This window comes from bacterium, from assembly GCA_035295165.1.
Taxonomy (GTDB): domain Bacteria; phylum Sysuimicrobiota; class Sysuimicrobiia; order Sysuimicrobiales; family Segetimicrobiaceae; genus JAJPIA01.
On sequence record DATGJN010000044.1, the window covers coordinates 1 to 42666 of the forward strand.

Below are 42666 nucleotides of genomic sequence, written 5' to 3' on the forward strand. Positions count from 1 at the left end.
GCTGTCCTCGAGGGTCACGTCCGTCTCCCTCCTTCCGAAACCCGCCAGGTCTCGGTTGGAGTATTCGGAGGCTGGACTGTGACCCTCTTGCTGTCACGGGAGGTAGCCCTCCAAGTGTTAACACTACGTCCAAACAGTACATTCTAGGGCGACGGTGACGAACGCCGGGACGTGCGGCGACAAGCACTCTGCAGGACGTGTGGTTGGATTGGCTCCTCGACCAACTTTCACTCGCGGCTCCTTACGAAACGGCGATACGAGCTCGGTGGAGATCGCGAGTCAGTTCGCTGATGAGATGCTTCGCTCCCTATGCTTGGTTTGTTCTGCGGGTAACACTCGTACTTATGCTTGCGACCCGGTGCAACCTGGTCAAATGGTTACCGACGAATCTGCTGGATGTCCAATACCTCTACTGCCTTCCCTTTTGCATGGTGTTTTCTTCAGATGACCTTTTGCATCAGACCCTCGCACCGCTGCTTCCGGTATCAGGAATGCGGCATTCATGGGCTCACGGACCGCAGCCGGCGTCCGTATCGCTACGCCAACCAACTGCCCTTTCAAGTCGAGAACTACATTCTCAATGTGAAGCGCGAGCACGCCAGCTGGGGGGCGCGGAAAATTCGCGAGCGCTTGACGCGCCGGTTCTCAGGGATTCCCCTCCCCGCGAAGAGCACGATCCATGCGGTGCTGGATCGCCACGGCCTGGTGGCGCGTCGCGGTCGGAGGCGTCGTCAGGCTCAGGGCACCCCCTTGTCGCTCGGGCACCGCCCGAACGAATTGTGGTGCACCGATTACAAAGGCGAGTTCCTCCTGGGGAATCACCACTACTGCTATCCGCTAACGGTCACCGACCACGCCAGCCGGTTTCTGCTGGCCTGCGAAGCGCTCTCGTCCACCAAAGAAACCTACGCGTTTACGGTGTTTGAGCGGCTGTTTCACGAGCACGGGCTCCCCGCCAACATCCGGAGCGATAACGGCATCCCGTTCTCGTCTGCGCACGCCTTATTTAACTTGAGTGGGCTGGCGGTCTGGTGGTTACGCCTCGGCATTGGCATCGAACGCGTCCAGCCCGGCCATCCCCAACAGAACGGCCGTCATGAACGCATGCACCTCACGTTGAAGAACGAAGCCACCAAGCCCGCCGCGGCCAACTTCCTTCAGCAGCAGGCCCGCTTTGACACATTCATCGACATCTTCAACAACGAACGCCCGCACGAAGCGCTGGATATGAAATGTCCGGCGGAAGCCTACCACCCTTCCCCACGTCCCTATACGGGCTTGCCGGATATCGATTATCCTTTCCACGACAAGACCATCGTGGTCACGCGGTGCGGTCGCATCTGTCTGGGCACCACGAAGATCAACTTCAGCCAGGTCTTTGCGGGACAAGCCGTCGGCATGAAAGAAGTGTATGATGACATCTGGCTGGTCAGCTTTATGGATTATGCCTTGGGATACTTTGATCTGGAGACACGAGTACTCGAACCGCTCGAAAATCCGTTCGGCCCGAAAGTGTTACCCATGTCTTAGGTACAAAGTGTCACCTATGTCTCCGGGTTGGACCTACTAGGTCTGGCGCGCCCGGAGGGATTCGAACCCCCGACCCGCTGCTTCGAAGGCAGCTGCTCTATCCCCTGAGCTACGGGCGCGGAAGCCCTTGCTGTTATTGAGTTTCCGAAGGGATGGATAGACAGGCCGCCCTATTTTGGCGTGAGCGTCTGTCTCTTTTTCACCCCTCTTCATCTGCCATTGTATCAAAAAGCCATCCACCGCCAGGGTATGTCCGTTCCTCGACATTGACACCCGGATCGCGAATGTGGTCTCGCCATCGATGGGCGTTGCCACTACCTACCCGCTCAACATGCGCTAAAACCTGATCGCAACTAGCGCGCGTAGATTACTCGTCTGGTTACCGCTCGCAAGTGACGACGGTAGTTGTGTTTGTAACTAGCAGGTCACTCCAGTTCGGGCTGGCCACCACAACTGTGTCTGCGGGAATCCCCTACACCGCCACTTCTACCCGCGCACGGCCATTCTGCTTGGCGCGGTACAACGCCGAGTCAGCGGCCCGGAGGAGCGCCTTACCGTTCGTCCCATGCGTGGGGAACACAGCGACGCCGACGGAAATGGTGATGGAGCCAAGCGCCTCGCCCCGGTGCCGTACGTGAAGGTCCGCCGCGACTGTGCGAAGCTGTTCGGCGCGGTCGAGCGCCTCCTTGTGTGTCGCCTCAGACAGGATCAGGGTGAACTCTTCACCACCGTAGCGGCACGCGATGTCCTCCTTGCGGCTATTGGCTAGGAGAAGCGCCCCGAAGGCTGAGAGCACTGCATCACCGGCCTCGTGCCCGTAGGTATCATTAAAGAGCTTGAAGAAGTCGATATCGAGCATTACCACCGCCATGCCGGCGGATCGCCGCAGCGACCGGTGGATCTCGCGCTCGAGCGACTCTTCCATATAGCGGCGATTGAACAGTCCGGTGAGCGGGTCCCGGATGGACTGTGCACGAAGGGTGTCCCTGAGTCGCAGGTTGGTGATCGCCGGTCCGATCTGGCTGGCGAGCGTGACAGCCAAGCGCTCGCGGGCTGCCCAGACGCCGTCGTGGACGTCGTTGCGTCCCGACTGAGCAGTCCATTTTAGATGCAGCAATCCGAGGCTCTCGTTCTGCGCCGCGATCGGCACGCAGAGCGAGATTCCGGGGGCGTCGCCGAGGTGGGGACAGACGACGCCGGCGGCGCGTTCGCTGAAGTGAGCATGACCTCGGCGCAACGCCCAGCAATCGTCCGGCGTCATAGTCGCCGCCCGACCGTCGGACTCGCCCCAGGCAGAGACCTGCTCCAAGACGTCTCGCGACGGACTCACGATGAAGAGCGTGCCTGCCGCCTCCGGGAAGCACTGCGGGCCGAACCGTTCGAACACCGCGTACGCCTCCGTGGTCGTCATCGAAGTTTGCAGCAGCTCCGCGAGTTCGTCCAGGAGCGCCGCCTCACGGTTTCGCTGCTCGCGCTCGAGCACGCGGCCGATCTGCGTACCGGCGATTGCGATCGTCTCGAGAAACACGCGGTCCTGCTCTCTGATTTCGGCCGAGAAGAACTCCATGACCGCAGCCATTTGGCCTGCCGCCTCAACCGGGATCGCGCACCCGGTCTTGAGACCGGCGGCCTCGAGCGACTGACAGCGCGGGTCTTGCGGCTCACTCAAGGCCGCCGCCCAGGTCGGCCGGCCGGTCGCCAGGACCTGTCCGGGCAGCCCCTCGCCGGGAGCCAGACGTAGCGTCGCGGTCGCCTGCCGGAAGAGGCGGCGCCGATGGGGCTCGTCCGTGTACCAGGCTTGCGCGGACTCCAACGTAACACCGTCCGTCTGTTTGGACACGAGCCACACGTGCCCGACGGCCCAGCCCGTGGATCGGCAGATCAGCTCAAGCACCGATCGGAACACTTCGCTGGACGTCCCGCCCTCGTTGGCTATGGTAGCAGCTTCCTCGAGTAATCGCACCAGCGCGGATTCACGCCTGAGCGCCTCCTCAGCCCGCTGCCGCTCCTGAGTCCGCGTCGACACGCGCTTGCGCACCTCCGCGAAACTCGCCGCGAGCCCTGCGAGGAGCAGAGCGAACGATCTGGGTTGACCGGGAGTTTCGTGACACCGAGTACTTGTTCAGCGGTCCACGAGACCGTCCTATCAATCCAGGGAACCCGCGCGAGCGTGACTGGCCGCGCTCCGCCGGTCCGGATGCCTCTACGTCAAGCCCGACGGCAAGCCCCGGGCGTTTCGGGATCGCGCGGACTCCCAAATGGCATCGTAGACGTCTTCGGGGGATCGCTCGGCGTCCACGGGCAGCAGTAGCCCTCGCTGCCGGTAGTGCTCGATCAGCGGGGCGGTCTGCTCGCGAAACACGCGGAAGCGGTGAAGTGCGGTGTCTGGCGCGTCGTCCCGGCGAGACACCAATTCCGCGCCGTCAAGGTCGCAGCGCCCCGGGACGGCCGGCGGTCGGAAGTCAACATGGTAGATGGCGCCGCAGACCGGGCAGAGCCGCCGGCCCGTGAGGCGACGCAGTAACGCGTCCTGACGGATCTCGAAATGCACCACGGCGTCCAACCGGCGGCCCCGATCTGCCAGGAAGCGGCCCAGAATGTCGGCCTGCGCTGGGGTCCGTGGGTAGCCGTCGAGGACCCACCCACCGCCGCCTTCGGCCGCGAGGAGCGCGGCTTGAATCACTGCATCGACGATCTCGTCGGGCACCAAGTCCCCCGCCCGCATCGACGCGAGCGCGCGGCGCCCGTATTCCGTATGGTCCCGCACCGCCTGGCGAAGGATGTCGCCCGGCGAGATATGGCGAAGCCCGGCGCGCGCCTGAAATACCTTGGCGAGCGTCCCCTTCCCCGCACCGGGAGGACCGAGGAACACGAGGCTCGTGGGCGGACGCTGCGCGGGATCGGCCATGCCGGGCGGAGACGAGTCACGTCCCTGCGATTCCGTCATGGTTGCCCTCCCAACCGGCCGCCATCCCTGTGACGAAGACGCCGACTGGCATCTCCGATGCGAGATGGCGCTATCTCGGGATGCGCGTGTGTCGTGGCGATCGCGGCTTGAGAATCGCTGAGACTACCTGACTGTACTGATTCTACCCCGGCGGCACCCGGGCTCAATCCACCGGCCGGTCAGAGTTTTCACCAGCGGAGTATCACCGGTCCGCGCGAGCGCCAGCTCCGCGTCCGCGGGGCCGGGAGGAGCGGCGCGGAGGGCCGCTCTAATTCGGTAGAGGCGGCCACGCCAGAGTGACATCGCGGTTCGGGTCATACGGGACGACGCTGTACGTCTCGTCCACGCCGCGGGCGATCTGCACGTCCACATAGGTGGTCTCGTTGGGGCGCACGAGCGAGGCCAGCGCCCCCGCGACCGGGTAATCAACGTCCCGATAGTCGATGAATCGACTCCCGCTCCGCGCCTCAATGTGCACAACGTGCGGGCTCGTGGTCATGAACCGCCCGTAGTTGACGTAGAACGCCACCGAGGACGGTTCGGCCTCGTTCTGTATCGGCTGGTGCGGCTCCAGCGCATCGCTCACCGCGGACGCGTTGCCCTGTTGATCGCCGAGCAGAACCAGGTGGTCGGGCACGGGCCTCGCGCCCCCGTCGCGCACACGGAAGACGATCATCGCGTTGGCCTCGTTCGGGTTCTGCTGCGTCCAGCGCGCGGTCTGCGCGGCCCAATCGGCGGCGACGGTCTGGTACCCGGCCGCATCGCCCACCGCGAGCGCCTGGAGGAGCGCGGCGAACGGTGGGTCGGTCGCCGCGCGGACGTTCCCGATGATCCCGCCGTGGGTATACCCCGGCACGACGAGGTGCGGGGTGGGCTTCGACGTCGAAACGACGCGCAGACGGGGAGACGCCGCCTGGGGATCCGCGTCGACTACCGTGTAGTTGAGGTTGGCGCCGCATATTCGGACGATGCTGTCGGACCCGCGCTCTCCGACCTGCCAGAACACCTCGCCCGCGAACCCGCCATGGTTGTCGCCGCCGAGACTGAAAGACCATACCGGGTCCAGCCGGCCCGCGTTGGCCGCGTCGAGCCACTCGGTGTTGAGGGTCCACAGAAAGCTGCTGCCATAGTCGAGATCGGCCAGGACCTGCGCGCCGACCGCGGACTGCTCCACGACGTCGCGAAACAGCCGGGCGATGATGGTGCGTCCGACCTGCGCCAGGGTGGACCCGTGGTTCGCCCCGGCGAAGGTCACCAGGTGCGACGGCAGCGGCCGTCCCGCGCGCACGCGGTTCAGGATCCACCGCCGCGCGACGATCGCCCCGGTGGAGTGGCAGAGGACGGCGGTCCGGGTGATCGTCCCCCCGCCGGCTTCGAACTGCGTCACGTGGTCCTCGAGGGCCCCGGCCAGGTCGTCGCACGTGACGGCGTCGTCGAGCGAGAGGAACGCGGAGAGCAGGATGTTGCTGTTCGGGATCCCCTGTGCGGAGAGCAGCGCCGGGAACTGCCCGTACGCGCTCAACTGGCGGACGCTGTACCCGTGCACGAGGAGCACATGATCCACCGCCATGCTTGCCTCCCGAGACCCGCGAAAGCGCGGAAGATCCGAACCGGATGCGCCGGTTTGCGGTCGCTCGGTGTTGTGCCCCGCTCGTTCGCCCCACAGACGGATCGTCGCCGGGCGCGCCGGGAGCAAGGGCACGGCCGCGGATGCGGGGAAGCAGACACCGATTCACCGCCATCATCCGCCGGACCCCACGCGTCCGCGCACTTAGGAGGAGACGATGTCCACAAGCGTCCGCGAGGCTGTCGCGCGACAGTACCGGTACGAGCTCCTGACGTGGCCCGAGATCAACGAGGCCGTGGCACTCAAGAAGGTCGTGATCCTCCCGGTCGGCTCCACCGAACAACACGCCCCTCACCTGCCGCTGGACGTCGACGCGAAGCTCAGCGCCTCGGTCGTCTACGAGGCGGGACGGCGCGCCCCGGAGGAGATCCTCGTGCTGCCGCCGGTCGCGTACGGCTACTGCCACCACGTGATGGACTTCCCCGGCACGATCAACATCGAGCCCTCGACGTTCGTCAAGTTCCTGCTCGACATTACGCGCTCGGTCGCCTACCACGGTTTCAAACGCATCATCGTCGTCAACGGCCACGGCTCGAACCACCCGCTGGTCGAGGAGGTGGGCCGACAGACGAACCTCCAGACGGACGCGCTGTGCGTGACGTTGAGCTGGTGGCAACTCGTCGGCGCCTTCTGGAACAAGGAACTGCGTACATCCGTGATCCCGGGCGGGTGCTCGCACGCGTGCGAGCTTGAGACCTCGATGTACCTGCACGTGGACAAGGCGAACGTCCGGGAACCGCTGATCGAGGGGCGCATGCCGGAGTATACGCACCTCCCCGGAGAGAGCGAGTGGCACTACACGGATCTCGCGGCCCCGAACGGGCCTGCGACGCTCGTGGAGTGGACGTCCACGTACACGAAGACCGGCGTGATCGGCGAGGCGGACAAGGGGACGCCGGAGAAGGGTCGCCGCGTGTTCGACCACGCCGTCACGCGGACGCTCGAGATGGTGCGCTGGTTTCGGACGCGCTCGGCGCCGCCGCGCCACGACCACCACGCGGTCGCGCCGACGTTCCCGCTGCCGTTCGGCTGGTAGATCGGGCTACGTCTTCGCGATCCAGGGCGGCTGCTGCGGCTGGACCTGGTGCGGCACCCGGGGCTTCACCGGGCGGGCGCGGAGCTCGCGGCAGATCTCGACGAGCTCCCGGCCGCCGGCCTCGATGATGTGTTGGCCCTTCGCCTTGGTGCCCTTGGTCGGGTCGCCCTTGACGCCGTTCCGGGTGTCCATGCTCCAGTACTCCGTCATGTAGACGGGGTTCTTGAACGACGGATCCGGCTTGCGGCCGGCGAGGTCGCCCCAGAAGTGCGGCGACCGGGTGTACGTGGCGTCCTTGGCGGCGCGCGCCATCTTGACCCGCGTCTCATCCACGGCCAGGTACACGGATGTCTCGGCCTCGCACGCGTGGGACGTGACGTCGGACTCGCGCTCGGCGTTGAAGACGTCGCGGACGTCCTGCAGGTCCCACCAGGACGTGTAGGCACAGTGCACGTCCGGCCGCTCCACGATCGTCAGGCGCGCCGCCATGTCGAGGAGCGGCCGGTTGCTGCCGTGGCCGTTGACGATCAGGATCTTTCGGAAGCCATGATGCGCGAGACTCCGCGTGATGTCCACGACGTACTCGACGAACGTGGTCCAACGGATCGTAAGGGTGCCCGGGAAGTCGATGTGGTGCGGGCTGTAGCCGAATCGGACGCACGGCAGCAGCACAATCTCGTCCGGCGCGAGCTGCGCGGCGCGCTCGCAGATCGCCGAGACGATGACGACGTCCGCGTCCACGGGCAGGTGCGGCCCGTGGTCCTCGATCATGCCCGCCGGCAGCAGCGCGACCCGTCCCGCCCGCACGGCGTCGTTGATCTCTTCCCACGTCAGGTGCTCGTATAGGTACGGCAGTTTCGCCATCGTCGCCCCCTTCTGCGTTCAGTCGGTGCGCAACCGGACGACCGCTGCGGCGGCCGCCGAGCGGGAGCCGGCCTCCGCGTGAACCCGCAGCGCGACCCGCCGGAGGGTCGGCCTACAGCGTGCGAAGCCTGGGATCGAGCACGTCGCGGAACCCGTCCCCCAACAGGTTGAAGCCGAGCACGGTCACGGCGATCGCACATCCGGGCAGCACGGCGATCCAGGGATCGATCAGCATGTACTGTCGGGCGTCGCTCAACATCAGACCCCACGACGGAATCGGCGGCTGCGTGCCGAGCCCGAGGAAGCTCAGCGCCGCCTCGGTCAGGATCGCGGTGGAGAGCGACACCGTGGTCTGCACCAGCAGCGGCGCCGAGATGTTCGGCACGACGTGTCGCAGCAGGATCGCAGGGTTGGACGCGCCGATCGCGCGGGCGGCCTCGATGTAGGGGAGCTGCGCGACCGCGAGGGTCGGCCCCCGGGCGACCCTCGCGAACGTGGGCGCGTACACGATTCCGATCGCCAGCATGACGTTCGTCAGACTGGGTCCGAGCACCGCGGTGATTGCGATCGCCAGCACCAGCGCCGGGAGTGCGAACAACACGTCCATCGCCCGCATCGTCACGTTGTCCAGCCAGCCTCCATAGAACCCGGCGAGCAACCCGGACAGCCCCCCGATCCCGAGCGCGATCGCGACCGACAACACGCCGACGTACAACGACACGCGGGCGCCGAAGATGAGCCGGCTCAGCTCATCGCGCCCCAACTCGTCCGTGCCCGCGAGAAACGCTGCGCCCGGCGCGAGCAGCGGCTTGGCGATCTGGGCGACGGGGTTGTGCGACGCAAGCAGGGGCGCCGTGACCGCGATGACGACGACGCACGCGACCAGGGTCGCGCCGATCATCGCCGCGGGCGTCCGGCGCAGTGCCCGCAGCCACTTGGCGCCGCCCCACCCGTCCCGCGCGGGGGCCACGGCGGCCGCGCGGGGCCCGGCGTGGCTTTCACTCATACCGGATCCGCGGGTCGAGGTAGGTGTAGATCAGGTCCACGCTGAGGTTCACCACGATGAACGCCAGGGCAAACAGCATCACGGTGCCCTGGACCACCGGGTAGTCGCGCTGGTACACCCCGTTGAGGAGCATCCACCCCAACCCGGGCAGCCCGAAGATCTGCTCGGTGATCACGACCCCACCGAGCAGGTACCCCATCTGCAAGCCGAGGACCGTCACGATCGGGATGAGCGCGTTGCGCAGCGCGTGGCGCAGCAACACGCCCATCGGCGGCACACCTTTCGCCTGCGCCACCTTCACGTACTCCTGTCCGAGCACCTCGAGCATCGAGGACCGTGTCATGCGCACGACGACCGCGGCCAGCCCGAGCGCGAGCGACAGCACCGGCAGGAACATCTGCTGGAGGTTCACCCACGGCTGCGCCCACGGCGGCACATAGATGAGGGCCGGCAGCCAGCGAAACAGGTAGGACGCCGTGATGATCAGGAGCACCGCGATCCAGAAGTTTGGCACGGAGAGGCCGAGCAGGCCGACGATCTGTACGAGGGTCTTGACCCGGACGCTCCGTGAGACGCTCGCCAGGATGCCGAGCGGGATGCCGACCGCGGCGACACCGACGACGGCGAGCACCGCGAGTTCAACGGTGATCGGCAGCCGCGACACCAGGAGCTCGCCGACCGGCTGCCCCGACCGGAACGACACGCCAAAGTTGCCCTGCGCCATGCTGCCGAGCCAGTACGCGTACTGGACCGGGAGCGGCCGGTCGAGGCCGAACTCGTGCACCACCGCGGCGCGTTGCGCGGCGTTGAGCTGGCCTTCGCCCCCGCTCAGGATGTCGACGATCGTCCCCGGCAGCAGCCGCACGAGCAGAAAGATGACGACCGAGACGCCAAGCAGAGCGGCCACTGTCCAAAGCCCGCGCCGGATGAGATACCGCATCCCGTGAGAAGCTACGTCGTACCGGGGCGCGGTCGACCCGCGCCCGGCACGACAGCAGGCTAACGCCTCAACTGGCGATCCAGGCCTTCTTGAGAAGGAACCGACGGCCGGTGAACGACTGCGCGTACCCTTGGACCTTCGACGACAGCGCTTCGATGTTGATCTTCGCGTACCACCACCAGTTCGGCGACTCGTCGAGCAGCGTGCGCTGGATCTGCACGTACAGGCTCCGGCGCTGATCGTGGTTCGAAATCGCGCGCGCCTCGTCCATCAACGGGTCGAGCTTGGGGTTCCGATAGCCGCCGTCGTTAATCGTGCCCTTGGAGGAGAAGTACGGGTAGATGTACCCGTCCGGGCCAGGCCGGAACGTGTTGGCGGACGCGAAGACGGTTCCGCCTTGCTTCCCGCCCGTTGCGATCTCCTGGTTGTGCGCCGCCACGAACGCGCCCCATTCCATCTGCACGACGTTCGCGGTCACATTGAGCTTGCGCGCCGCGTCCTGGACGATCAGCGTGCTCGCCACGAACTCGGGGTACTGCGGCGAACAGCTCAGCTCGACCGTGAAGCCGCCGTTCGGGAAGCCCGCCTCGGCGAGCAGTTTCTTCGCGCCGTCGAGGTCCGGCTTGAGGTAGGGCAGCGTCTTCGGATCGAGTGACCAATCGCCGTACCCGGTCGGGATCGGGCCCGAGGGGACCGCCGCCCCGTACGTGGCCTTCTGGATCACCTCGCTCGTGTCCACCGCCATCCGGAGCGCTCTGCGCACACGGGCGTCGTCGAGCGGTTTCTTGCTGACGTTGATGTAGTGCAGCGCCACCCAGGCGTTTGGCGCCTTCATGACGGTGATCCCGGGCGCGTTCTGGAGCTGCGCGACACCCTGCGCGCTCAACGTGGCGTACTGGACTTGGCCGGCGCGGAGGGCCGCGAGCCGCGCGTTCTCCTCCGTGAGGACCTTGAAGGTCATGCCGTCAAAATAGGGCAGCGGCTTGTCCCAGTAGTCCGGATTCCGCACGTACGTGATGTGATCTTGTGGCACGTACTCGACCAACTTGAACGGGCCGGTCCCGACCGCCTTGATCTTCAAGTTTTCCCGTTCGGCGTACCCCTTCGGCATGATCCCGGAGGCGCGCATGCCGGCGAACGCGCCCAGCAGATCCGGGTACGGGGCGTCGAGGTTCATCTGCACGGTCATCGGATCGACGACCTTGATCTCCTTGATCGCGGAGAACCAGGAGAGCCACGGCGAAGCGGTCTTCGGATCCAGAACGCGGTCCATGCTGTACTTGACGTCGTCCGCGGTCAGCGGCTGGCCGTTGTGGAACTTCACGTTGGGCCGCAGGTGGAACGTGTACTGCTTGCCGCCGTTCGCGATCTCCCACTTCGTGGCCAGCGACGGAACGACGTTCGTCTTCTCGTCGTAGCCGGTCAGGCTCTCGTAGATGTGCTCGAACCCCTGCGCAGCGGAGAAGTTCGAGTCCGTGTGCGGGTCCAGACTGACGAAATCGATCTCCTGCGCGGCCACGAACGTTCCCCCGCGCTTCGGTGCCGCCGCCGCCCCGGCCGACGTCAGACCCCACGGCGCGCCGAGCAGGTCGAGCCCGGCCATCCCTCCGCCGAGCGCGAGGCCCCCTGCCAGGAGCTCGCGCCGGCTCAACTTCCCCTGCGAGCGTGATCCGAATCGTGCCATCCTACACCCCCTCCTTACCCCCGCCGTCAGGCGAGGTTCGGTGTTGATTCCATGCACCGCCCCGATCCCCTTGTACGGACGGTCCGGATGCCATGGGTCGGGGCCCGCCTACCCTCCTCGCCGCCCGGCCGGGACGGGATCGCCCGAATTGATCGACACGCTGCCGTGCCCGCGATCGGTGTCTCGCGCCGCCTCCCACACCGTCGTTCCGAGGACCGTGTGCCGTGGTTCGAAGAACCGCCGGATCGTCTCCAGGTTGCCGTAGGAGTCCGGGAGCGCCTCCGCGCCGTCTGCGAGGTCGAACACCGTGAACCGCGCCGGGGCCCCGGCGGTGCAGCCGCCCCACCCCTCGAGTCCGAGAAACCGCGCCGGCGCGGTCGTCGAACGCGCAACGACATCCTCGACCGTCATGCCCACGGTGAGCATTTTGCTCATCGTCGTCGCCATGTCCCACACCGGACCGGCCGCGTTGCCGATATGGAGGTCCGTGCTGATCGTCGTCGGCAGGAGCCCGTGCGCGATCGCAAACCGCGCCGTCCCGTAGTGGAAGCTCCCCTGTCCGTGCCCCACGTCGATCCAGACGCCCGCCTGCACCAGCTCGCGCATCCGACGGAAGTGGGGCGGCTGACGGTCGATCGCGTTCGTGAGCTTGCCCGTGAAGCAGTGGGTGATCATGTCGCCCGGTTCCAGCACGCCGAAGATCTCATCGAGCGTCGGCGGCGCCTCGCCGATATGCACGACGAGCGGCAGCCGAACGGCCCGCGCCACCGTCTTCGCCACCCGCACGGGAGTCATCCCCCACTCGCCGACGACCTGGTCGCTCGCCCGGATCTTGATGCCCTTGATGAGGCCCCGATGGGCCTCCGCGACCTGCGCCGTGCGCGCGGGGTCGAGCACCGCGTCGCCGATCAACTCGCTGACCCGGTTCGCGGCGACCAGGCCGATCGTGCTGATGTTGAGGTACGCGAGGATCGGAAACGGCGAGGGATCGATCAGGAACTCCTTGAACCCTGCGAAGTTCGCTTCGCCGGCGCTCCCGCAGTCGACGACGAGCCCGACGCCGCGGGCCGGTCCGACCCGGCCCGGGCGGAGCGACAGCCAGGTGCCGCCGTAGTAGCAGTGGACGTGCAGGTCGATCCACGCGGGCGAAATCCAGGCACCGTTGAGCGCCACCACCCGGTCGAACGGGCGCCGGCCGTCCCACCGGCCCGCCAGGCCGACCGTCCCGTCGCGCTCGATCCCGATGTCCACCACTTCGCCGTGCGGCACCCCGTCGAGGTGCATCGCCCGGCCGCCGCGCAGCAGCATGTTCCCCTGGTTCGTCACCCGCTCTGCCTCCTTACCCGCGCTACGAGTACCGGAGGCGCGGGTCGAGAAAGTCGCGGAGCCCGTCGCCGAGCAGGTTAAGGCTGAGCACGCTCAGGACGATCGCCGCGCCCGGAAAGATGCTGATCCACGGAGCCTGCCGGAGATACACCTGGCCCTGGCTGATGATGCCGCCCCACGTTGCGATCTGCGGCGGGATCCCCACCCCGAGGAAGCTCAGCGCCGCCTCGCCGAGCATCGCGTACGCCGTGATGAACGTCGCCTGCACGATCACCGGCGACGCGCTGTTGACGAGGATGTGCCGCGCGAGGATGCGGACCCCGCGCGCCCCGACCGCGCGCGCCGCCTCCACGTACTCCTGGGACGCGATCACGAGCACGGCGCCTCGCACGACTCTGGCGACGCGCGGCGTGTAGACGAAGCTCAGCGCCAGGACGACGTTCCGGGCGCTCGGACCGAGCGACGCCATGAGCGCGATCGCCAGCAGGATGTCCGGAAACGCCATGACGCCGTCCATCACCCGCATCAGGATCCGGTCCGCACGCGGGTTCGTCCCGGCGACGAGCCCGACCACGATCCCGGCCGCGGTCGCGACCGCGGTCACGACGAGGCCCACCGTCAGCGACAGCCGGGCGCCGTAGAGCGTCCGGCTCAGGATGTCGCGGCCGAACTCGTCGGTCCCAAACGGATGCCCCCGCGCCGGGCCCAGCAGACGGTCCGGCACGTTCAGCGCAGAGGGGTCGTACGGGGACAACACGGGCGCCAGGATCGCGGCGACCGCGATCACCCCGAGCACCACCACCCCGACCCCGATGACCCGCCGGCGGACGACCATCCGCCACAGGAGCGATCCGATGTTTGGGCGCGCCCCCCGGCCGGCGCGTGCCGTCACCATCTCCCCGGCCATCCTGTTAGTACCTCACCCGCGGGTCCACGGCAAAGTAGAGGAGGTCCACGCCGAGGTTGATGACGACGTAGGCGGTGGCGACCATCAGCACGACCCCTTGGATCACCGGATAGTCCCGGCGCAACACCGACGACACGACGAGCTGGCCGATGCCGGGCAGGCTGAACACGTTTTCGGTTACGACGGCGCCCCCCATCAGGGCGGCGAACGTGAGGCCGACGACGGTGAGGATCGGCACGAGCGCGTTGCGGAACGCGTGCCGGAAAATCACGGCCCGGCCGCGCAGCCCCTTCGCCCGCGCGGTGCGGATGTAGTCGTTGCCGAGCACGTCGAGCAGGCTGCTGCGCGTGAACCGGATGATCAGCGACGAACTCGGCACACCAAGCGCGAGCGCCGGCAGCAGCAGGTATTCCAGGCTGTGCCACACGCCGGTGGCCGGCGACTGGTACCCGGACGACGGCAGCCACCCGAGGTCCACCGCAAAGAGGATGATCAGCGACAGCCCCAGCCAGAAGCTGGGCACCGCCGCGCCCAGCATCGCGAGCGCAAGGCTCAGCTGATCAAGCCACGAGTTTCGGAACACCGCGGAGACCACGCCCACGGGAATACCGATCGCGAGCGCCACGCTGAGGCCGAGCAGCGAGAGCGTGGCCGTGGGCCCAAGGTGCTGGAGGATGTCCCAGGTCACCGGGATGCGGAGAAACAGCGACGTCCCGAGGTCGCCGTGCAGCGCGCGGCCGATCCAGAGCGCGAACTGGACCGGCAGCGGCCGGTCCAGTCCGAGATCGTGGCGCAGCGCCGCCACCTGGGCATCGGTGGCATCCTGCCCGAGCAGGACGCGCGCCGGATCGCCGGGCGTCACATGCACGAGCAGGAACACGACGACCGCCACCACCCCGAGCACGGGGAGGAGCGCGAGCAGCCGCCCGGTCAGATAGGCCAGCACCTCTGCGCCGGACGCCCCGGATCCGCTACTTGGCCGCCTGCACGTTCCACGGCACGATCCAGTACGATGCGCGGAACCCGGGGAGCCCCTTGCGATTCAGCTGCAGCAGGTTGAACGCCCCGGGCCGGACGATCGGAGCCTCCTGGTACATCAGCGTCTGCAGCTTGGCCCAGAGTTGGACGCGCTTCTTCGCGTCCGGTTCCGCGGTGAACTGCGAAAACAGCGTGTTCTTGGTCGGGGTGTCCCACCAACCCGGATAGGCCGAGCTGAACACCGTAATCAGCGCCGGGTCGGGGACGAACCCGTGCGACGTCACGAAGATGTCGTAATCCGCCGGCTTGTTCCGGTGGTCGAGCACGCTCGCCCAGTCCATGACCTGCATGTCGATCTTGAACCCGGCCTGCTGGAGCTGCGCCGCAGCCACGACCGTGCTCTTGAACATGTAGTCGTACTGCTGGGTCGTCAGCCAGCGGATCGGCTGCCCGCTGTAGCCGGCCTCCTTGGCGAGCTGTTTCGCCTGGTCCACGTTGTGGACGTTGTACAGTGGGGCGCCCGCCTCGGTGTACCACACGGTGCCCTTCGGGTAGATGCTCGCGTCGACCGAGTACAGCGCGGGGTTGCCGAAGGTCGCCTGCAAGATCGGCTGCATGTCCATCGCGACTGCGACCGCCTGGCGCAGTTTCTCGTTCGCCATCATGCCCTGTTTCTTGTTGAAGAAGAAGGTCAGGAACGAGCCGGGAATGATGCCCACGTCGACGCGCGCATCCTTGGCAAGCTGAGTGTACGCGTCCTGATTGATCCCGTCGGCGATGTCGTAGTCGCCGCTCTGCACGCCGGCGATCCGCGTCGCGACTTGGGAGACCGGATAGAAGAAGATCTCGTCGGCGACCGCGTCGCGCCGGCCGGCGTAGCCGTTCTGGGGCTCGGTGCGCGCCGCATACTGGTCGAAGCGCGCGAGGTGGACGTACCGGTCCGGGGCCCATTCCACGAACTTGTAGGGCCCGGTGCCGACGAGCTGCTTGATGGGCTGCGTGCCGGCGGCGTCCGCGATCTCCTTCGGCATGATCGCGGCCGCGCCGTTCGGAAGCGCGAGGAACGCGAGCAACGGCGCGAACGGTTCCTTCAACTTCATCGTCACCGTGTTGCCCGCGCCGGTGACCGAGTCCACGTGCTGGTACACCGAGGGCCCTCGGGGGCTGACCTTGCCCCACCGGTTCAGCGAAGCCACGACGTCGTCCGCGGTCATCGTCTTGCCGTTGTGGAACGGCACGCCGCTGCGCAGCGTAAACGTGTACGTCAGGCCGTCCTTGCTCACCGTCGACCCTGCGGCGAGCCCCGGCTGGATCCGCCAGTTGCTGTCGAACGCGAACAACTCCTCGAACACCGGCAGCGTGATCGTCGAGGTCAAGTCGGCCGTGGTGGCGGTGGTGTCGAGCGTGAGCGGCTCACCGATCTCGGCGATCTTCAAGGTGCCGCCGCGGCGCATCGCCTGCGCCGCGGACGCCGTGCCGGTGCCGGTTCCGGGTCCCGCGAACCACCGCGACGCGGCCGCGCCCACCCCTGCGGCCGTCACGGTCTGGAGGAACCTGCGCCGGGTCACCCGGTTCGTCCGCGAGCGTCCGTCCTTCGCCATGCTGCACCCCTCCCTGAACTACGCTGGTGCGGAACGATTGCCCGTTTTCGGCTAAGCCTCAGTTGACCTGGCCCAGTCATTCCGTGTCCCGCCGTACGGTCCTGCTCACGGGGAACGCCGGCCTCGACCGGCTCTTGCCGCACCCCATGACCAACTACGGACGAAGCGCTCCGCAGGATCGCACGCTCCCTCCCCGGCGTGCGCACCGCCCGGGGTGTCTCGCCTCCGACCCCGAGCGCTACTCCGCGGCGACCGCGCAGGCCGTCTCGCCCGTGCGGATCGTGCGCAGATGGCGCATCACCCACACGATGCCGGCGTGCGGCGCCCTAACGACTTCGGCGATCTCGCCAAACGCCGTCAGGACGCGCACCAGCGGGTCGCCCTCGGCGACCGGCTCCCCAACCTCCCGGAGAGGGACCACGTACCCGTCCGCGGTGGCGGGCACGTCGGTCATGCGGCGGAACGGGCCGGGAGTCTCTGGCGCCGGCCGGTCCCGGAGCACGCCGAGCCACCGAAGGAGATTCAGTGCGCCGGCGCGGTTCGCGGCGACATCGGCCTCGAGCGCGGCGCCGGTCCCGGTCATCTCCACGCCGATTGTCGGGATCCCGCGCCGCGCGGTCTCCGCGTTGAACGTCCCCGGATGGTCGCGAAGCTCCCACAGCGCCGGCAGGCCGAACGCGCGGGCGGCCGCCTGCGATCGGACCGCGTCCCCCAGGCCGCGCCGGTACCCGACCATCGGGTGGAAACGGGAGAGCACGCCGCCGCTGTGGAGATCCAAGACGAGCGCCGGCCGAAGGCGGAGCACGCAGCCGAGGAGCGCCGCGGCGAGCCGCTGCGTGGGGGAGCCGTCGGCGTCCCCGGGAAACGTCCGGGCGAGGTTCACCCCGTCGATCGCCTCGGGGGTGGCGCGCCGACCCGCCGCCGCGGCCCAAGGGTTGCAGATCGGCAACGCGACGAGCGCCCCGTGCATCTCGTCGGGGCGCAACTCCGCGGCCACGCGCCAGAGCGCCAGCGGGCCTTCGTATTCGTCGCCGTGCACGCCGCCGGTCGCCACCAGGGTCGGTCCCGGCTGGACCCCGACCACGGCGAGTACCGGCAGATCCGCGGCGGGCGCGTCCACGGCGCGCGCGAGGCACGCGTGGCGTCCGGGGCCGAGGCCCGCGAGGTCGAACATGGCGAGCGCGATAGGGTGATTCATCTCACGATCCTCCCGCTCGCGACCCGATGCGTCCGGGGCGCGCGACCATGTCGTGCGCAGCTGTGACACGGGCTCCCCGCGGGCGGGAACGGTTCCTCGTGCACCCTCGTCCACGGTGCCGCCCGAGCCCCCCGGGTGCCGGGGCCGATGTGCCTAGCGCAAGGGGGCGGCGTGCCGGTCGAAGAATGAGTCGGGGCACCCGGCAGCACGATCGTTCGCGCACGTGCCCGCTCCGTACCTTCCGTGGAGGTGACATCATGATCGGGGTTCTCGAGAGAAACTGGTGGGCTCTTGCGCTCCGCGGCGTCATCGCGATTCTCTTTGGGGGGATCGCGCTGTTCGATTCGGGGATCGCGCTGTACGCCCTGGTGATCGTGTTCGGCGCCTACGCGCTGGTGGATGGTGTCTTCAACGTCGTCGCGGCCGTGCGCGCCGCGGAGAGCCATCACCGCTGGGGCTGGCTCCTCTTCTCTGGTCTCGCCGGGATCCTGGCCGGACTCGTCACGTTTTTCTGGCCGGGCATCACCGCGCTCGTGCTGCTCTACGTGATCGCGTACTGGGCGATCGTCACCGGCATCCTCGAGCTAATCGCGGGCTTCCGCCTGAGAGCGCACGCGGCCAACGAGTGGACGCTGCTGCTGGGCGGTGCCGCGTCCATCATCTTCGGCGTTCTCCTGTTCATCCACCCGCTCGCGGGGGCGCTCGCGGTGTTGTGGTTGATCGGCATCTACGCGTTCATCTTCGGCGCCCTGATGATCGTCCAGGGGTTGCGGCTGCGGCATCGCGCGTCGAGCGCGACGACGTAACCGCTCGGCCCCGACCGGCTGGAGCGGTTCGCGCCGGTGGCTGAACTCCGCGCGCTGCTGAGGCCCGCCGCCCGGAGGGGCCGGCGTTTGATTGGGGGCGCGCTCGAACTCGGGCAGCGGTGCGCGGAGGACGCCTACATCTTCGCGAGACTCCCGACGCTCCGCCGCGCCCGAGGCGGCCCGCCGCCGGGGGCGGCCCACTTGGGCGCGATTCGGTCGTGCATCGAGCGGGACTTGGCCGAGAACGTGTTACCCTTCTGGGCCCGTCACGCTCCGGACCCGGAGTATGGCGGATTCATCACGCATCTTGGCCGCGCCGGCGATCGCCTCGGTCCGACGGAGAAGTACCTGGTGATGCAGGCGCGGATGATTTGGACGCTTGCGGCCGCCCACCGGTACGGACTGACCGACCAAGGATACTTGGAGCTCGCGGATCAGGGCGTGCGCTTCCTGGTCGACCGGATGTGGGACGGCGAGCACGAGGGCTTCGTCTGGACGGTGAGCCGAAACGGCTTGCCGCTGGACGACCGCAAGAGTGTGTACGGGCAGGCGTTTGCGATATACGGGTTGGCGGAGTACGCGTTGGCCACCGGCGACCGGCAGGTTCTCGCGTGGGCAGAGCGGACCTTCGACACCCTCATCGCGAAGGCGACCGACGGAGCCCTCGGCTTCAGAGAGGAATTCGCACGTGACTGGTCGCCGATCGCGGACTGGCGCGGCGAGCGCAAGACGCTGAACGTGCACATGCACGTCATGGAGGCCCTGATCACGCTCGCCGAGGCGTCGGGGCGGGAAGCACATAGTCGCGCGCTCCGCGGACTCGTCGACCTTCTGCTGGCGAAGACGATCCACCCCCACCACGGTGGCGCTTGGGACGAATTCGACCGGACCTGGCACGCTTGGGTCCCCCCGCGACGCCGATTGCGGATCTCGTACGGACACGAGGTGGAGTTGGCGTGGCTCATCCTCCGCGCGATCGATCTCCTCGGCCAGCCGCGCGAACCGATACGCCGACGGGTCCTCGGACTGATCGACCACGCGCTGGTGTTCGGTTTCGACCATTGGCGCGGCGGGCTGGCGCAGTACGGTCCTCCGGCCGGTGCAGTAGGTCTGGCTGTCTACCTGCCGGCCGACCGTCTGACGAAGCATTGGTGGCAGCAGGCTGAGATGCTGGTCGCGTCCCTGGAGGCCTATCGCTGGACTGGCGCAGCGAAGTATCTCATCGCCTTCGAAAGACAGTTCGACTGGATCTGGCGCTATCAAACCGACCACGACGGTGGGGACTGGTACGAAGCGACCACGTGGGATGGCCGGCCGCTCCGCCTCGAGAAGGGTCACGACTGGAAAGACCCTTATCACAACGCCCGCGCGTTGATGGAAGCGTCCCTGCGACTCGGTGCCCTGGGCGTCGACGCGCGCTAGCGGCAAAGAGAGGACGTTCGGCGACGGCCGGCGTTTGCTCGAACCGCGAGGTGCGCGCCCGGCCACGACCCAGCGCAGGATCGACCGATCAGTCCGTCCGGCGCCGCCGATCCAGCGACGCTTTGAGGATCTGCACGTAGTCGGCCCTCGCGTCGCGCTCTCGCAACCCGAGGTTGCCGGTGTGCAAACGTCGCAACAGCACGACCTCGGGGAGCAGGACGCTCTTGAGCCTCTCGTCGTTGGCCCGCGCGTACCAATCGAGAAACTCTCCGACGCGCGTGTGCGTGGGGAACGGCCCCACCCGATCGAACGACGCCCGCGTCACCAAGAGGGTCCCCAACACGAAGCCCGGGAGCACCGCCCCCGCTCCGGCGATCCTGGCCTTCGTGCGCTCAACCAACTCCGGGCTGTGGAACTGCCGGGCGTGGCCGAACACCATGTCCAACGCGGGATCCGTCTGAAAGGCCGCGACCTGGCGCGCCAACTTGGTGCGCACCCAGAGGTCGTCCGCGTCGAGAAACGCGACGAACGCGCCGCGGGCGAGCGCCACACCTCGGTTGCGGGCGGCCCCCGGTCCGGCGTGGCCCTGCGCGACGTAGCGGACACCGGGGAAGCGCGCGGCGACTGCCGCGCTTCCGTCCGACGATCCGTCGTCGACCACCACGATTTCCATCGGGGGCACGGTTTGCGCCAGCACGCTCTCGAGGGCGTCGCCGAGGTACCGCTCGCCGTTGTAGACGGGAATGATGACGCTGACCGAAGACGTTGGTGACGGAGGGCCGGCCGGTTCCGCCGCGCGTGCCATGGCCTTACTCGTCCGCCCGCGGATCAGACGCACCGATCCCAGGCGCGGCGGGCGGCGTGAGACTCGGGAGCGACGCGGCGGTGCGGCCATGCCGGCGGCGGCGGTCGAGCGACCGCTTGAGCACGTCCAAGACCCGCAGCTCCTTCATGGTGCGCCCGCGCGTCATGTTCTGCTCGTGCCGACGGTACAAGAGCGCGATGTCTTCCTCGACGAGAATCGGGACGCCGCACTCCCGCGCCCGCATGAACCAGTCGGTGTCCTCACCGTAGCGCAGCGCTTCGTCGAAGGTGCCGACCCGTTCAAACGCGCGACGTCGGAACAGCGCCGCGGTGGGGGACAGCAACACGAACGGCGGGAAGCACACCTCGAGGCGGTCCGCTCCGCTGGCGCCGGTGTGTCGCACGCACTGGGTTCGGCCGAGGACGACATCCACGCACGCGTTGCCGTCGAGCGCCCGCATCTGGCGACGCAGCCGGTCCGCGGGCCACAGGTCGTCCGCATCGAGGAACCCGATCACGTCGCCCCGAGCCAGCACTAACCCGCGGTTTCGTGCGCGCGCCGGCCCGGCGTTCTCCTGATACACATAGCGGAGCCCGGCCTGCGGGAGCCGGTTGGCGACCTCGGCGGTTCCGTCGGTCGAGCCGTCGTCGACGATCACAACCTCGAGCCGAGCGCCCGCCTGGTCGCGGACGCTCCCCACCGCCTCGGCGAGGAACGCCGCGCCATTGTACACCGGGATGACCACGCTGACGCACACGCGGGTCAACGTGCGCCCCCCGACACCTGTGCCAGCACGTCTTGGATCGCCGCGGGGATCGCCGAGAGCGTCGACCCCAAGCGCAGCGCGTAGCACGGCACGCGCCTCACGCAGGCGGCGAGCGTTCCGAGCGTCGAATGGTCCATCCCGGCCAGCTGAAAGATCGTGCTCGGCGCGAGCGCCTTCAACGCCGCCGCCGGGGAGATCGGCACCGCGGACGTCTCCGGCCGACCCGTGACCTGGGGAACGAGGATCGCGCGCACGGGAAAGCCGGTCGTGATCCAGTCGCGTTGATCAGGATGCAGGAACAGGAGCGCCTTGTCGATCCCGAGATCGTCCAGCCGGCTCGGGAGGGCCGCGAGGCGGGGAAACCGCCCCAGGTCCTCGGCGTACACTTTCGCGGAGTTGAACAGGCTGTGCGCGTAGGGAACCGGATCGGTCGACAGCATGCAGTAGTCGTCCGCGGCGTAGAGCAGCTCCGTCCCGAGGCAGGTCAGCGCGGTCGTGGACTTGCCGGATCCCCCTTTTCCGACGAGCAGCACCCCCCCGTCGGGCCGGCCGACGGCGGCCGCGTGGACGAGCTGCCCGCCGCGCCCGTGCATCGCCCGCTGGAAGATTGGTTTGAGCGGAGCGCCGATCTCGTATCCCGGAAGCCGACGGGCGTCGCGCACGCAATACACGGCCAGATCCGCGGCCCCGTCGACCAGCGAGAGCACGCCCGTGCCCATATCGAAGCTCGCGTGGATGCGCTCGTCGCTATAGCTGCGCGACGCCCGACTGTTGATGTCGTCGTGCATCCGCCACGGCGGAGCGGGAACGCGGGGCAGCAAGGACTCGACGTCCCACAGGCACACGGTCAACGCGGGCCGGGCGACCGGCGCCGTCGCTAAATGCTCGAGCGCCGGGGCGATGAGCGGGACCAGCGTCGGCCCGGCAAACCGCAGCCGCACTGGGTGGCCGGCCACGAGATACCAGCGGTCGATCCCTCCGGCCGCGCGTTCCGCACGCCCGAACGCCTGGTGCACGGTCTCAAAGAACGCGGCCGGGTCGGGCGGTGCGACGTCGGAAGCGCGGGAGTTAAGGGTTCGCATGACGGCTGGGAGCCGCCGCCGGATGCCGCACGCGGCGTCCCGGTTCGGCGTATGCGAGACGCACGAACGGCCGGTCGGTCATCGGTGAGTGACTGCCTAGGCCCGGTCCTTCGGCCGCTGCTCGGGTACACCGAGCGGCCGCACCGGCCAGCCGACCTCGTCGACTTCGTGGATCGGATCCAGCAGCAGCAACTCCTGCATGTCGTTGTATTTCCGGAGCACCGGGGTTTCGAACTGCGGGACACGCGGCGCCACGGTGATCGCTCCGGGGGCGGCGTCGCGCCCGCGTTCCCGGGAACCCGGCTGCTCGGGCACGATGAGACCCTCCGCGCTCAGCTCGTCGAGGAACGGTCGCACCGACGCCTCGACGTCAGAGGCGGCCATCGCGTACTGTGACGCAAGGTCGTCGATGATGCCGCCCGCCGTCGCCCCGTCGATCCGAGTCCAGATCTCAGCGGCGAGACCGTTCACGCTGTAGTAGACGCCCGTGTCAAGGTTGATGATCACGACCTCGTCGTCGAACACTTCGTGAACGACGGTCGGTGTGTTGACCGTGAACCGCAGGACCGTGATCATCCCGGACACCTCCACACGTGCCTCCGCGCACACTCCAGCCCGACCGAGCGGGCCGGTGCTCCCCGCAAGATGGACGATATGTTAAGGCTGTGTTTCGTGAATCGAAAAGGACACGCCTGCCTGGACCAACCCTGCCTTGGTCATCCGAACGATTCTTTCCGGGGCGCAAAGGATCAAAAATCGCGGGTTTGGCGGGTTTGAAGGATGTTCCGACGGGACCATCGGTGAGCAGGGGCGCCCACCACCGTCCCGGAACCACATCGAGTCGATGAACGCCCGCCCTGATCGCCCGACCGCGGCCCGGCGCGTGCTCGGGCTCTTCCACCGATGGAGCCCAGCGGCCGCGGAATGGGCGCTGGGGACGATCATCCGCGTGTCGACGCAGGACCCCGTCCTCGCCCTGACGTTCGACGACGGACCGCACCCCTCGTCCACGCCCCGGGTGCTCGAGATACTCCGGGCGCATCGAGCGCGGGCCACGTTTTTCATGCTCGGACAGGCGGCCGCGCGGTATCCCGCCCTCGTGCGGCAGGTCGCCGATGCGGGCCATGCTATCGGCAACCATTCGTGGGATCACCCCTCGTTTCCGGAGGTGCCGCGCCGGGAACGCCGCCGACAGATCGGCGCCTGCGGCAGAGCGATCGCCCCGTACGGCGAACGGCTCTTTCGACCACCGTACGGCGACCAGGACGACGCGTCCAGGCTCGACGCGCTGTGGATGCGCCATGAGGTGGTCGCGTGGGACGTGGACGCCGGAGATTGGCGGGGCGACGCGCCCGCCGTCGTCGCCTATCGCGTGATAGCGCGCGTCCGGCCCGGGAGCATCGTGCTCTTCCACGATGGCAGTGAAGCGGCCCTGCGGGGGGATGCGGTCGACCCGTCGTCCATGTTGAAGGCGCTCGACCTGGTCTTCAACCGCCTGCGCGACACGTTGACGTCCGTCACGGTCCCCGACCTGCTCCGGCGAGGCCGGCCCCGACGCGTGCTCTGGCGTCAGCGCAACCGATTGGCGCTCGGCGGCGGCTGAACGAAGTGCTCGCGCTTGCGGGCGAGCGATCGCCTGACGACCTCGAGAAGATTTCGGTTCGACGCCGCGTCGGTGAGGGACAGATTCGCGTCGTGCACGCGCTTGTGGAGCAGCACGCGCTCGACCACGGCCGTGCGGACCCCCAGGTCGTGCGCGCGCGAGAACCAATCGACGTCCTCGGCGGTGGACAGGCGCGAGTCGAACCGCCCCACGAGGTCGAACACCGACCGTCGCGCCAGCAGGGTCTCCATGATGTGACCGACGTGGTCGCCTTCGAGCAGGTCGCGCTTGAAAGCCGGGGGCGCCGCGCACCCCGGTTCGAGGAAGAAGCGCAGCCGCGCCGTCACGTACTGGACCTGAGGCCGGGGGCGGAGAAACCCAACCTGGGCGCTCAGCTTGTCAGGGGTCCAGAGATCATCCGCCGACAGGAACGCGAGCATGTCGCCACGTGTGACCTCGATACCGGTGTTGTAGGCGCTCGCGACCCCCGTCCCTGCTTGCGGGACGACGCGCACCGCCGGATACGAGCCGGCGATCGCGGCGCTGTCGTCCGCCGACCCGCCGTCGACGACGACCACCTCGACGGGACGCAAGTCCTGCGCGAGCACACTGTCGATCGCCGCGCGCAGAAACCGCGCGCCGTTCTTTACGGCCACAATGACGCTCACCGTCGAGTCCGCCACCGCTGTCGCCCCTCCTGGATGTCCGGTGCCTGCGTCCGCCCGGTGCGACGCTTGGACGCCCATTCGTCGGCGGGGATGGTACACCCCTGCCGCGGAGGGCACGGGCGCCCGACCTCCGCTCGCATGATTGTCCTTCTTCAAACAGACATTCCCGTCCCCCAGAAGATCCGCCGGTTCATACCTCCGATGGGAGCGCCGCGGGCAGGACTCGACGTGAACGCACCGTATAATGCGATGACGATGGAGGAGACGCGCGTGTGAGCATGAGTATCGGATACGCGAAACGAGACCCCTGGCCCACGTGGCAAGAGGAACTGCTCTTGCGCGCGGCGCTGTTGCGCGGCCCCGAGGCCCTCGCCGCCTGGGCCCAATGGAAATCCACGATCGACTTCGACGACATCGATAGTGAGTCGTACCGGCTGGTCCCCCGACTCTATTGCAGCCTGAGAGACCAAGGCGTCTCCGATCCGCTCTTGGGGAGGCTCCGAGGCATCTACCGGCGGACCTGGTATCAAAATCAGCTGCGGTTCCACGCGATGGCCCGCCCACTGCGGTTGCTGCACGCAGCGGGAATTCCAAGCATGTTGCTCAAAGGCGCGGCGCTGGTCTTACAGTACTACCGAGACTATGGCATGCGGCCGATGACGGACTTCGACATCTGTGTTCCGGGGAACCAGGCGTCGAGCGCAATCCAGCTGCTGCGGGGCAATGGCTTTACCCCGTGCGGGGCGCCCGAGGACGCGCTGCTCGACGCCACGGCGCATCCTGACCGCCACTCCGAGATGGAATTTCACGACGCCGCCGGACACGAGTTCGACGTGCACTGGCGGTTGTTCCCGGAGAGCATCGCGCCCGACGTGAGCGCGCCGTTCTGGCAGGACACGGTCGAGATGGATGCGCTGGGGACGCCCACCCGGGCGTTGAGACCGGCGGACCAGTTGCTGCACGTCTGCGTGCACGGGATCGTGCGCGGCGCCATCGGGTTCGAGGTGTCGAGGGTTCGCTGGGTGATGGATGTCATGACCATCCTCAGCACTTCCGGCGAGGCACTCGATTGGACCCGCCTGCTAGCGCAGGCGGGCCGATGCGGGTTCATCCCGCCGCTGCGGGCCGGGCTGACGTACGTGCGGCGCACACTCGACGGGCCGATCCCCGACCGCGTGCTGCAACAGCTTCGCGCCATGCCCGTGCCGCTCACCGATCGCATCGTCCACGCGGCGCGGATCGAGCCACCTGAGCGCTGGGGGCCACTGCTGACCGTGTGTGTCGGCTACCTCGACCACTCGCGGAGCCTACCTCCAGGCACCGGCGCGCTCCGCACGCTTGCCGGGATGCCCGGCTACTACCGCCGCCGGTGGCGAGTCCAGCGGGGCTGGTCCCTGCCGTTCGACCTGGCGGTGCGGGGGGTGCGCCGGGTCGGGTGGACGGTGAGGCGGTACGGGCTGGGATGGGCGTCGCGGCGCGCCCGACGCTTGCTTTCGGCGCCCGCGCGTTTCTCCGCGAAGGCCGAGAAGCGCTAGCGCGTTAGCCGCGGTATCCCGGCCGTGCCGCGGCCCGCGGGTCCGGCATCTCCTCCACCGGCACTTCGATCAGCGCGGGCCGGTCGTTTGCGAGGGCCTCTCCGAGCGTCCTCCGGAGCGCATCGGGCGTGCCCACGCGGATGCCGTCCATCCCGAACGCCTCCGCGAGCCTGACGAAGTCGGGATTCAGCAGGTCGGACGCGATGACGCGCCCGCCAAACGACTCCCGCTGGATCCGCCGGACGTTCCCGTACGCGTTGTCGCTGAACACGATCGCCACGACGTTGATCCGGTGCCGCACGGCGGTCGAGAGCTCCTGGACGTTGTACATGAACCCCCCGTCGCCGTTGATCGAGACGACCTTCCGGCCGGGCGCGCCGACCTGCGCGCCGAGGGCGTTCGCGAACCCGTGGCCGAGCGTGCCCTGATATCCGGAGGTGAGGTACGTCCGGGGCGCGTAGACGGGGAACCCGACGTTGGACCAGTAGCCCACCTGGGTCATTTCCGTGACGAGAATCCCATCATCGGGAAGCACGTCCCGGATCGCCGCGGCGTACGCGGCCTGCGGCTGCACCGTCTCCAGCCGCGCGCGCGTCCGCGCCCGCACCGCTTCTAGGTCATCCCGACGGCTCTCCCGCTTCCGGTTGTGCCGGGGCACGGCGGCCACCAGCGCGTCGAGTCCCCGCTTCGCATCGGCCGGAAGTCCCAGGGTGACGTCGGAGTTGCGGCCGATCTCGGCGGGGTCGATGTCCAGCTGAATCACCGTCTGTCCCGCGCGCGGGCCCCAGTCGGACCGGGAGGGCAGGTAGAACCGGGTGCCCACGACGAACACCACGTCCGATGCCGGCACCAGCTCCGCCGCCGCCGTCATCGTCTGCGCGAGGTAGTGCCGATCGGACACGGCGCCCTTCCCGTTCTCCGTCATCACGACCGGAGCTTCCAGCATCGCGGCGAGCTGTCGGAGCGGTTCCCACGCGGCGGATCGCAAAACGCCTCCGCCCGCGAAGATGATCGGGCGCTCCGCGGCCCCGAGCATCCGTGCCGCACGGTCGACCAGGTCCGGGTCTCCGGCCGGGGGGTCGACCGCCAGCGGCTCCGCCGGTGCCATCTCGGCAGTCTCCCGCAGGACGTCCGGCGGGATCTCGACCGCCACCGGTCGTGGGCGCCCGGTACGAAGCTGTCGGAACGCCTCGTGGACGATACCGGGGATGTCTTCGGACTTGGTCGCCCCCGCCGTCCACTTGGTGACCGACCGAAGCGCGACGAGCTGGTCGTTGATCTCGTGCAGCAGCCCGCGACCCGCACCGATCTCGGCGGATGGAATCTGTCCCGTCACGCACAGCACCGGGGACGAGCACGCGTACGCCGTCGCCAGGCCGGCCATGGCGTTGAGCACGCCCGGGCCGGGCACGGTCAGGCACACGCCGACCCGCCCGGTCACCCTCGCGTACCCGTCGGCCATGTACGAGACCGCCTGCTCGTGGCGGGTGTGGTACACTCGGACCGCGTCGCGCGCCGCGTGCAACGCATCGAACGCCCAATCGAGCTGGACCCCGGGGAGACCGAACACCACGTCGACCCCTTGGGCGATGAGTCCCTGCACCAGAGCCTGCCCGCCCGTGAGATGTGTCGCCGTGTCTTGTCCTTGCGCGCGTGCGACCGACACCTGGTTCCTCCTCACGTTCGCGTTCGAGCCCGGCCGATCGATGATCCGGGCGCGGTTAGGCGCCCGCGACCGCCGTGCCCCGTAGGGTGCGGCGGCACCCTGCCCGTAGGGATTCGACGCGCTTGGCTGGAGCCCTAGCCTCGGCAGCGTTGCACGGCCGTTGCGTAGGCGCGCTCGTCGCTCGGACCTCCCCACACCGCGTCGATCTTGAAATCGGGTTCCCCGAGGATGAGCCCGTCCGATGCCCGATAGAGCTGCTGCACGTTCGCCAGCCCGACGCCGCTCCCCACTAGGACCGGGAGCGCGACCGCCGCTCGCACCGTATCCAAGGTCTCCGCCGCCGGCGGGATCGGGCTCCGGGCCCCGGAGACGATCACCGCGTCGGCCCCGCCCCGCTCCGCGAGGTCGGCCGCGGCGTGCTCGATGGGAACGTCGAAGAGCGGGTGGGCGTGCTTGACGTGGACGTCGCCGAAGATCAGCACGTGGGCGCCGAGCTCGTGCTTGAGCCGCGCGAGTGCGGCGGCGCACCCCTCGATCACGCCCTGGTCCGTGGCGTACGCGCCGATCATGATGTTGCACCGAATGAAACGCGCGGCGGTCACATGCGCGATCGACAGCGCCTCGGCGCAGGCGTTTCTCAGCACGTTCAGGCCGACGGCGAGCTTGGTGTGGGCGACGACTTCCCCGGCGATCGCGGTCATCGCGGCGATCGTCACCGGCGGCACGCGCTCCTTGAAGAACGGTGTGTCGCCGACGTTCTCGACGATCACCGCGTCGAGCCCGGCGCGCTCCAGTATCCTCGCTTCCGAGAGCGCGTACCGCACCAGCGCGTCCATGGCGAGCGTGTTCCCTGGGGCGCCGGGGAGCGCGGGCATGTGGATCATCCCGATGAGGGGCTTTTCGGGGAACCCGTTCGGAAGTTGCCGCGCTCCGTGTCCACGCATCGACGACGCCTCCGGGCACTCCGCGTCCTGAAGTCGTGTTCCGCGTCGGGACCGCTTTGTTCCTCCACGGGCGAGCAGGGGATCCACTGCCGCCCCGAGTAGTGTGGCACTGGAACGACGTCGTGGGAACGAGGAGCGCGCGATGAGGAGCGTATGCGCGGCGTTGATCGTCGCGGTGTTGGCAGTCATTCCCGCGGGCACGTCGGCGGCGACACCGGCCAAGGTGGGGTTGGTCACCGATATCGGCGGCCTCAACGACCGCAGTTTCAACCAACTGTCCTATGAAGGACTGCAGCGGGCCAAGAGCGAGCTGGGCGTCCAGACCGGCGTCGTGCAGTCCACCTCGCAGAACGACTACGTGCCGAACCTCACAAACTTCGCGCGCAGCGGCTACCAGCTGGTGATCGCGGTGGGGTTCCTGATGAAAGACGCCACCGAGCAGGTCGCCAAGGACTTTCCGAAGACCCACTTCCTGCTGATCGACGACGTGATCAAGGACCGCCCGAACGTGACGAGCGCCGTGTTCTCCACCGAGCAGTGCGGGTACCTGGTCGGCGCGCTCGCCGCGCTCGTGGACCAGGACGCCAGCGTGAAGCTGCCCGGGCTGCGCCACACCGGCACGATCGGCGTGGTCGGCGGGATCCAGATCCCGCCCGTGGATAGCTACATCGCCGGGTACTACGAAGGCGCGTGGGCGGTCAACCCGAAGGTCAAGGTCCTCCGGGGCTACACCGGCAACTTCAACGATCCGGCGTCCGGCAAGGCGCTCGCACTCGCGCAGCACAGCCGCGGCGCCGACATCGTCTTCCAAGTCGCCGGCGGTACCGGCGAAGGCGTGATCGAGGCGGCCAAGGCGGAGGGCTTCCTGGCGATCGGCGTGGACAGCGATCAGGCGTACCTCGCCCCGAACAACGTGCTCACAAGCGCGATGAAGCGCGTGGACACATCCGTGTTCCTGACCGCAAAGCGCCTGCGTGACGGCACGCTGCAGGGCGGGACCGAGACGTTTGATCTACAGAACGGCGGCGTCGGGATCGGCGCCATCCTGAAGGCCGTCCCGGCAAGGATGACGGCCAAGGTCGACGCCCTAAAACAGCAGATCACAAACGGCACGGTCAAGGTGAGCCCGCAGATGCCGGCGGCGGCCGGAAAGTAACGGGTTCCGCCGGCTCCCGCGTGGCCGCCGAGGCGGGTCCCGCCGGCTCCCGCGAACCGCCACCGGTTCTGCGCGTCCGGGGACTGACCAAACAGTTCCCGGGCGTCCGTGCGTTGAACGGCGTCGACGTCGATCTGCGCCCCGGCGAGGTGCACGCGATCCTCGGCGAGAACGGCGCCGGCAAGTCGACGCTCATGAACATCGTGTACGGGCTATTGCGCCCCGACGCGGGGACGTTGGAGTTGTGGGGCCGGCCCTACGCCCCGGCGTCGCCCCGAGACGCGGCCGTGGCCGGGATCGGCATGGTGCACCAGCACTTCATGCTGATCCCCGCGCTCACGGTTGCCGAGAACGTCGCGCTCGGTGCGGAACCACGCCGGGGTCTCGCCCTCGACCTCGAGATCGTGCACGAGCGGCTACGCGCACTCTCCGCCGCCTACGGCATGGAGGTACCGCCGCAGGCCAGGGTGGCGGACCTGTCGGTCGGCGTGCGTCAGCGCGTGGAGATCCTAAAGGCACTGTACCGCGACGCGCGGATGCTGGTCTTGGACGAACCCACAGCGCTCCTCACGCCGCAGGAAACGCTCGAGCTGTTTGGGGCGATTCGCGCCTGCACGGCGCGCGGGCTGTCCGTGATCTTCGTCAGCCATAAACTCGACGAAGTCTGTGCGATCAGCGACCGGGTCACGGTGCTGCGCCACGGCAGGCGCATCGCCACACACGACACCCGCAACGTGACGCCGCGCGAACTCGCGCGCGAAATGGTCGGCCGCGACGTCATGACCGGCCTGGATCGCCCGCCGCGCGCACCCGGACCCCCGCTCCTCGCCGCGGAGGACCTGGCGGCACCCGGCCTGGGCCCGCTCGGCTTCGACGTCCTCGCGGGGGAGATCCTTGGCATCGCGGGCGTGGAGGGCAACGGCCAGGAGACGCTCGTCGCCGCGCTCGCCGGCCTCGTGCCCGCGCGGGGCGCGCTCCGGCTCGGCGGCGCCCGGCTCGACCGCTTGAACGCGCGGCGGCGGATCGAGGCGGGACTCGCGGTCATTCCCAGCGATCGCCAAGAGGACGGGCTTGTGCTCCCGATGACCGTCGCCGAGAACCTCGCGCTCCGGCGGTTTCACGGCCCGCCGTACACCCGGCGTGGCCTGCTCGACCTGCGCTACTGGTACGAGCGGGCCGGGCGGATTGTGGAGATGTACGATATCCGTCCGCCGCGACCGCGGGCGCCGGTCGCGACGCTGTCGGGCGGCAACCAGCAGAAGGTCGTGCTCGCTCGCGAGATCGACGCGGGGCCCACGGTGTTGATCGCGAGCCAACCGACCCGCGGGCTGGACGTGGGCGCCACCGAGTTCGTGCACCGACAACTCCTCCGCCTGCGCGCGGAGGGGCGCGGCGTCCTCCTGCTCTCGCTCGATCTCGACGAGATCCTCGCCCTCGCCGACCGCATCGCGGTGGTGTACCGCGGGCGTTTCATGGCCACGCTGACCCGGGAGGCGGCCGACCGCGAGCGGCTGGGCCTGCTGATGGCCGGTACGCAGCTGTGACATCCGAGCGGCTCTGGCCGCTGATCGCCACGGGCTTGGCCATCGTCATGGGCGGCGCGCTCGTTGCCGGATTCGGACACGACCCGATCGCGGCGTACGGGTCGCTGCTCGCCGGCGCCTTCGGAAGCGGCTACGCGGTCGCGACCACGCTTGCGCGAGCGCTGCCGCTCATGCTCGCCGGGCTGGCGGTCGCCCTTTCGTTTCAAAGCGGGCTGTTCAACATCGGCGCCTCGGGCCAGTTCTGGCTCGGCGCGATCGCGGCCGCGTGGGTGGGATTCCGTGTCCAGGCGCCGACGTGGGTGCACCTACCGGGGGCGCTCGTGGCGGGCACCGTCGCCGGCGCGGCGTGGGCGGCGATCGTTCCGGGGCTCGCGAAGGCGTACCGCGGCGCGAACGAGGTCATCACGACGCTGATGATGACCTACGCCGCCGTGTACTTCGGCCACTACCTGATCGAAGGCGGACCGATGCAGGCGCCCGGCTTCGTTCCCCAGTCGCCCGAAATCGCGGCGAGCGCGACGCTGCCGACGCTGGTCCTCGGCAGCCAGCTCTCCTGGGGCCTCGTGCTCGCGCCGCTCGCGGCCGTGGCCGTCTGGTTCCTCATGCAGCGGACGGCGCTCGGCTTCGCGCTGCGCGTGACCGGGCTCAACCCACGCGCCGCGCGCTACGCCGGGATCAACCCGGCGTGGGCGGTCCTCACCGCACTGGCGCTGAGCGGAGCGATCGCCGGCTTCGCCGGCGCCGTGCAGGTGCTGGGGGTGGACCATCGCCTCTACGATAGCTTCGGCACCGAGGCCGGCTTTACGGGCATCGTGGTCGCGCTGCTGGCCCGCAACAACCCGTTCGGGGTGCTCGTCGCCGCGGTGCTGTTCGGCGCGCTCGCGAGCGGCGGCAACACCATGCAGCTCAACGCCGGCGTCCCGTTCCACCTCGTGGACGTGATCCAGGGGCTGATCATCTTCTTCATCGCCGCGGAGGGACTGCTCCGGTACGTCCGGCCCACCCGCCCTGCGCTCTCTCGCAGGCCGACGTGATGTTCGACTGGCTGGTCAACCCGCAGCTCTGGACCTCGACGCTCGTCCTGGCGGTCCCGATCGCGTTCGCTGCGCTCGGCGGGGTGTTCTCGGAACGCGCGGGGGTCGTGAACATCGCGCTCGAAGGCAAGATGGCGATCGGGGCTTTCACGGCCGTGGCGATCTCGGCGTTGACGGGAAACGTCTGGCTCGGGCTCCTCGCGGCTCTCGCCGCGGCTGCCCTGGCCGCGGGCGCGCTCGCGTGGGCGACCGTTTATCTCAGGGCCGACCACATCATCTGCGGGCTCGCGATCAACATCCTGGCCGTCGGGATCACGGGCTTTCTCTTCAACACGATCTACGGCCCGCTCGGCACCCCGACGAGCACGCCGCCCGTCCCGACGTGGACGCTGCCGGGCCTGAGCGCCGTCCCGTTCATCGGCGAGGTCCTCGACAATCACCAGGCGCTCGTGTATCTCTTCTTCGGGGTCCTCGTCGTCGCCAACTGGGTCATGTTCCGGACGCCGCTCGGACTACGCTGGCGCGCCGTCGGCGAGCATCCGAGAGCCGCCGACGCCGCCGGCGTGCCGGTGCTCCGCGTCAAGTTCTGGGCGGTCGTCGCGGCGGGCGCCGTGGCGGGACTCGGCGGCGCGGACCTCTCGGTGGGCATCTTGAACAGCTTCAGCCCGGACATGGTGGCCGGACGCGGATTCATCGCGCTTGCCGCCGTCATCTTCGGCGGATGGCGCCCCTGGGGTGCGTTTTGGGCATCGGTGCTCTTTGGCTTCACGACCGCGTTATCGTTTCAACTCCAAGGTGTCTCGAGGATCTCGAAAGACCTGCTCTTGATTCTTCCGTACGCTGCGACCGTGCTGGTGCTCGCCGGGGTCGTGGGGCGCACGACGCCCCCGGCCTCCGACGGCCTCCCTTACGACCCCGAACGCTAGCCCGAGGGTACCCCGGTGCGGGATCCCCAGGCGATCCTGCGTCGCCCACGCGGCACCGCGGAAGCCCCGGGGACCCTGCCGGGCGCCCGCCGGATGGAATCAGACCGCCCGGCCGGCGGGATCAGGTCGGCACCCGATCCCGGTTCCAACGGGCCCCTGATAGCCTAGTGGCGGGCCGAGCGCCCGGACAGAACGTGTCGAGGATCCCATCGTGCCGGACGATGCACGCGTGTCAGCGGCAACCGAGGGGCCGACAAGAGACGAGGCCCCGAACAGAATCGGCTCGCCACGAGGGCGGCGGTCAATCCACGTCGCGGTCGCCGGTGGCTTGGTGGTCGCGGCTGCCGCCGTGGGGGTAGGGTGGTGGCTGTATGGGCAATCCCGCGCGCCCGCGCGGATCCTGGGCTCCGCCTCGATTGAAGCGACCACCGTGGACGTGACCACCCGTGTCCCGGGCCGGGTGCTCCGCATGATGGCGCGCGACGGGCAGCAGGTCCGGAGCGGCTCCGCCCTTGCCGAGTTGGAACCGCAGGAGGCGGGCGCGCAGGTCGCGCAGGCCCGGGCCGCCGTGGCGCAGGCCGGAGCGCAGGTGTCACAGGCCCGCCAGACCGTCGTGGCGCAGCAGCAGACCACCGACGCGCAGGTCGCCCAAGCCGCCGCGCAGGTCACGGCGGCCGGCACCGGCATCCCCCAATCGGAAACCGCCCTGGCGATCGAAGACCGGACTTCGCGCGAAGCGGTCGCGGCGGCCGAGGCTCGGCTCCGCGCCGCGCAGGCGCAGGTCGGATCGGCCCGCTCCGGACTGGCCACCGCCGAGCACGACCTCGCTCGCCAGAACGCGCTGTTCGCGCAGGGTGCCGTCGCGGCCGATCAGGTCGACGCCACGCGGGCCGCGTACGACGCTGCAGTCGCGCAGGATCGCGGCGCCGGGGAGGCCGTGACGCAGGCGCGCGCGGATCTCGCCGCCGCCCGGGCCAACCTGATGCAGGTCCAGATCCAGCGCCGCGCGGTGGAAGCCGCACAGGCGAACGTGGCGCGAGCCCAGGCCATCCTCGGCAACGCCGAGTCGGGCTACACGGTCGTGACCCAACAGCGGCAGTTGCTGGCGGCCGCCGAGGCCGCGCTCGCGCAGGCCCGCGCCAACTTGATGTATGTCGAACTCGTCGCCGGACACAACACGATCGTCGCTCCCCGCGACGGGGTGATCCAGACCCAAAACGTCGAGGAAGGTGAAGTCGTGCCGGCCGGCGCGGCGCTCTACACCCTGATCAACCCGACGGATCTGTGGGCGCGTGTGTACGTACGAGAGGACCAGATCGGCCTCGTCAAGATCGGACTACCGACGCGGACCACGATCGACACGCTCCCGGGCGAGGTGTTCACGGGCCGCGTGACGCAGGTCAACGACACACCGGAGTTCACCACGGTCAACGTCCAGACGAAGGAAGACCGGGTGAAGCTCGTGTTCGGGGTCAAGGTCCGGATCGCCGACCCCGGGCACCGGCTGCAGCCCGGCATGCCGGCGCACATCGAGATTTTGTCGAACGGCGAGGTGACTCCCTGATGGCCGCAGATGCCCCACGCTTTCGCACGCCTCGACCCCGCGTCCTCGGGGTCACCGCGCTGGTGCTCGCGGCCGTCGGGCTCGCGGCATGGGCCGGCTGGCGCCTCCATGAAGACCACGCCTCCACCGATCGGCTATTCGCGTCGGGCTCGATTCAGGCGACGGAGATCGACGTCAGCCCCAAGGTGGCCGGCCGCATTATCCGGTTGGTCGTCAACGAAGGAGATCGGGTCCGGACCGATCAGGTGCTGGCGGAACTGGAGCCCCAGGAAGCCACCGCACAGGTAACACAGGCCCAGGCGGCGGTCGCCCAGGCCGTCGCCCAGGTCGCGCAGGGGCAGCAGGCGGTCCTGTCCCAGCAGCAGGCGACCACAGCGCAGGTCAGCCAGGCCGCCGCGCAGGTCGCCGCAGCCGGAACCGGCATCCCCCAATCGGAAACGGCGCTGGCCATCCAGGAACAGACATCCCGGGAGGCGGTCGCCTCCGCCGAAGCGCAACTGCGTGCCGCGCAGGCCCAGGTCGGCTCCGCTCGATCGACATTGGCGACCGCGCGCAACAATCTGTCCCGTCAGCGGACCCTGTTCGGCGAGGGCGCCGTGGCCGCAACCCAGGTCGACGCGGTACAGGCGGCCTACGACGCCGCGGTGGCGCAGAACCACAGTGCCGCGGACGCGGTGACCCAGGCGCAGGCGGCCGTCGCCTCTGCGCGTGCGAACCTCATGCAAGTGGAGATCCAGCGCAAGGCGGTCGAGGCCGCCCGCGCCAATCTGGCGCAGGCAGAAGCGGGACTCCGCAACGCCGAGAGCGGGTACACGGTCGTCGCCCAGCGCCGACAGGCACTGGCCGCCGCCGAGGCCGCGCTCGCGCAGACCCGGGCAAATCTGGACTACGTCCGGGTCATCGCTGGCCACAACGTCATCACCGCTCCCCGGGACGCGGTGGTGCAAACCAGAAACGTGGAGGAAGGCGAGGTCGTCGCGGCGGGCACGCCGTTGTACACGCTGATCGATCTCAGCGACATCTGGCTGCGGGCGTACGTACCGGCAGACCAGATCGCGCGCGTCAAGGTGGGGCAGGTCGCGCACGTCAGCATCGACAGCTTTCCAGGCCGGGTGTTCGAGGGACGCGTCGAGGAGATCAGCAGCCGCGGTGAGTTCACGCCGGGGAACGTCCAGACGCGGGAGGACCGCGTCAAGCTCGCGTTCGGCGTCAAAATCCGCCTGACCAACTCCGACGATCGCCTCAAGCCAGGCATGCCGGCCGACGCAGAGATTGTCGTCGGCACCGAGCCCGGAGGGCCGGCCCGATGACCCCAACCGAGGGCCCGGCGATCCTGGTGCGGGGGCTGACGCGGCGGTTCGGCGGGAGAACCGCGGTGCAGGACCTGTCCTTCGAGATCGCCCGCGGCGAGATCGTCGCGCTGCTCGGCCCCGACGGCGCTGGCAAGACCACGACGCTCAGACTGCTTTGCGGCGCGATCCCACCGACAAGCGGCACAATCATCGTCGCGGGCATCGATCTCACCCGCGACCCCGAGCGGGTGCGGGTGCATCTCGGATACATGCCGCAGCGGTTCAGCCTGTACGGCGACCTGACGGTGCAGGAGAACCTCAACTTCTACGCCGACCTCTACGCCGTGCCTCGGGCCGCCCGCGAGTCGCGAAGCCGCCGACTGTTCGAGTTCAGCGGGCTCACGGAGTTTCGCAACCGTCTCGCCCAACAGCTGTCGGGCGGCATGAAACAGAAACTGGCGCTGGCCTGCACCCTGATCCACGAGCCCGACGTGCTGCTCCTCGACGAACCGACGGCCGGGGTGGATCCGGTGTCGCGGCGCGAGTTCTGGCGCATTCTCTACGAACTGAACCGAGGCGGCGTGACGATTCTGGTCAGCACGACCTACATGGACGAGGCGGAGCGGTGCACCACCGTCGGGTTGCTGTTCGGCGGCCAGCTGATCTCCATCGAGGACCCGGGGGCGATGAAACGACGGATCCGCGGGGAAGTGGTCGAGCTCGTCGCGGAACCGAGAGCCGCCGCCCGCCGAATCCTGCAACGCGCACCGGAGGTCCTCTCCGAGACCGTGATCGGGGACCGATTCCACATCGTGGTCGCGGATGCCGCCGGCGCGATCCCCATCCTCACCCGGCGCCTGACCGACGAAGCCATCGAGGTAGGGCGCATCGCACAGATCCCTCCCTCTCTGGAAGACGTCTTCGTCTCCATGATTACCGAACGACGCGCGGGGACGCCGCCTGCGCCGGAGACCGCCCGTGGCTGATCGGGGCGTCGCCGTCCGGGCGCACGAGCTCACGCGGAGCTTCGGCACGTTCGTGGCCGTCGATCACCTGACGTTCGAGATCCCCGCCGGTGCCATCTGGGGGTTTCTCGGCCCCAACGGTTCGGGAAAGTCGACGACGATCCGCATGTTGTGCGGCATTCTCCGCCCGACGACCGGGCACGCGGAGGTGCTGGGGTACGACGTGGTGCGCGACCCGGAGCAGATCAAGGAACGAATCGGGTACATGTCCCAGCGCTTCAGCCTGTACGACGACCTGACGATCCAGGAGAACCTCTCGTTCTACGCCGGAGTATACGGCCTCTCCCGCACCGAGGCGCGCGCGCGCACGGCCGAGTGGATCGCCCGCGCCGGCCTGCGCGGCCGCGAGCACATGCCCGCCCGCGCACTGTCGGGCGGATGGAAGCAGCGGCTCGCGTTTGGCTGCGCCGTGCTCCACCGTCCCCAGATGGTCTTCCTCGACGAACCGACGAGCGGGGTCGACCCCGTCAGCCGCCGGGAGTTTTGGGATCTCATCGGCCAGTTTGCCGAAAGCGGCGTGACCGTCATGGTCACCACCCACTACATGGACGAAGCGGAACACTGCGATACCCTGGCCTTCATCTTCGCCGGGCGGATCATCGCGATGGGCACGCCGGACGAGGTCAAGCGGCGCGCCATGTCCGGCGAGCTCCTGGAAATCGTCACGACGCAGTACGCTCGGGCGCTCGACGTGCTGGCCGCGCGCCCCGGCGTGAGCGAACCTGCCCTCTTCGGACGGACGATCCACGTGACCGTGGAGAACGGCGACGCGGCGGCGCCGGCCCTCCGGCGAGCGCTCGCAGACCAGGGGGTGGCGGTCGACCGCATCGCGCCGGTCGCACCGTCGCTGGAGGACGCCTTCGTATCCCTGGTGGAGCGGCTCGGCGGAGCCGCGGACGCGCCGACAACCGGAGGGCGTCCATGAACATGCGGCGTCTCGGCAGCATCATCCGCAAGGAGATCATCCAGATTCTCCGGGATCGGCGGACACTCGCCACGATCATCACGCTGCCGATCATGCAGCTGATGCTCTACGGCTACCTCACGAACGACGTCACGCACATCGCCACCGCGGTCTTCGACGAGTCCCGGACGCCGGAAAGCCGGACGCTGCTCAACGCCTTCGCCAACACCACCTATGTCGACCTCACATACTACACCACGGGATTCGATCAGGTCCGCGCCCTGATCGACGGAGGGCAAGCGAAGATCGGCATCTGGATCCCGCCGGACTACGCGGCCCGCCTTCGCGGCAGACGCGGCGCCGAAGTCGAGGTGATCGTCGACGCCTCCGAGCCGACGTCGGCACGCACGGTGCTCGCCCTCGCGTCCGGCATCGGGCAGACGCTCTCGACCCAGCTCGTCGTCCAGCAGACGCAACGGCTGACCGGCGTCGCTCCCGGCGCGCTGCCGATCGACGTCCGAGCCCGGGCGTGGTACAATCCCACGCTCGACAACGTCAACTTCATCGTGCCGGGCGTCATCGCCATCGTCTTGATGTTCGTCACGACCTTCCAGGCGATCATCGTGATCGTGCGTGAGCGCGAGTTGGGGACGATGGAGCAGCTCGTGGTGACGCCCATCACCCGCCTCGAGCTGATGCTCGGCAAGGTGATCCCGCTCGTCGGCCTCGGGTACGTACAGATCACGCTGACGTTGTTGCTGGCCAACCTCTGGTTCCATATGCCGATCAAGGGCAGCCTGGCACTCCTGTATGCGGTGTCCCTGGCGTTCTTCTTCAGCACGCTCGGGATCGGCGCGCTGATCTCCACGGTCTCGAAGACCTTTCAGCAGGCGGCACAGATGACGCAGCTCATCCTGATGCCCGGCATTCTCCTCTCCGGATTCATCTTCCCGCGGGAATCGCTGCCCCCCGCCCTCCAAGCCGTAGGCAGCGTGTTTCCGCTCACGTATTTCGTCATCATCCTCCGTGGCATCCTGATCAAGGGTGTGGGGTTGGAGTACCTCTGGCGGCAGATCATCCCGATGGTCACGATCGGCGTCGCCGTCTTCGCGCTGGCAATCAACCGGTTCCAGAAGCGCGTCGACTGACGCGCTAGAATCCACACGCGCAGCGGCCACCGCGGGCAGGAGTCGTCTAGACCGCGGATGTTATAATGAAGAAGGCCGGAGTTGGGGTATGCCGCTTCGGCAACGTCAGCGTTTGGGGGCGAACGGTCTCGACTGGGCAGGCAGAAGCAGGGTGGCGCGCCGAGGTGGTCCAGGCCCTCGTTAAACAACTGGACGGCGCATACACGCCGATAACAACCAGCTAGCCTACGCTGCTTAATAAGTAGCGTCGCTCCCCCCGCAGGGTCGGCGGGCGGGGAGTGAGCGTCAACAAGCCGGCTGCTCCGGTCCTCTTCGCTCCGAGGGGGCCGGCTAAGACCTAGAGAGCTGGCGGGATCGGGATCCGGCCTGTGGGAGCCCGGCTCCGCGACATCAAATCACAGGATACGCGCGTAGATGCCCTGCCCTCGCGGCTTCAGGACGCGGGTTCGATTCCCGCCGCCTCCACCATAAACATTTCCGCGCCTGGTTGCACGGCATCGCCAGAAGTGCCGTCCTGTAAGGGGTCTGGTCCTTGTCCCGATAGAACAGAACTGCACGGTGCTGCACCGAGCGGAGCGCCGGACAAGTCCAAATTGAGTGCAGGTTCGAATCTCTCCGGCGGGTTGCTGTCTCGATCAGGTGTCCGTACGTCTGCAGCGTGAACCCCGCCGAGTAATGTCGCATCTGCCGGGCGACCACATTGGCCGACCCGCGGTGCTGAACGGGAATCTCGACGCCCTCATACCTGACATCGGATCACCTGACGGCGGGAAACCGATCGACCACGGGCGCAGTCGGTGAAGGGCCTCTAGCGACGGTTTCTTACGGCGACGACAACGTCAGCTGGATGGTCTCGAAGACTGACGACCCATAGTCGGGGAACGTGGCAAAACTAGTGAAATAGAGACGCGGTGCGGGCCCACCGATGGTCGGTTCTCCCGTCTCCCCTAAGAGCGTGGGATAGTAAAGCGTACGTCCAGGCTCTTGGATCGGGGCGCCGATCGGTCCCGACCAGTGGATCAAATCTCTTGAGGCACGTATGCGAATGCCGAGCGCACCGCCGCCGAAGACGTAGGCCGCCAAGTAAACGTCGAACGCGTGATCATACAACACCGTTGGTTGCCCGCCGGTGTCTTGGGTCCACAGCGGCGCGAACTTCCCGGCCCCGACGGAATTATCGAGCGTGTCGCTGGTAGCGGGTTGCATCCACGGATCGGGCGAGGCTCCGTCGTACTTGTGGAACGCCTTTGCGACCCTGTGCGGATCGTTGGATAGTACGGCCTCGACGAGCTCGCCGTACGGGGCGCGCGCGACGGCCAGGCAGGCGGCCGTCGCGCATACGCCCGGCAAGCCGGGAGTGAAGTCGGTATAGAAGGTGTAAAAATATGCCCGACTCGGATCCGCCGGCGGATTGTCGAGGTGCTTGCCGTCTGCGTCGGCGACGATCAACGAGCCGTAACCGATGGGCATGCTATTCCCACCGCCCGTGAAATAGGAGCGCGGCGGGCTCGGCTGGACGATCTCCCCTACGACCTTGAAACTTTGGCCGCCGTCGGTAGACATCGCGAGACCGAGCGAGGAATAGAAACAAGCCGCGCCCGAGCACTTGTGATCCGGTGTATTCGGATTTTGCCACCAGTACTCGCCGTGCAACACCATCAGCCACCCCGACTTGCCGCCGCCGGAGAAGCGAACGACTTGGCCGCCGCCCGCGTAGTCCCGAGCGAAGGTCCAAGCCGCTGGACCCGGTGAGGGGCCAAACAGCTTCTTGCAGCCATCGCCCCCGCTCACGCGATCGAGCGTGCCGGTGAACGCGAATGCTCCCTCGATGATCGGTCCCCTCGTGCGATTGCACGCGAACGCGGATCCGCCGGCGCCGTAGAACATGTAGCGCCCCCCTCCGGCAGGGATTGCGCCGAATTCGCCGTCGGAGGGACCCCACGCAAAGTTGTAGCCTGTGAGTTGAGTGTGCGTCGCGAACGTGGCCGTAGCTCCGGCCACGTATCGGACCGTCGGTAATTTTGGCGGCGCTTGCGCGACGATCAGGATCGGCAGCAGTCCGAGCAAGACAATACTGCGCAGCATCTTCTGACCTCCTAGCCAATAAACGCTGCCGTCACTGCATCGTGTCGCGGGTGTATGAATGATTCGGGAACCGTGCGTGAATTGGCCATGCTTCAGAACCGTTGGACCGGTACCGGCGGCATCCCTGCAAAACCTTGCTCCAGCGCAATGGTACCCCGCAGCGCCACGCCGGCACCCGGGACGGTCAGATGGACTGCATGCGACCCGTCGTCATTCATCCTGGAGAGAGGGCGACGGCCTGTTCGTCCGGCCGCGGAGGCGCGACCGCTACCCGGGTCTATTGGCTTTGCGGCTCGTCGCGAGGCCACGACGCCGACAACAACGCGGCTGCTTGTACCCCAAGCTCGGTCAGCTCGTAGAGGGAGTCGTATTTGCGTCGCACGAGGCCGTGCCGCTCCATCTGATCGAGCGCAGCGCGCCATTCAAGTCCTTGCTCGTCTAGTTTGCCCGCCAGGATTCTCGTTGTATGAGGCGCGTCGAATCGAAAAATCCTTCCCTGATTCGGCGTGGCCCGATACGAGACAACCAACAGCCTCTGAGCTCGTTCGCTCAGATCTGATCCCAACGAGCTAACCATCTCAACCTCCCGAAAGCCTCAGACTCCAGGGGATGGCGTTCTTCCTCCGCGCGAGGCGCCCTATTCTCATGGTCAACTTTGTGTCTGTTCACGAGGAACGGGCCCATTCATCATGCACGACTGCCCAACGTCTCCCGAAAGAGTTCCCGAATTGGCTCGCGCGGTGGACGAAAGAGTGAGCGTTCAGCGTCCCGGGATGGAGGGCCGAGACGACCTGCCTCCTGATCCCGGAGGTAGCGCGGCGCGGCACCGTCGGCACCGGCCGCATGCCGGGGCGCCTTGAGCGCCGGTGTTCCGTGGCAGAGACTCCAGCGCGGACCTCCGGAGGATACTAGTGTAGCGTCCTGAAAGTACGGTTACATAACACGGAGCGGATCTCCCGTGTACGTCCAGGCGAACGGCTTCGCATCGACGTTGTACTCGGCAATGGCGCGCATGATCGTGTTGATGAGCTCTTGTCGAGAGGGAAA

At 68.1% G+C, this 42666-nt stretch carries 36 protein-coding genes, 1 tRNA gene and 1 other RNA gene; 16 read left to right on the plus strand and 22 right to left on the minus strand.

Annotation, left to right across the window (positions count from 1 at the left end):
- The first annotated feature begins 444 nt into the window (after positions 1-444).
- On the plus strand, positions 445-1530 hold the full coding sequence (locus VKZ50_06365) for an integrase core domain-containing protein (protein ID HLJ59336.1): 1086 nt from the start codon (positions 445-447) through the stop codon (positions 1528-1530).
- A 43-nt stretch (positions 1531-1573) separates the two neighbouring features.
- Here the strand turns inward: VKZ50_06365 and VKZ50_06370 are convergent.
- The 4 genes from VKZ50_06370 to VKZ50_06385 all read right to left on the minus strand — a co-directional run bounded on the left by VKZ50_06370 (position 1574) and on the right by VKZ50_06385 (position 6047).
- Positions 1574-1649 (minus strand) — tRNA-Arg (locus tag VKZ50_06370).
- A gap of 353 nt (positions 1650-2002) precedes the next feature.
- Complete coding sequence (locus tag VKZ50_06375) at positions 2003-3556, minus strand: sensor domain-containing diguanylate cyclase (GenBank protein ID HLJ59337.1); 1554 nt, start codon at positions 3554-3556, stop codon at positions 2003-2005.
- 177 nt (positions 3557-3733) lie between these two features.
- Positions 3734-4477 (minus strand): nucleoside monophosphate kinase, encoded by a 744-nt coding sequence (locus tag VKZ50_06380; protein ID HLJ59338.1) that lies wholly within the window; start codon positions 4475-4477, stop codon positions 3734-3736.
- A gap of 268 nt (positions 4478-4745) precedes the next feature.
- A complete protein-coding gene (locus tag VKZ50_06385) occupies positions 4746-6047 on the minus strand; it encodes a hypothetical protein (protein ID HLJ59339.1) in 1302 nt (433 codons plus the stop codon).
- Positions 6048-6261: 214 nt separating this feature from the next.
- Here VKZ50_06385 and VKZ50_06390 point away from each other — a divergent pair, with 214 nt between their 5' ends.
- Positions 6262-7140 carry a creatininase family protein gene (locus tag VKZ50_06390; protein ID HLJ59340.1) on the plus strand — a complete coding sequence of 293 codons (879 nt, stop codon included), beginning with the start codon at positions 6262-6264 and terminating at the stop codon, positions 7138-7140.
- A gap of 6 nt (positions 7141-7146) precedes the next feature.
- Here VKZ50_06390 and VKZ50_06395 read toward each other — a convergent pair whose 3' ends face one another.
- From VKZ50_06395 to VKZ50_06435, 9 genes are all read right to left on the minus strand, one after another.
- Entirely contained in the window at positions 7147-8004 is an 858-nt protein-coding gene (locus VKZ50_06395; protein HLJ59341.1) for a creatininase family protein, read from the minus strand.
- A gap of 112 nt (positions 8005-8116) precedes the next feature.
- Positions 8117-9010, minus strand: a complete 894-nt coding sequence (locus VKZ50_06400) for an ABC transporter permease (GenBank protein ID HLJ59342.1) — start codon at positions 9008-9010, stop codon at positions 8117-8119.
- Entirely contained in the window at positions 9003-9950 is a 948-nt protein-coding gene (locus VKZ50_06405; protein ID HLJ59343.1) for an ABC transporter permease, read from the minus strand. Before VKZ50_06405 ends, VKZ50_06400 begins: the two co-directional genes overlap by 8 nt.
- A 67-nt stretch (positions 9951-10017) precedes the next feature.
- A complete protein-coding gene (locus tag VKZ50_06410; GenBank protein ID HLJ59344.1) occupies positions 10018-11634 on the minus strand; it encodes an ABC transporter substrate-binding protein in 1617 nt (538 codons plus the stop codon).
- A 108-nt stretch (positions 11635-11742) separates the two neighbouring features.
- Positions 11743-12960 (minus strand): amidohydrolase/deacetylase family metallohydrolase, encoded by a 1218-nt coding sequence (locus tag VKZ50_06415; GenBank protein HLJ59345.1) that lies wholly within the window; start codon positions 12958-12960, stop codon positions 11743-11745.
- A 22-nt stretch (positions 12961-12982) separates the two neighbouring features.
- A complete protein-coding gene (locus tag VKZ50_06420; protein ID HLJ59346.1) occupies positions 12983-13855 on the minus strand; it encodes an ABC transporter permease in 873 nt (290 codons plus the stop codon).
- Positions 13856-13871: 16 nt separating this feature from the next.
- Positions 13872-14813, minus strand: coding sequence for an ABC transporter permease (locus VKZ50_06425; GenBank protein ID HLJ59347.1), 942 nt, complete (start codon positions 14811-14813; stop codon positions 13872-13874).
- A gap of 25 nt (positions 14814-14838) precedes the next feature.
- On the minus strand, positions 14839-16446 hold the full coding sequence (locus VKZ50_06430; GenBank protein HLJ59348.1) for an ABC transporter substrate-binding protein: 1608 nt from the start codon (positions 16444-16446) through the stop codon (positions 14839-14841).
- Positions 16447-16684: 238 nt separating this feature from the next.
- Positions 16685-17644 carry a succinylglutamate desuccinylase/aspartoacylase family protein gene (locus tag VKZ50_06435; GenBank protein HLJ59349.1) on the minus strand — a complete coding sequence of 320 codons (960 nt, stop codon included), beginning with the start codon at positions 17642-17644 and terminating at the stop codon, positions 16685-16687.
- Positions 17645-17901: 257 nt separating this feature from the next.
- Between VKZ50_06435 and VKZ50_06440 the strand changes: the two genes are divergently transcribed.
- On the plus strand, positions 17902-18450 hold the full coding sequence (locus VKZ50_06440) for an HdeD family acid-resistance protein (GenBank protein ID HLJ59350.1): 549 nt from the start codon (positions 17902-17904) through the stop codon (positions 18448-18450).
- Positions 18451-18486: 36 nt separating this feature from the next.
- Positions 18487-19872, plus strand: coding sequence for an AGE family epimerase/isomerase (locus tag VKZ50_06445; protein HLJ59351.1), 1386 nt, complete (start codon positions 18487-18489; stop codon positions 19870-19872).
- Between the two features lie 88 nt (positions 19873-19960).
- Here VKZ50_06445 and VKZ50_06450 read toward each other — a convergent pair whose 3' ends face one another.
- From VKZ50_06450 to VKZ50_06465, 4 genes are all read right to left on the minus strand, one after another.
- Positions 19961-20677 (minus strand): glycosyltransferase family A protein, encoded by a 717-nt coding sequence (locus tag VKZ50_06450; GenBank protein ID HLJ59352.1) that lies wholly within the window; start codon positions 20675-20677, stop codon positions 19961-19963.
- 4 nt (positions 20678-20681) lie between these two features.
- The gene (locus tag VKZ50_06455; GenBank protein HLJ59353.1) at positions 20682-21434 is read right to left on the minus strand and encodes a glycosyltransferase; all 753 of its coding nucleotides are present in this window, start codon (positions 21432-21434) and stop codon (positions 20682-20684) included.
- 5 nt (positions 21435-21439) lie between these two features.
- Entirely contained in the window at positions 21440-22525 is a 1086-nt protein-coding gene (locus VKZ50_06460; protein HLJ59354.1) for a serine kinase, read from the minus strand.
- Between the two features lie 96 nt (positions 22526-22621).
- Positions 22622-23101 carry a PqqD family protein gene (locus VKZ50_06465; protein HLJ59355.1) on the minus strand — a complete coding sequence of 160 codons (480 nt, stop codon included), beginning with the start codon at positions 23099-23101 and terminating at the stop codon, positions 22622-22624.
- Between the two features lie 268 nt (positions 23102-23369).
- Here VKZ50_06465 and VKZ50_06470 point away from each other — a divergent pair, with 268 nt between their 5' ends.
- Positions 23370-24128, plus strand: a complete 759-nt coding sequence (locus tag VKZ50_06470) for a polysaccharide deacetylase family protein (protein HLJ59356.1) — start codon at positions 23370-23372, stop codon at positions 24126-24128.
- On the opposite strand, the gene VKZ50_06475 is transcribed toward VKZ50_06470, so the two are convergent.
- Entirely contained in the window at positions 24095-24811 is a 717-nt protein-coding gene (locus VKZ50_06475) for a glycosyltransferase (GenBank protein HLJ59357.1), read from the minus strand. The two genes, VKZ50_06470 and VKZ50_06475, sit on opposite strands and share 34 nt — an antisense overlap.
- A 263-nt stretch (positions 24812-25074) precedes the next feature.
- Between VKZ50_06475 and VKZ50_06480 the strand changes: the two genes are divergently transcribed.
- Positions 25075-26331: a nucleotidyltransferase family protein gene (locus tag VKZ50_06480; protein ID HLJ59358.1), complete on the plus strand. Its 1257-nt coding sequence runs from the start codon at positions 25075-25077 to the stop codon at positions 26329-26331.
- A gap of 4 nt (positions 26332-26335) precedes the next feature.
- Here the strand turns inward: VKZ50_06480 and VKZ50_06485 are convergent, their stop codons facing one another.
- Positions 26336-27997, minus strand: a complete 1662-nt coding sequence (locus tag VKZ50_06485) for a thiamine pyrophosphate-dependent enzyme (GenBank protein HLJ59359.1) — start codon at positions 27995-27997, stop codon at positions 26336-26338.
- A gap of 134 nt (positions 27998-28131) precedes the next feature.
- The gene (locus VKZ50_06490) at positions 28132-28941 is read right to left on the minus strand and encodes a BtpA/SgcQ family protein (protein ID HLJ59360.1); all 810 of its coding nucleotides are present in this window, start codon (positions 28939-28941) and stop codon (positions 28132-28134) included.
- Positions 28942-29083: 142 nt separating this feature from the next.
- Between VKZ50_06490 and VKZ50_06495 the strand changes: the two genes are divergently transcribed.
- The 10 genes from VKZ50_06495 to ssrA all read left to right on the plus strand — a co-directional run bounded on the left by VKZ50_06495 (position 29084) and on the right by ssrA (position 40002).
- The gene (locus VKZ50_06495; GenBank protein ID HLJ59361.1) at positions 29084-30097 is read left to right on the plus strand and encodes a BMP family ABC transporter substrate-binding protein; all 1014 of its coding nucleotides are present in this window, start codon (positions 29084-29086) and stop codon (positions 30095-30097) included.
- Positions 30098-30117: 20 nt separating this feature from the next.
- Positions 30118-31641 carry an ABC transporter ATP-binding protein gene (locus VKZ50_06500; GenBank protein ID HLJ59362.1) on the plus strand — a complete coding sequence of 508 codons (1524 nt, stop codon included), beginning with the start codon at positions 30118-30120 and terminating at the stop codon, positions 31639-31641.
- Positions 31638-32675 carry an ABC transporter permease gene (locus tag VKZ50_06505; protein ID HLJ59363.1) on the plus strand — a complete coding sequence of 346 codons (1038 nt, stop codon included), beginning with the start codon at positions 31638-31640 and terminating at the stop codon, positions 32673-32675. The genes VKZ50_06500 and VKZ50_06505 overlap by 4 nt, the downstream gene beginning before the upstream one ends.
- Complete coding sequence (locus VKZ50_06510) at positions 32675-33601, plus strand: ABC transporter permease (GenBank protein HLJ59364.1); 927 nt, start codon at positions 32675-32677, stop codon at positions 33599-33601. Before VKZ50_06505 ends, VKZ50_06510 begins: the two co-directional genes overlap by 1 nt.
- Before the next feature lie 331 nt (positions 33602-33932).
- Positions 33933-35165 carry an HlyD family efflux transporter periplasmic adaptor subunit gene (locus VKZ50_06515; protein HLJ59365.1) on the plus strand — a complete coding sequence of 411 codons (1233 nt, stop codon included), beginning with the start codon at positions 33933-33935 and terminating at the stop codon, positions 35163-35165.
- On the plus strand, positions 35165-36475 hold the full coding sequence (locus VKZ50_06520; GenBank protein ID HLJ59366.1) for an efflux RND transporter periplasmic adaptor subunit: 1311 nt from the start codon (positions 35165-35167) through the stop codon (positions 36473-36475). The genes VKZ50_06515 and VKZ50_06520 overlap by 1 nt, the downstream gene beginning before the upstream one ends.
- Entirely contained in the window at positions 36472-37443 is a 972-nt protein-coding gene (locus VKZ50_06525; protein ID HLJ59367.1) for an ABC transporter ATP-binding protein, read from the plus strand. The genes VKZ50_06520 and VKZ50_06525 overlap by 4 nt, the downstream gene beginning before the upstream one ends.
- Positions 37436-38407, plus strand: a complete 972-nt coding sequence (locus VKZ50_06530) for an ABC transporter ATP-binding protein (GenBank protein HLJ59368.1) — start codon at positions 37436-37438, stop codon at positions 38405-38407. The genes VKZ50_06525 and VKZ50_06530 overlap by 8 nt, the downstream gene beginning before the upstream one ends.
- Positions 38404-39534, plus strand: a complete 1131-nt coding sequence (locus tag VKZ50_06535; protein HLJ59369.1) for an ABC transporter permease — start codon at positions 38404-38406, stop codon at positions 39532-39534. The genes VKZ50_06530 and VKZ50_06535 overlap by 4 nt, the downstream gene beginning before the upstream one ends.
- Positions 39535-39648: 114 nt before the next feature.
- Positions 39649-40002: a transfer-messenger RNA gene (gene ssrA, locus VKZ50_06540) on the plus strand.
- A 354-nt stretch (positions 40003-40356) separates the two neighbouring features.
- Here the strand turns inward: ssrA and VKZ50_06545 are convergent.
- Both VKZ50_06545 and VKZ50_06550 read right to left on the minus strand, forming a co-directional pair.
- Positions 40357-41619, minus strand: a complete 1263-nt coding sequence (locus tag VKZ50_06545) for a hypothetical protein (protein ID HLJ59370.1) — start codon at positions 41617-41619, stop codon at positions 40357-40359.
- Between the two features lie 277 nt (positions 41620-41896).
- A complete protein-coding gene (locus VKZ50_06550) occupies positions 41897-42196 on the minus strand; it encodes a hypothetical protein (protein HLJ59371.1) in 300 nt (99 codons plus the stop codon).
- Positions 42197-42666: the final 470 nt, after the last annotated feature.

What these genes read in the sequence shown, in the direction of transcription:
- VKZ50_06365 (HLJ59336.1), top strand. Translation starts at nt 445, where the DNA reads ATGACCTTTTGCATCAGACCCTCGCACCGCTGCTTCCGGTATCAGGAA.
- VKZ50_06380 (HLJ59338.1), bottom strand. Translation starts at nt 4,477, where the DNA reads ATGACGGAATCGCAGGGACGTGACTCGTCTCCGCCCGGCATGGCCGAT.
- VKZ50_06385 (HLJ59339.1), bottom strand. Translation starts at nt 6,047, where the DNA reads ATGGCGGTGGATCATGTGCTCCTCGTGCACGGGTACAGCGTCCGCCAG.
- VKZ50_06390 (HLJ59340.1), top strand. Translation starts at nt 6,262, where the DNA reads ATGTCCACAAGCGTCCGCGAGGCTGTCGCGCGACAGTACCGGTACGAG.
- VKZ50_06395 (HLJ59341.1), bottom strand. Translation starts at nt 8,004, where the DNA reads ATGGCGAAACTGCCGTACCTATACGAGCACCTGACGTGGGAAGAGATC.
- VKZ50_06400 (HLJ59342.1), bottom strand. Translation starts at nt 9,010, where the DNA reads ATGAGTGAAAGCCACGCCGGGCCCCGCGCGGCCGCCGTGGCCCCCGCG.
- VKZ50_06405 (HLJ59343.1), bottom strand. Translation starts at nt 9,950, where the DNA reads ATGCGGTATCTCATCCGGCGCGGGCTTTGGACAGTGGCCGCTCTGCTT.
- VKZ50_06410 (HLJ59344.1), bottom strand. Translation starts at nt 11,634, where the DNA reads ATGGCACGATTCGGATCACGCTCGCAGGGGAAGTTGAGCCGGCGCGAG.
- VKZ50_06420 (HLJ59346.1), bottom strand. Translation starts at nt 13,855, where the DNA reads ATGGTGACGGCACGCGCCGGCCGGGGGGCGCGCCCAAACATCGGATCG.
- VKZ50_06430 (HLJ59348.1), bottom strand. Translation starts at nt 16,446, where the DNA reads ATGGCGAAGGACGGACGCTCGCGGACGAACCGGGTGACCCGGCGCAGG.
- VKZ50_06435 (HLJ59349.1), bottom strand. Translation starts at nt 17,644, where the DNA reads ATGAATCACCCTATCGCGCTCGCCATGTTCGACCTCGCGGGCCTCGGC.
- VKZ50_06440 (HLJ59350.1), top strand. Translation starts at nt 17,902, where the DNA reads ATGATCGGGGTTCTCGAGAGAAACTGGTGGGCTCTTGCGCTCCGCGGC.
- VKZ50_06450 (HLJ59352.1), bottom strand. Translation starts at nt 20,677, where the DNA reads ATGGCACGCGCGGCGGAACCGGCCGGCCCTCCGTCACCAACGTCTTCG.
- VKZ50_06460 (HLJ59354.1), bottom strand. Translation starts at nt 22,525, where the DNA reads ATGCGAACCCTTAACTCCCGCGCTTCCGACGTCGCACCGCCCGACCCG.
- VKZ50_06465 (HLJ59355.1), bottom strand. Translation starts at nt 23,101, where the DNA reads ATGATCACGGTCCTGCGGTTCACGGTCAACACACCGACCGTCGTTCAC.
- VKZ50_06470 (HLJ59356.1), top strand. Translation starts at nt 23,370, where the DNA reads ATGAACGCCCGCCCTGATCGCCCGACCGCGGCCCGGCGCGTGCTCGGG.
- VKZ50_06480 (HLJ59358.1), top strand. Translation starts at nt 25,075, where the DNA reads ATGAGTATCGGATACGCGAAACGAGACCCCTGGCCCACGTGGCAAGAG.
- VKZ50_06490 (HLJ59360.1), bottom strand. Translation starts at nt 28,941, where the DNA reads ATGCGTGGACACGGAGCGCGGCAACTTCCGAACGGGTTCCCCGAAAAG.
- VKZ50_06495 (HLJ59361.1), top strand. Translation starts at nt 29,084, where the DNA reads ATGAGGAGCGTATGCGCGGCGTTGATCGTCGCGGTGTTGGCAGTCATT.
- VKZ50_06510 (HLJ59364.1), top strand. Translation starts at nt 32,675, where the DNA reads ATGTTCGACTGGCTGGTCAACCCGCAGCTCTGGACCTCGACGCTCGTC.
- VKZ50_06520 (HLJ59366.1), top strand. Translation starts at nt 35,165, where the DNA reads ATGGCCGCAGATGCCCCACGCTTTCGCACGCCTCGACCCCGCGTCCTC.
- VKZ50_06525 (HLJ59367.1), top strand. Translation starts at nt 36,472, where the DNA reads ATGACCCCAACCGAGGGCCCGGCGATCCTGGTGCGGGGGCTGACGCGG.
- VKZ50_06535 (HLJ59369.1), top strand. Translation starts at nt 38,404, where the DNA reads ATGAACATGCGGCGTCTCGGCAGCATCATCCGCAAGGAGATCATCCAG.
- VKZ50_06545 (HLJ59370.1), bottom strand. Translation starts at nt 41,619, where the DNA reads ATGCTGCGCAGTATTGTCTTGCTCGGACTGCTGCCGATCCTGATCGTC.
- VKZ50_06550 (HLJ59371.1), bottom strand. Translation starts at nt 42,196, where the DNA reads ATGGTTAGCTCGTTGGGATCAGATCTGAGCGAACGAGCTCAGAGGCTG.